Origin of the sequence: Frankia alni ACN14a, assembly GCF_000058485.1 — a bacterium.
GTDB classification, from domain to species: Bacteria; Actinomycetota; Actinomycetes; order Frankiales; family Frankiaceae; genus Frankia; species Frankia alni.
Genome location: NC_008278.1, coordinates 6,432,098 through 6,489,768 on the forward strand (window position 1 = coordinate 6,432,098; position 57,671 = coordinate 6,489,768).

Annotated in this window: 45 protein-coding genes and 1 tRNA gene (2 of these 46 running past the window's edge); 18 read left to right on the forward strand and 28 right to left on the reverse strand. The window is 74.0% G+C overall.

Annotated features, from left to right (window positions below):
* The 22 genes from atpD to FRAAL_RS25930 all read right to left on the reverse strand — a co-directional run.
* Positions 1 to 914: the 5' portion of a F0F1 ATP synthase subunit beta gene (gene atpD, locus FRAAL_RS25825; protein WP_041939784.1), read on the reverse strand. It extends 526 nt beyond the left edge of the window; 914 of the gene's 1,440 nt are visible here — the first part of the coding sequence; it begins with the start codon at positions 912 to 914; its stop codon lies beyond the left edge, outside the window.
* A gap of 312 nt (positions 915 to 1,226) precedes the next feature.
* On the reverse strand, positions 1,227 to 2,123 hold the full coding sequence (locus FRAAL_RS25830; RefSeq protein WP_041939785.1) for a F0F1 ATP synthase subunit gamma: 897 nt from the start codon (positions 2,121 to 2,123) through the stop codon (positions 1,227 to 1,229).
* Positions 2,124 to 2,126: 3 nt separating this feature from the next.
* Positions 2,127 to 3,785 carry a F0F1 ATP synthase subunit alpha gene (atpA, locus tag FRAAL_RS25835; RefSeq protein WP_011606993.1) on the reverse strand — a complete coding sequence of 553 codons (1,659 nt, stop codon included), beginning with the start codon at positions 3,783 to 3,785 and terminating at the stop codon, positions 2,127 to 2,129.
* 75 nt (positions 3,786 to 3,860) lie between these two features.
* Positions 3,861 to 4,694, reverse strand: coding sequence for a F0F1 ATP synthase subunit delta (locus FRAAL_RS25840; RefSeq protein WP_011606994.1), 834 nt, complete (start codon positions 4,692 to 4,694; stop codon positions 3,861 to 3,863).
* A gap of 2 nt (positions 4,695 to 4,696) precedes the next feature.
* Positions 4,697 to 5,293 (reverse strand): F0F1 ATP synthase subunit B, encoded by a 597-nt coding sequence (locus tag FRAAL_RS25845; protein ID WP_011606995.1) that lies wholly within the window; start codon positions 5,291 to 5,293, stop codon positions 4,697 to 4,699.
* 15 nt (positions 5,294 to 5,308) lie between these two features.
* Positions 5,309 to 5,551, reverse strand: a complete 243-nt coding sequence (locus tag FRAAL_RS25850; protein WP_009742208.1) for an ATP synthase subunit C-like protein — start codon at positions 5,549 to 5,551, stop codon at positions 5,309 to 5,311.
* A 64-nt stretch (positions 5,552 to 5,615) separates the two neighbouring features.
* A complete protein-coding gene (atpB, locus tag FRAAL_RS25855; protein WP_011606996.1) occupies positions 5,616 to 6,485 on the reverse strand; it encodes a F0F1 ATP synthase subunit A in 870 nt (289 codons plus the stop codon).
* 721 nt (positions 6,486 to 7,206) lie between these two features.
* Positions 7,207 to 7,545, reverse strand: a complete 339-nt coding sequence (locus FRAAL_RS35305) for an AtpZ/AtpI family protein (RefSeq protein WP_231861353.1) — start codon at positions 7,543 to 7,545, stop codon at positions 7,207 to 7,209.
* Entirely contained in the window at positions 7,542 to 7,979 is a 438-nt protein-coding gene (locus tag FRAAL_RS25865) for a Cg1360 family ATP-synthase-associated protein (RefSeq protein ID WP_011606999.1), read from the reverse strand. Before FRAAL_RS25865 ends, FRAAL_RS35305 begins: the two co-directional genes overlap by 4 nt.
* Positions 7,976 to 9,082, reverse strand: a complete 1,107-nt coding sequence (locus FRAAL_RS25870; protein ID WP_011607000.1) for an MraY family glycosyltransferase — start codon at positions 9,080 to 9,082, stop codon at positions 7,976 to 7,978. Before FRAAL_RS25870 ends, FRAAL_RS25865 begins: the two co-directional genes overlap by 4 nt.
* 120 nt (positions 9,083 to 9,202) lie before the next feature.
* A complete protein-coding gene (glyA, locus tag FRAAL_RS25875; protein WP_011607001.1) occupies positions 9,203 to 10,459 on the reverse strand; it encodes a serine hydroxymethyltransferase in 1,257 nt (418 codons plus the stop codon).
* 138 nt (positions 10,460 to 10,597) lie between these two features.
* Positions 10,598 to 11,248: an L-threonylcarbamoyladenylate synthase gene (locus tag FRAAL_RS25880; protein ID WP_011607002.1), complete on the reverse strand. Its 651-nt coding sequence runs from the start codon at positions 11,246 to 11,248 to the stop codon at positions 10,598 to 10,600.
* A complete protein-coding gene (gene prmC / locus FRAAL_RS25885; RefSeq protein ID WP_011607003.1) occupies positions 11,248 to 12,177 on the reverse strand; it encodes a peptide chain release factor N(5)-glutamine methyltransferase in 930 nt (309 codons plus the stop codon). The genes FRAAL_RS25880 and prmC overlap by 1 nt, the downstream gene beginning before the upstream one ends.
* Positions 12,174 to 13,244: a peptide chain release factor 1 gene (gene prfA, locus FRAAL_RS25890; protein ID WP_041939786.1), complete on the reverse strand. Its 1,071-nt coding sequence runs from the start codon at positions 13,242 to 13,244 to the stop codon at positions 12,174 to 12,176. The genes prmC and prfA overlap by 4 nt, the downstream gene beginning before the upstream one ends.
* A 135-nt stretch (positions 13,245 to 13,379) precedes the next feature.
* Positions 13,380 to 13,616, reverse strand: coding sequence for a 50S ribosomal protein L31 (gene rpmE / locus FRAAL_RS25895; RefSeq protein ID WP_011607005.1), 237 nt, complete (start codon positions 13,614 to 13,616; stop codon positions 13,380 to 13,382).
* Between the two features lie 461 nt (positions 13,617 to 14,077).
* The gene (rho, locus tag FRAAL_RS25900) at positions 14,078 to 16,453 is read right to left on the reverse strand and encodes a transcription termination factor Rho (RefSeq protein WP_011607006.1); all 2,376 of its coding nucleotides are present in this window, start codon (positions 16,451 to 16,453) and stop codon (positions 14,078 to 14,080) included.
* Positions 16,454 to 16,918: 465 nt separating this feature from the next.
* Positions 16,919 to 18,034 (reverse strand): homoserine kinase, encoded by a 1,116-nt coding sequence (locus FRAAL_RS25905; RefSeq protein ID WP_011607007.1) that lies wholly within the window; start codon positions 18,032 to 18,034, stop codon positions 16,919 to 16,921.
* A 161-nt stretch (positions 18,035 to 18,195) separates the two neighbouring features.
* Positions 18,196 to 19,413: a threonine synthase gene (gene thrC / locus FRAAL_RS25910; RefSeq protein WP_011607008.1), complete on the reverse strand. Its 1,218-nt coding sequence runs from the start codon at positions 19,411 to 19,413 to the stop codon at positions 18,196 to 18,198.
* A complete protein-coding gene (locus FRAAL_RS25915) occupies positions 19,410 to 20,693 on the reverse strand; it encodes a homoserine dehydrogenase (RefSeq protein ID WP_011607009.1) in 1,284 nt (427 codons plus the stop codon). Before FRAAL_RS25915 ends, thrC begins: the two co-directional genes overlap by 4 nt.
* Positions 20,690 to 22,129: a diaminopimelate decarboxylase gene (gene lysA, locus FRAAL_RS25920; protein ID WP_011607010.1), complete on the reverse strand. Its 1,440-nt coding sequence runs from the start codon at positions 22,127 to 22,129 to the stop codon at positions 20,690 to 20,692. Before lysA ends, FRAAL_RS25915 begins: the two co-directional genes overlap by 4 nt.
* A gap of 120 nt (positions 22,130 to 22,249) precedes the next feature.
* The gene (gene argS / locus FRAAL_RS25925) at positions 22,250 to 23,908 is read right to left on the reverse strand and encodes an arginine--tRNA ligase (protein ID WP_011607011.1); all 1,659 of its coding nucleotides are present in this window, start codon (positions 23,906 to 23,908) and stop codon (positions 22,250 to 22,252) included.
* A gap of 120 nt (positions 23,909 to 24,028) precedes the next feature.
* Complete coding sequence (locus tag FRAAL_RS25930) at positions 24,029 to 24,415, reverse strand: response regulator transcription factor (RefSeq protein WP_041939788.1); 387 nt, start codon at positions 24,413 to 24,415, stop codon at positions 24,029 to 24,031.
* Between the two features lie 74 nt (positions 24,416 to 24,489).
* Here FRAAL_RS25930 and FRAAL_RS25935 point away from each other — a divergent pair.
* Positions 24,490 to 24,561, forward strand: a tRNA-Arg gene (locus FRAAL_RS25935).
* A 469-nt stretch (positions 24,562 to 25,030) separates the two neighbouring features.
* On the opposite strand, the gene FRAAL_RS25940 is transcribed toward FRAAL_RS25935, so the two are convergent.
* A complete protein-coding gene (locus tag FRAAL_RS25940) occupies positions 25,031 to 25,477 on the reverse strand; it encodes a hypothetical protein (RefSeq protein ID WP_011607013.1) in 447 nt (148 codons plus the stop codon).
* A 676-nt stretch (positions 25,478 to 26,153) separates the two neighbouring features.
* Between FRAAL_RS25940 and FRAAL_RS25950 the strand changes: the two genes are divergently transcribed.
* From FRAAL_RS25950 to FRAAL_RS25985, 8 genes are all read left to right on the forward strand, one after another.
* On the forward strand, positions 26,154 to 27,014 hold the full coding sequence (locus FRAAL_RS25950; RefSeq protein ID WP_050997255.1) for a DUF2127 domain-containing protein: 861 nt from the start codon (positions 26,154 to 26,156) through the stop codon (positions 27,012 to 27,014).
* 253 nt (positions 27,015 to 27,267) lie between these two features.
* Positions 27,268 to 28,095, forward strand: coding sequence for an amidohydrolase family protein (locus FRAAL_RS25955; RefSeq protein ID WP_041939790.1), 828 nt, complete (start codon positions 27,268 to 27,270; stop codon positions 28,093 to 28,095).
* A 24-nt stretch (positions 28,096 to 28,119) separates the two neighbouring features.
* A complete protein-coding gene (locus tag FRAAL_RS25960) occupies positions 28,120 to 28,641 on the forward strand; it encodes an MSMEG_0572/Sll0783 family nitrogen starvation response protein (RefSeq protein ID WP_011607017.1) in 522 nt (173 codons plus the stop codon).
* Positions 28,642 to 28,645: 4 nt separating this feature from the next.
* The gene (locus tag FRAAL_RS25965) at positions 28,646 to 29,704 is read left to right on the forward strand and encodes an MSMEG_0568 family radical SAM protein (protein WP_011607018.1); all 1,059 of its coding nucleotides are present in this window, start codon (positions 28,646 to 28,648) and stop codon (positions 29,702 to 29,704) included.
* Positions 29,704 to 31,143, forward strand: coding sequence for an MSMEG_0567/sll0787 family protein (locus FRAAL_RS25970; RefSeq protein WP_041941018.1), 1,440 nt, complete (start codon positions 29,704 to 29,706; stop codon positions 31,141 to 31,143). The genes FRAAL_RS25965 and FRAAL_RS25970 overlap by 1 nt, the downstream gene beginning before the upstream one ends.
* A complete protein-coding gene (locus FRAAL_RS25975) occupies positions 31,140 to 32,075 on the forward strand; it encodes a carbon-nitrogen hydrolase family protein (protein WP_011607020.1) in 936 nt (311 codons plus the stop codon). The genes FRAAL_RS25970 and FRAAL_RS25975 overlap by 4 nt, the downstream gene beginning before the upstream one ends.
* Positions 32,062 to 33,471 carry an MSMEG_0569 family flavin-dependent oxidoreductase gene (locus FRAAL_RS25980; protein ID WP_011607021.1) on the forward strand — a complete coding sequence of 470 codons (1,410 nt, stop codon included), beginning with the start codon at positions 32,062 to 32,064 and terminating at the stop codon, positions 33,469 to 33,471. Before FRAAL_RS25975 ends, FRAAL_RS25980 begins: the two co-directional genes overlap by 14 nt.
* Positions 33,472 to 33,561: 90 nt before the next feature.
* Positions 33,562 to 34,692: an MSMEG_0565 family glycosyltransferase gene (locus tag FRAAL_RS25985; RefSeq protein WP_011607022.1), complete on the forward strand. Its 1,131-nt coding sequence runs from the start codon at positions 33,562 to 33,564 to the stop codon at positions 34,690 to 34,692.
* Positions 34,693 to 34,858: 166 nt separating this feature from the next.
* Here the strand turns inward: FRAAL_RS25985 and FRAAL_RS25990 are convergent, their stop codons facing one another.
* Positions 34,859 to 35,386 carry a DUF2231 domain-containing protein gene (locus FRAAL_RS25990; protein ID WP_011607023.1) on the reverse strand — a complete coding sequence of 176 codons (528 nt, stop codon included), beginning with the start codon at positions 35,384 to 35,386 and terminating at the stop codon, positions 34,859 to 34,861.
* A gap of 117 nt (positions 35,387 to 35,503) precedes the next feature.
* Between FRAAL_RS25990 and FRAAL_RS25995 the strand changes: the two genes are divergently transcribed.
* The 3 genes from FRAAL_RS25995 (at position 35,504) to FRAAL_RS26005 (ending at position 37,944) form a co-directional block, all read left to right on the forward strand.
* Positions 35,504 to 35,944, forward strand: coding sequence for a BlaI/MecI/CopY family transcriptional regulator (locus tag FRAAL_RS25995; protein WP_011607024.1), 441 nt, complete (start codon positions 35,504 to 35,506; stop codon positions 35,942 to 35,944).
* Positions 35,945 to 36,032: 88 nt separating this feature from the next.
* Positions 36,033 to 36,956: a M56 family metallopeptidase gene (locus tag FRAAL_RS26000; RefSeq protein WP_050997256.1), complete on the forward strand. Its 924-nt coding sequence runs from the start codon at positions 36,033 to 36,035 to the stop codon at positions 36,954 to 36,956.
* A 112-nt stretch (positions 36,957 to 37,068) separates the two neighbouring features.
* Positions 37,069 to 37,944 (forward strand): TIGR03620 family F420-dependent LLM class oxidoreductase, encoded by an 876-nt coding sequence (locus FRAAL_RS26005; protein ID WP_041939791.1) that lies wholly within the window; start codon positions 37,069 to 37,071, stop codon positions 37,942 to 37,944.
* A 2-nt stretch (positions 37,945 to 37,946) separates the two neighbouring features.
* On the opposite strand, the gene FRAAL_RS30740 is transcribed toward FRAAL_RS26005, so the two are convergent.
* Positions 37,947 to 38,540 carry an NsdA family TPR-like regulatory protein gene (locus FRAAL_RS30740; protein WP_162137445.1) on the reverse strand — a complete coding sequence of 198 codons (594 nt, stop codon included), beginning with the start codon at positions 38,538 to 38,540 and terminating at the stop codon, positions 37,947 to 37,949.
* Between FRAAL_RS30740 and FRAAL_RS26015 the strand changes: the two genes are divergently transcribed.
* Positions 38,434 to 40,371 (forward strand): putative bifunctional diguanylate cyclase/phosphodiesterase, encoded by a 1,938-nt coding sequence (locus FRAAL_RS26015; RefSeq protein WP_011607028.1) that lies wholly within the window; start codon positions 38,434 to 38,436, stop codon positions 40,369 to 40,371. The genes FRAAL_RS30740 and FRAAL_RS26015 overlap by 107 nt on opposite strands.
* Positions 40,362 to 41,234 (forward strand): leucyl/phenylalanyl-tRNA--protein transferase, encoded by an 873-nt coding sequence (gene aat / locus FRAAL_RS26020; protein WP_011607029.1) that lies wholly within the window; start codon positions 40,362 to 40,364, stop codon positions 41,232 to 41,234. The genes FRAAL_RS26015 and aat overlap by 10 nt, the downstream gene beginning before the upstream one ends.
* Positions 41,235 to 41,262: 28 nt before the next feature.
* Here the strand turns inward: aat and FRAAL_RS26025 are convergent, their stop codons facing one another.
* A complete protein-coding gene (locus tag FRAAL_RS26025) occupies positions 41,263 to 42,576 on the reverse strand; it encodes an aminotransferase class I/II-fold pyridoxal phosphate-dependent enzyme (protein ID WP_041939792.1) in 1,314 nt (437 codons plus the stop codon).
* Positions 42,577 to 43,282: 706 nt separating this feature from the next.
* On the opposite strand from FRAAL_RS26025, the gene FRAAL_RS26030 reads away from it, so the two are divergent.
* Entirely contained in the window at positions 43,283 to 44,020 is a 738-nt protein-coding gene (locus FRAAL_RS26030) for a class I SAM-dependent methyltransferase (RefSeq protein WP_011607031.1), read from the forward strand.
* Between the two features lie 159 nt (positions 44,021 to 44,179).
* On the opposite strand, the gene FRAAL_RS26035 is transcribed toward FRAAL_RS26030, so the two are convergent.
* Positions 44,180 to 47,860 (reverse strand): UvrD-helicase domain-containing protein, encoded by a 3,681-nt coding sequence (locus FRAAL_RS26035; RefSeq protein ID WP_041939793.1) that lies wholly within the window; start codon positions 47,858 to 47,860, stop codon positions 44,180 to 44,182.
* A 326-nt stretch (positions 47,861 to 48,186) separates the two neighbouring features.
* Between FRAAL_RS26035 and FRAAL_RS35895 the strand changes: the two genes are divergently transcribed.
* Complete coding sequence (locus FRAAL_RS35895) at positions 48,187 to 53,262, forward strand: PDDEXK-like endonuclease domain-containing protein (protein ID WP_011607033.1); 5,076 nt, start codon at positions 48,187 to 48,189, stop codon at positions 53,260 to 53,262.
* A 1-nt stretch (position 53,263) separates the two neighbouring features.
* Here the strand turns inward: FRAAL_RS35895 and FRAAL_RS26045 are convergent, their stop codons facing one another.
* On the reverse strand, positions 53,264 to 54,808 hold the full coding sequence (locus tag FRAAL_RS26045) for an acetamidase/formamidase family protein (protein WP_011607034.1): 1,545 nt from the start codon (positions 54,806 to 54,808) through the stop codon (positions 53,264 to 53,266).
* Between the two features lie 341 nt (positions 54,809 to 55,149).
* On the opposite strand from FRAAL_RS26045, the gene FRAAL_RS26050 reads away from it, so the two are divergent.
* Both FRAAL_RS26050 and FRAAL_RS26055 read left to right on the forward strand, forming a co-directional pair.
* Complete coding sequence (locus tag FRAAL_RS26050) at positions 55,150 to 56,142, forward strand: thiamine-phosphate kinase (RefSeq protein ID WP_011607035.1); 993 nt, start codon at positions 55,150 to 55,152, stop codon at positions 56,140 to 56,142.
* Positions 56,143 to 56,728: 586 nt separating this feature from the next.
* Positions 56,729 to 57,671 carry the 5' end (the start) of a multifunctional oxoglutarate decarboxylase/oxoglutarate dehydrogenase thiamine pyrophosphate-binding subunit/dihydrolipoyllysine-residue succinyltransferase subunit gene (locus FRAAL_RS26055; RefSeq protein ID WP_041939794.1) on the forward strand. 2,864 nt of this gene lie beyond the right edge of the window, so 943 of the gene's 3,807 nt are visible here — the first part of the coding sequence; it begins with the start codon at positions 56,729 to 56,731; its stop codon lies beyond the right edge, outside the window.

Below are 57,671 nucleotides of genomic sequence, written 5' to 3' on the forward strand. Positions count from 1 at the left end.
GTCGAGGTGATGCGCTCCTGGAGCACGCCCATCTCGTCGGCGAGGGTCGGCTGGTAACCCACGGCGGAGGGCATCCGGCCGAGCAGGGTCGACACCTCGGAGCCGGCCTGGGTGAACCGGAAGATGTTGTCGATGAACAGCAGCACGTCCTGCTTCTGGACGTCCCGGAAGTACTCGGCCATGGTCAGCGCGCCGAGCGCGACCCGCAGCCGGGTGCCGGGCGGCTCGTCCATCTGGCCGAACACCAGCGCGGTGTCCTCGATGACGCCGGCCTCGGTCATCTCCAGGAACAGGTCGTTGCCCTCGCGGGTGCGCTCGCCGACGCCGGCGAACACCGACACGCCACCGAACTCCTTGGCGACGCGGCGGATCATCTCCTGGATGATGACGGTCTTGCCGACCCCGGCACCGCCGAACAGGCCGATCTTCCCACCGCGCACGTACGGGGCGAGCAGGTCGATGACCTTGATCCCGGTGGTGAACATCTCGGTCTTGGACTCGAGCTGGTCGAACGCCGGCGCCTGCCGGTGGATCGACCACCGCGTCTCGGCGTCGACCTTGTCGACGTCGAGCGGGGTGCCGAGCACGTTGAACACGTGGCCCTTGGTCGCGTCGCCGACGGGCACGGAGATCGGGGCGCCGGTGTCGCGCACGACGGCGCCGCGGACCAGGCCGTCGGTCTGCTGCATGGAGATGGCGCGCACCGTGTTGTCGCCGATGTGCTGGGCGACCTCCAGCGTCAGCGTCAGGGTCTCCCCGCCGATCGTGCGGTCGACCTCGAGGGCCTGGTAGATCTCGGGAAGCTCGTCCGGCGCGAACTCCACGTCGACGACCGGTCCGATGACTCGGGCGACCCGGCCGATCCCCGGGGTCCGGCCCTCCGCCGTGGCCGGCGAGCTGGTGGTGACGGTCATGGCGTCCTCAGTTTCCCTCATTGCCCGTCGCCGCAGCCTCGGGCTAGCCGTTCTCTGGCACCTCCGGCGCCGCCGGCCTGGTGGGCGCGTCCCCGCCCGCCGTCCGCCGGCGCCGTACTTCTACGTAGTGGTCAGTCGGTGTCGTCTCGCCCGGGCACTCGAGGTGAGGTGGGTGCTCGTCCCCCGAAGGTGTCTCACCTCGACGATGCGCCCTCCCGCGTGAGGACGCCCCACTGTCAGTGTCACCCAAGGGATCCGGCGGCGCGACGACATGGGGGATGTCCTCGCCCAGCCGTGCGCCGCCGGTTCACGTCAGGAGGCCGAAGCCAGGGCGTTGGCGCCACCGACGATCTCGGAGATCTCCTGGGTGATCGCGTCCTGCCGGGCCCGGTTGGCCTGCCGGGAGTAGCTGCGGATGAGGTCCTCGGCGTTGTCCGTCGCGGACTTCATCGCCCGCTGCCGCGCCGCCGACTCCGACGCCGCCGACTCGAGCAGCGCCGCGTAGAGGCGGCTTTCGACGTACCGGGGCAACAGCGCGTCGAGGACCGCCTCCGCGGACGGCTCGAACTCGTACTGGGGCAGCGGACCGCCGGCCGGCGGCTCGTTCGTCTCGGTCAGCACCATCGGCAGCAGCCGGCGCGCGACCGGATTCTGCGCGATGGCGGAGACGTACTCCGTGTGGACGACGTGGATCTCGTCGACCCCGCCGTCGGTGGCGTCGGCGACGAACGAGGCGATCAGCGCGTCCGCGACCGACTTGGCGTCGGCGTAGGACGGCTGCTCGGAGAAGCCGGTGTACTCGCCGCTCATCGCCCGGCCGCGGAAGCGGTAGTAGCCCACTCCCTTGCGGCCGATGACGTGCAGCTGCGGCTCCTTGCCCTCCGAGCGCAGCAGCTCGATGAGCTCGTTGGTGCGCCGCAGCGCGTTCGAGCTGTAGCCGCCGGCCAGCCCGCGGTCACTGGTGATCACCACGACCGCGGCCCGGGCGGGCTGGGGTCGCTCGGTGGTCAACGGGTGGCTGATCGTCGTCTGCGACGCCACCGCCTCGATCACCCGGGTGATCTCCTCGGCGTAGGGGCGGGCCGCGGCGACCCGCGCCCGGGCCTTGGCGATCCGGGAGGCCGCGATCAGCTCCATCGCCCTGGTGATCTTCTTCGTCGACTGCACCGAGCGGATGCGCCGCCGGTACTCGCGAAGCTGCCCCGCCACGGATCAGCCCTCGTCGTCGGTGCGTGCCGGAGCCCGGTGGACCGGGATGGACTCCTTGCGGACCGCACTGGGGTCGAGCGGGCTGGCGGCAGCCTCGTTGACCAGCGGCTTGCCGTCGGACAGCGTGAACTGGTTCTTGAACGCCGCGATCGCCGAGTTCAGCTCCTGGATGACGTCGTCGCCGAGCTTGCCGGAGCCGAGGATGGCGTCGTAGATCCCGCGGTGGGACCGGCCGACGTAGTCCAGGAACTCCGACTCGAAGCGCCGGACGTCGGCCACCGGCACGTCGTCGACCTTGCCGGTGGTGCCGGCCCAGATCGACACGACCTGCCGCTCGATCGGGTACGGCTGGTTCTGCGGCTGCTTGAGCAGCTCGACCAGGCGCGCACCGCGGGCGAGCTGGTCACGCGAGGCCTTGTCCAGGTCGGAGCCGAACGCGGAGAACGCCTCCAGCTCGCGGTACTGGGCGAGGTCCAGGCGCAGGCGGCCGGCGACGGACTTCATCGCCTTGGTCTGCGCGCTGCCGCCGACGCGGGACACCGAGGTGCCGACGTTGATGGCGGGGCGGACACCCTGGTTGAACAGGTCCGACTCCAGGAAGATCTGGCCGTCGGTGATCGAGATGACGTTCGTCGGGATGTAGGCCGAGATGTCGCTGGCCTTCGTCTCGATGATCGGCAGCCCCGTCAGCGACCCGCCGCCGAGCTCGTCGGAGAGCTTCGCGCAGCGCTCCAGCAGGCGGGAGTGCAGGTAGAACACGTCGCCGGGGTACGCCTCACGGCCCGGCGGACGGCGCAGCAGCAGCGAGATCGCCCGGTACGCCTCGGCCTGCTTGGACAGGTCGTCGAAGACGATCAGCGCGTGCTGGCCGTTGTACATCCAGTGCTGGGCGATCGCGGAACCCGCGTACGGCGCGATGTACTTGAAGCCGGCCGGCTCGTCGGCGGGGGCGGCGACCACCGTGGTGTAGGCCAGCGCACCGGCCTCCTCCAGGGTGTTCACCACCTCGCGGATGGTCGACTTCTTCTGGCCGATCGCCACGTAGACGCACTTGACCTGCTTCGACGGATCGCCGGAGGCCCAGTTGTCCCGCTGGTTGATGATCGTGTCGATGGCGACCGTCGTCTTGCCGGTCTGCCGGTCGCCGATGATGAGCTGGCGCTGGCCGCGGCCGATGGCGGTCATGGCGTCGATCGCCTTGATGCCCGTCTGCAGCGGCTCCTTGACCGGCTGGCGCTGGACGACCGTCGGCGCCTGCAGCTCGAGGGCTCGGGTGCCCTCGGCCTGGATCTCACCGAGGCCGTCGATCGGCCGGCCGAGCGGGTCGACGACCCGCCCGAGGAAGCCGTCACCGACGGGGACAGCGAGGATCTCGCCGGTGCGGCGGACCTCCTGCCCCTCCTCGATGTGCTCGGCCTCGCCCAGGATGACGGTGCCGATCTCGCCGATCTCGAGGTTCAGCGCGAGGCCCAGCACGCCGCCGGAGAACTCCAGCAGCTCGTTGGTCATCGTGTGGGGAAGACCCTCGACCCGGGCGATGCCGTCACCGGTGACGACGACCCGGCCGACCTCCTCCCGGCCGGCGGAGGTGGCCTGGAAGGAGTCGACGTACTCCCGTAGGGCGTCGCGGATCTCCTCCGGCCGGATGGAGAGCTCAGTCATCGCTTACGTCCTTCGTCGTTCATCGCTGGCAGGGCAGGTCGGCTGGGCGCTGTCACGGTCATGACCGTCACCCGGCTATCGGAGCAGCGCCCGGCGCGCGGCGGCCAGGCGGCGGAGCACGCTGCCGTCGACCACCTCGTCGCCGACCTTCACCACGACCCCGCCCAGGAGCTCGGGATCGAGATCGACCTGAAGTTGGATCTGGCGGCCGAAGTACCGGCTGATCGCCGCGCCCAGGCGGGCGATGACCTCGTCGGTCAACGGCACCGCGGTGCGCACGACCGCGACGACCCGACCCCGGCGGGCCGCGGCGATCCGGCTGAAGTCGGCCAGGCGACGCTCGACGTCACCGTGGATCCGGTCGGCGGCGGCCTGTTGGGCCAACCGCAGGGTGACCGGGTGGGCCCGACCGGACAGCAGCCGGCCCAGCAGCGCGTTCTTGACCGACGCCGGCGCGGCCGGGTCGGTCAGCGCCAGGGCGAGCTGCGGGTTCTGGCCGAGGATCCGGGCGAACCGGAACAGCTCGTCCTCGACCTCCTCCAGCGCGCCGTCCCGCTCCGCCTCGACCAGCAGGGCCTCGACGCTCAGCTCAAGCAGCGCGAACTGCAGGTCGGCCGGCCGGGACCAGCGCGACGAGACCGCGGTCTGCACGATCCGCAGGCTCACCGCGTCGAGCTGGCGGCCGAGCAGCCTGGCCGCCAGCTCCGTGCGCGCCGCCGGGGGGGCTCCCGGATCGGTCAGCGCGCGGCGCACCGTCGGCTCCCGGTGGAGCAGGTCGGCGACGGCCCGCAGGTCGTCGGCAACCCGACTGGCATCCACCGAGGTGACGGCGGCGCCAGGCGGGATCGCCGTGGCCTCGTCGAGGGTCGCCCGTGCGGTGGCGAGCCCGTGCCTGCTGGCTCCCTCCACCGTCAGCCTCCCGACCCCACCGGCGCGGGAGTGCTGCTGCCCGCGCCCTCGGCCGAGTTGTCCAGGGCGGCGATGAAGTCGTCGACGAGCCGGGCCTGGGTGGCGGTGCTCTCCACCTGGTAGCCGACGATCTTCGAGGCGAGATCAATCGCGATCACGCCGACCTCCCGGCGGACCTGAGCCACGATCTGCGCCCGGTCGGCCGCGAGCTGAGCGTCGGCGCGCTCCTTGATCTCGGCGATCTCCCGCTGCGCGGACGCGCGGAGCTCCTCGACGATCTGCCGGCCCTCGGTGTGCGCATCGTCCCGGATGCGCGCGGCCTCGGCCCGGGCCTCGGTGAGCTGCGCCCGGTACTGCTCCAGCAGTGCCTGCGCCTCGCGCTGCGCGGCCTCGGCGCGGGCGATGCCGCCCTCGATGCGCTCGGTGCGCTGCGCGTAGGTCCTGGCGATCTGCGGGCGGATCTTCCAGAAGAAGAAGGCCACCAGCAGCCCGAAGGCAAGGGTGCCGATGAGCAGTTCGCTCAGCGGCGGGATGAGAACGTTCTCGTCGGAATGCCCGCTCTCGCTCGCGGCGAGAAGGATGGCGGCTGATGCGCTCATGGTCGCTGCGCCGGTTTACGGGAAGACGAAGGGAACGACGAAGCCGATAAGCGCGAGCGCCTCGGCGAGGGCGAAGCCGATCAGCATGTACCGGAAGGCGACCTGCTCCGCCTCGGGCTGCCGGGCGATCGCCTGGACGCCGAGACCGAAGATGAGACCGATGCCGATACCCGGGCCGATGGCGGCCAGACCGTAGGCCACGGCGCCGAGGCTCCCGGTCACGGCGTCCTTGGAGGCGAGAACGATCGAGGGGTCCATTACGGTGCTTTTCCTATTCAGTCGGGCACCGGGACTCGGCCGGTGCTGGGGGGAGTGTTCAGAACTAGGCGTGCGCCGCTGCCGGCACGCCCACCGGGGCGTGCTCGGCGAGTTCCTCGGACGGAGCAACCTCGTGCTCTCCGTGCGCCATCGCTCCGCCGATGTAGGCGGCGGTGAGGATGGTGATGATGTACGCCTGGAGGGCATCGATGACGAGCTCGAACGCCGTGAGGACGATCGCCACGAGCAGTGACGCGACGCCGAATACGAAGGGAGGCTTGGGCAGCAGGTAGTCCGCGCCCAGCGAGAAGACCAGCAGCAGGAGGTGACCGGCGAACATGTTCGCGAACAGTCGGATGGCCAGCGTGAACGGCCGGACGATCAGCGTCGACAGGATCTCGATCGGGCCCAGCAGCAGGCGGATCGCCAGCGGCGCGGTGGGCGCCGGGTCGATCATCTCCTTGAAGTACGCACCCGCGCCGTTCGACTTGATGCCGGCGTAGATGAACATCACCCAGGTGACGACGGCGAGGACCATCGGGACCGCGATGCGCGAGGTCGCCGGGAACTGGGCCGCCGGGATGATCGCGAGGACGTTGCTGACCAGCACGAAGCTGAACAGGACCAGCAGGTAGGGCGTGTAGCGCGCGCCCTTCTCCCCGATGACCCCGCGGGCGATCTGCAGATCGACGAAGTCGTACGCGGACTCGCACAGGTTCTGGATCCCGCGAGGTATGATTTTAGCTCGACGGAAACCCAGCCAGAAGATCACCCCGACGAACAGTGCGGCGAAGATCGTAAGCGCGGTGGCCTTGTTGAGGTAGAGATTGACCGAGCCGATCCCGACATCGAACCAGTGCGGAGTCTGGAAGACCTCCTTCGTGGGGCCTTCGAAGCCCTCATCAGCGAGGACCGGCACGACAAACACCTCCATGATCGATTAAGTAGCGCGTCCACGGCTCCGCGAGGTTGCCGTGCCGGCGGCAGATTGCCCCCACCCTACCGGGTTCGCACGACACGCTCACACCGAAGAACGACCCGTAGCCAACCGGCGGCAGCGCTTCGAGGGACACCTCGACAAGCCCAGGCCCTGATGGGTGTCGGCAGGCCGACGTCCTGTTGCCCGCGATACTATCCACACCGGCGCGCCACAGGCACCAACTCGCTTCGAGGTTCACCCCGGTTCAGGTGCGCGTTGTCCGGAGGTTTCGCTCCGTTGATGACGATTCCACATTGCGTGACCACCTCATGACGTCCAGTTCGCACTGACACCCGCCTGCGGGCCGTCGCTCGGCGTGGTGCCGGGACGTGCACGGGCTGCGGTCATCTCGCCACTCCCTCCCGGCGGTCCGCCGCTTGCGCCCACTCTTGCCTATTTCGCCCGCGACGTCGATGACCTGGGAGGTCATGGTTGCGCCGGTGGGACCGGTGCGCGGTCGCCGCGAGTTTTCCCGATGACCGGTGAGATCGCGGCGAATCGGACCGACCGCACCCATGGAACAGCCGGGAATGGTCGGATAGACAGGTCCACGGGCGGGAACGCCGCGGTCCATTCGGAACGGGACGCCCGGGACCATCGGGATGCAACGAACGGGACGACCGGAACGTCCCCACCAACTCCGGCAAAAAAGGGCGAACGACCCTCGACCAACCGGCTAGCGCTGGGTCAGCCGGTAGATGACCAGGTACATGGCGGCGCCCATGCCGACCGCGAGGCCGATGGGCAGGAACAGCGCCCGAAAGCCGAACAGCCGGTCGGCACCAAAGCCCACCAGTCCCCAGAACGCCATCCCGGCGATCAGAGTTCCGAAGACGTTCCACGCCTCGCCTGGGTGCTGCCCGCCCCGGGCGCGCTGCCGGGGCGGACGACCGGACGCGTGCGGGATGCCGGCACCTTCGGGTGATCCACCATCGGGCCCGGGCCGCCGCGCGGCGCCGCCGACCAGCCCCGGGCCGTGCTCGCCGCGCTCGCTGCGCTCGCCGCGTTCGTTCATCGCGTCGGCGGCCGTCGCGCGGGGTCCCAGGCGCCGGGGCGCTCCGGGTCGAAAAACGGCACCCGGGTGTGGGTCGCGACCCAGAGTTCGGCGCCCATCCAGGCGAAGACGCCCCCGAAGATCGACCAGGCGAAGGCCGGCAGGTCGAGCGCCGAGCTGTCCTGGAGCCCCAGCAGCACCACCCCGAGCACCGCGATCTTCAGCGCGTAGGTGCCGAGGGCCGCCGGCAGCAGCAGGTGCGGCGCCCGGCGCGCGACCGCGCCCACCGCCAGCTTGCTGATGGTGAAGAACGCGACGACGATCGCGAGCCCGAGCGCCGCGCTCAGCGCGCCGGTCCCGCCGCGCAGCCCCGCGGAGATCGCCAGGGCGGGCACCGCGAGCGCGAGAGTGAGGAGCAGGCCGAGTCGGATCACCCGGGCCACCGGCACGATCACGCGCGTGCCGACTTCTGCGTACGGACGAGCAGCGCGAGCAGCGCCGCGAGCCCGACCCCGACGGTGGCGACGAGGATCGGCAGGGGGGAGGCGGAGAACGACGCGGCGACACCGCCGAACCCGACCAGAGCCGCCCAGAAATACATGAACAGAACCGCCCTCACGTGCGAATTACCGATCTCCAGCATCCGGTGGTGGAGATGCATCTTGTCGGCCGCGAACGGCGACCGCCCCGCCCGCGTCCGCCGGATGACCGCGAGCCCCAGGTCGAGGAAGGGAACAGCGAGGACGGCCACGGGAATCGCCAGCGGGATCAGCGACGGATACGACCGCGAGGGTCCAGCGTAACCCCCGTAGGCGACCTGCCCGGTGACGGAGATCATCGAGGCGGCGGACAGCAGGCCGATCAGCATGGAGCCGGAGTCGCCCATGAACAGCCGGGCCGGATTGAAGTTGTGCGGCAGGAACCCGACGCACACCCCGGCGGTGACCGCGGCGAGCAGGGCCGCGGGCGACGCCCGGTAGAAACCGTCGATCACCGCGATCTCGTAGGCGAAGTAGAAGGTCGCCAGTGACGCGATCGCCGCGACGCCGGCGGCGAGCCCGTCGAGCCCGTCGATGAAGTTCATCGCGTTGATCAGCAGGACGGTGGCGAGGATCGACAGCGGGACCGCGGTCTCCGGCCCGAGGCTCAGCGTGGTCTCGCTGTTGCGGTCGATGGCGAACGACCACTGGACGCCGAGCAGCACCATGATGCCGGCGGCGGCGACCTGGCCGGCGAGCTTGGTCAGGGAGTCCAGCTCCCACCGGTCGTCGGCGACGCCGAGCAGGCAGATCAGCGTGCCGGCGATGAGCACGGCCCGCGTCTCCGACCAGTCCTGGGAGACCACCGACAGAAACGGCAGCCGGTCGGCCACCTCCAGCCCGGCGTAGAGGCCGGCGAGCATCGCCAGGCCGCCGAGCCGGGGCGTCGGGATCGCGTGGACGTCGCGGTCACGCACCCCGGCGACGGCGCCGATGCGCATGGCGAAGGTCCGGGCCAGCGGCGTGGCGAGGAACGTCACCGCCGCCGAGACCACGAAGACGAGCAGGTACTCGCGCACCGTCGGGTATCTCCCACTGCCGACCCGGATGTGGTGGAAGGCTGTCGTGCAACGATCTGGCGGACCGATCGGGTGAACGATCCGGTGGTACTGGAGAACTGCCCGCGGCGGCTACCGCGGCTACCGCGGGTAAGCGGGATGCCGTTCGACGAGCGTGGCGACGCCCGCGGCGATGTCCGCGGCGGCGGCGGGATCACGCACCGCCCGGGCGATCAGGGCGGCGATCTCCTTCATCTCGCCCTCCCTCATCCCCTGGGTGGTGACCGCCGGCGTGCCGACCCGGATCCCGGAGGAGATCGCGGGCGGCTGCGGGTCGTAGGGGATCGCGTTCTTGTTCAGGGTGATGCCGGCGGCGTCGCAGCGGGTCTCGGCGTCGCGCCCGCTGACCCCGAGCTCGCGCAGATCGAGCAGCGCGAGGTGGGTGTCGGTGCCCCCGGCGACCGGTCGAATGCCCTCGGCGGCCAGACCCTCGGCCAGCACCTGCGCGTTGGCCACCACCTGGCGAGCGTACTGGGCGTAGGCGGGGGTGGCCGCCTCCCGCAGCGCGACGGCCTTCGCCGCCACCGCGTGCATCAGCGGTCCCCCCTGGCTGAACGGGAACACGGCCTTGTCGATGCGCCCGGCCAGCTCCTCGCGGGCGAGGATCATGCCGCCGCGAGGGCCGCGCAGCACCTTGTGCGTGGTGAAGCTGACGACGTCGGCGTACGGCACGGGGCTGGGGATCGCGCCGCCCGCGACCAGCCCGATGAAGTGCGCCGCGTCCACCATCAGCCACGAGCCGACCTCGTCGGCGATGGACCGGAAGGCCGCGAAGTCGATCAGCCGAGGGTAGGCCGTCGCCCCACAGATGATCATCTTGGGGCGGTGCTGACGGGCGAGGTCACGCACCTGGTCGTAGTCGATGAGCTCGGTGTCCTCGCGCACCCCGTAGGCGACGACGTCGAACCACTTCCCGGAGAAGCTCACCTTGCTGCCGTGGGTGAGGTGACCGCCGTGCGGCAGCGACATCGCCAGCACCGTGTCGCCCGGGGTCAGCAGCGCCGCGTACACGGCGAAGTTCGCCGAGGCGCCCGAATGGGGCTGCAGGTTGGCGTGCTCGGCGCCGAAGAGCTCCTTCGCCCGGGCGATGCCGATCTCCTCGGCCCGGTCGACCACCTGGCAGCCGCCGTAGTACCGCCGGCCGGGATAGCCCTCGGCGTACTTGTTCGACAACGTCGAGCCCAGCGCCGCGAGCACCGCCGGCGAGGTGAGGTTCTCGCTCGCGATGAGCTGCAGGCCCCCGCGCAGCCGGGCCAGCTCGTCGAGCACCACCTCGGCGATGTCCGGATCCGTGCCGGCGAGCTGGTCGAAGTCCGGGCCCCAGAAAGGGGTGCTCATGGCGTACCTACCTCCTGCGCTCGTGCCGCCCGATCGGGACCAATGGTCCTCCGCGCCGGCCCGGCTCTCCACTCGGGCCACCCCAGGACCCGCTCGGGGCCCGGCCGGGCCCGGCCCCGAGCGGGCTCCAGGACCGGTTCACCGGCCGGCAGGTTCCCGCACGAGGGGCAGGACCTCGCGCAACGCGTCGAGGCCGACGGCGCCGCTGCGGACCACGACCGGCACCTCGCCGGTGCAGTCGACGATGGTCGAGGGCACGGCCGCCGGGCACGGACCGCCGTCGAGGTACACCTCGGCGGCACCGCCGAGCTGGTCGACGGCCTCGTCCGCCGTCGTCGCCGGCGGCTGACCGCTGATGTTCGCGCTGGAGACGGCCATCGGCCCGGTGCGACCCAGCAGCTCGATCGCCACCGGGTGCAGCGGCATGCGCACCGCCACGGTGCCCCGGCCCTCACCGAGATCCCAGCGCAGCGACGCCGCGTGCCGGACCACGAGGGTCAGCCCGCCCGGCCAGAACGCCGAGATCAGATCCTTCACCTGCGGGGTCTTGCGGTCGATGAGCCCGTCCAGGGTCCGCCAGGAGCCGACCAGAACCGGGACGGGCATGTTGCGCCCGCGCCCCTTGGCGGCCAGCAGCGCGGCCACCGCGTCCCGGTCGAACGCGTCGGCCCCCAGGCCGTACAACGTGTCGGTGGGCAGCACCACCAGCCCACCGCGGCCCACGGCGGCGACCGCCGCGTCCAGCCCACGGGCCCGCTCGGCCTCGTCGGAACAGTCGAAGCGCTGCATCACCCCTCCTCCCCTGTCGCTCGCTGCCCGGCGCCGGCCCGGCGCCGGCCGGTGACGAACCGGTCCCGCCCGGCCAGGTCGGGATGGTCGGCCACCTCCGCCCACCGCCCGTCGGCCCGCAGCAGGCCCGGTGCGGCGACACCGTGGCCGTCGGCGTGCTCGACGGCGAGCAGGCCCCCGGGGCGCAGCAGCCGGGCCGCCAGGGCGACGACGGCGCGCACCACGTCGAGGCCGTCCGCACCGCCCCACAACGCCCGGGGCGGGTCATGCTCGCCCACCTCGGGCTCCACCTCGTCGCGGTCGGCATCCGGAAGATACGGCGGATTGCTGACGACCAGGTCGACCGACCCGGCGAGCCGGGCCAGCGACGCGATGGGCGGGGCGGTGACGTCGGCCTCGTGCACCGTGACCGGAAGTCCGCTCGCCGCAACGTTACGCCGCAGCCAGCCGAGCGCCGCAGGGTCCACCTCCACGGCGTGCACCCGGGCGCCGGGCACCTCCCCGGCCAGGGACAGCGCGATCGCCCCGGACCCCGCGCAGAGATCCACGCACACCGGGCCGCCGCCCGACACCGAGGGCAGGGCGGCGAGGGCCCAGCCGACGACCGACTCCGTCTCCGGCCGGGGGATGAACACCCCGGGGCCGACGGCGAGGTCAAGATAGCGGAACCCGGCGAGGCCGGTCAGGTGCTGCAGCGGCTCTCGGCGGGCACGCCGGGCCACCAGCTCGTCGAGGCGTTCGGCGGCCGACGGGGGCAGCTCGTCGACGACCACCAGCCGGGCCCGGGAGATCCCCAGGGCGAACGCGGCAAGCTGCTCGGCGTCGGCGCGGGGGCTGGCGACCCCGGCCGACCGCAGCCGTTCGGTGGCCCGTGCGAGCCAGGCCGCGAGCGTCCCGGCGGCCCCGCGGGTCACCGACGGGCCGGTCATGACGCCTGGGCGGCCAGCCGGGCCTCCAGGTCGGCGGCGGCGAGCGCGTCCAGCACCTCGTCGAGCTCGCCGTCGAGCACCTGGTCGAGGTTGTGCGCCTTGTAGCCGACCCGGTGGTCGCTGATCCGGTTCTCGGCGAAGTTGTAGGTACGGACCCGCTCCGAGCGGTCCACGGTGCGCACCTGGCTGGCGCGCGCCAGCGACGCCTCCGCCTCGGCCTTCTCCCGGGCGACGCCGAGCAGCCGCGCGCGCAGGATCCGCAGCGCGGACTCCTTGTTCTGCAGCTGGCTCTTCTCGTTCTGGCAGGACACCACCAGACCGGTCGGGACGTGCGTGATCCGGACCGCCGAGTCGGTGGTGTTCACGCTCTGCCCGCCCGGTCCGGACGAGCGGAAAACGTCGATGCGCAGGTCGTTCGGGTCGATCTCGACGTCGACCTCCTCCGCCTCGGGAAGCACCAGCACCCCGGCCGCGGAGGTGTGGATGCGCCCGGCGGACTCCGTCACCGGCACCCGCTGGACACGGTGCACCCCGCCCTCGAACCGCAGGCGGCCGTACACGCCGTCGCCGGCCGCCGAGCCGCGGGCCTTCACCGCCACGCTGACGTCGCGGTAGCCGCCGAGATCGGACGGGTTGGCGTCGAGGATCTCGGTCTTCCAGCCGCGGCGCTCCGCGTAGCGCAGGTACATCCGCAGCAGGTCGCCGGCGAACAGGGCCGACTCCTCGCCGCCCGCGCCGGCCTTGACCTCCAGGATGGCGTCCCGGGCGTCGTCGGGATCGACCGGGACCAGGTAGGCGCGCAGCCGCTCGTTGAGCCCGGCCAGTTCGACGTCGAGGTCGTCGACCTCTCCGCGGAACGACGTGTCCTCCGCGGCGAGCTCGCGGGCGGCGGCGAGGTCGCCCTCCACCCGCTCGAGCTCCCGGGCCAGATCGACGACCGGGGCGAGCTGCGCGTAGCGGCGGCTCAGGGCGCGGGCCTTCGCGGGGTCGTTGTGCACCGCCGGATCGGCGAGCTGCCCCTCGATCTCGGCGTGCTCCGCGACGAGGCCGTCGAGCGGGGACGTCATGGTGTTTCCTCTTCGCACGTCACGGTCCCGGACGCCGCAGGGCTCCGGAGCCAGGGTCGGCGGGACGGCGCTGCCTGCGGCGCCCCGGACGCAAACGGCGCCCGCCCGGTGATCCGGACGGGCGCCGTGGCCGCACTACTTCGCGCCGCCGACCTTCTCGCCGGGGCGCCGCCGGCCGAACCGGCGCTCGAACTTCTCGACCCGTCCACCGACGTCGAGGATCTTCTGCTTGCCCGTGTAGAACGGGTGGCACTGCGAGCAGACCTCGGCGTTGACGACGCCGTTCTCCTTGGTGCTGCGGGTGGTGAAGGTGCTCCCGCAGGTACAGTTCACGGTCGTCTCGTGGTAGGTCGGGTGGATGTCAGCCTTCATGGTCCCTCTTTCGATGTGGCCGCCGGGTCGCCGTCCGGATGGAGGGCGTGAACCGGAGCCGTCCTGCCACCAGTCTGCCAGAGGCGGACGCCACGTCCGCCGGCACGCTGGCCGTCCACGTCAACGCCGCTGCGGACCGCCCTGTTCCGCCCGGCCCACGCAGGCCGCCCGGCCCACGCAGGCCCCCCGAACCCCGGCAGCCCCTCCCCGCCAAGGCCGCTGATCCGACTGGAGCCCGGCGAGCTGCGGTGCACCGCGCACGGTTGCGGGATGCAGACCGTACAGAACGCACCGCAATGCCGGCATGCACCGCAATCGGCGACACCGACCGATGCGCGTCCCACATTTCACCGAAGACGCAACGGCTCTCCCAGCCGGACCGCCGAAGGCGATCCGGCGTCACCCCGTGTGGCGCCCAAGGACCTGGGGTCCCCACATTTCGCCGAAGGCGAAATGTGGGGCTAATCCTGCGGCGGCGCCGTCTTGGCGATCTGCATGAGGAACTCGTAGTTCGTCCGGGACTGCTTGAGACGGTCGAGCAGGAGCTCCAGCGCCTGCTGGTTCTCCCGGGTGTGGAGCACCCGGCGCAGCTTGTGCATGATCGAGAGTTCTTCGGGGGCGAGGAGGATCTCTTCCTTGCGGGTGCTGGAGGCGTCGACGTCGACCGCCGGGAAGATCCGCTTGTCGGCGATCTTGCGGTCGAGCTTGAGCTCCGCGTTGCCCGTCCCCTTGAACTCCTCGAAGATCACGGTGTCCATCGTCGAGCCCGTCTCGACCAGCGCCGTTGCGATGATCGTCAACGACCCGCCGTTCTCGATGTTGCGCGCCGCGCCGAGGAAGCGCTTCGGCGGGTAGAGCGCGGTCGAGTCGACACCGCCGGACAGGATCCGGCCGGAGGCGGGGGCGGCCAGGTTGTAGGCGCGGCCCAGCCGAGTGATCGAGTCGAGCAGGACGACGACGTCGTGGCCGAGTTCGACCAGGCGCTTGGCCCGCTCGATGGACAGCTCGGCGACGTTGGTGTGGTCGGCCGGCGGCCGGTCGAAGGTGGAGGCGATCACCTCGCCCTTGACCGAGCGCTGCATGTCCGTGACCTCCTCCGGCCGCTCGTCGACGAGGACGACCATGAGGTGGACTTCCGGGTTGTTCGTGGTGATCGCGTTGGCGATGGACTGCAGCACCATCGTCTTGCCGGCCTTGGGCGGGCTGACGATGAGGGCGCGCTGCCCCTTGCCGATCGGCATGACGAGGTCGATGACCCGCGTCGTGAGCAGGTGGGGCTCGGTCTCCATCCGCAGACGCTCCTGCGGGTACAGCGGCGTGAGCTTGGTGAACTCGGGCCGCCCGCGCGCCTCCTCCGGCTCCATCCCGTTAATCGTGTCCAACCGGACCAGCGCGTTGTACTTGTCCCGGCGCTGCTCGCCCTCCTGCGGCGCGCGGACGACGCCGGTGATGGCGTCGCCGCGGCGCAGCCCGTTGCGGCGAACCTGGGCCAGGCTGACGTAGACGTCGGTCGGGCCGGTCAGGTAGCCGCTGGTCCGGACGAAGGCGTAGTTGTCCAGGACGTCGAGGATGCCGGCGACGGGCACGAGGACGTCATCCTCGCGCACCACCGGCTCGTTCTCGGCCGGACCGGCCTGCCCGCCGCGACCGCGGTTGCGGCCACGCTCGCGGAACCGGCCCCGCCGGCTGCGGCCGGCGAAGTCGTCGTCGCTCTGGCCGTTCTGGCCGGAACGGTCGCTACCCGGACGGTCACTACCCGGACGGTCGCCACCGGAGCGGTCACTACCCGGACGGTCGCTACCGGAACGGTCATTACCGGAACGGTCGCCGCCCGAGCGGTCGTTGCCGGAACGGTCACCCTGGGTCCGGTCGGCGCGGCCCGAGGAGCGGTCACCGGACTGCCGGTCCTGACGATCCCCGCCGGACCGACGGTCCGTGCCCTGACGGTCGTTCGTCGGCCGCTCGCCGCCGTCACCGGAGCGACCGCTCTCGCCCGAGCGGGCATTGTCGCCCGAGCGACCGTTGTCACCGGAGCGACCGCTCTCGCCCGAGCGACCGTTGTCACCGGAGCGACCGCTCTCGCCGGCGCGGCCGTTGTCACCGGAGCGGTCGCGGCGGTCCTCACGGCCGCGGGCAGCACCGTCGCCCTGGCGGCCGGGGCTGGTCGCCGGCTGGGGCGGGGCGGACTGGGCGGCGGCGGTCGGCTGCGCGGAGAGGGCCGCCTGCTGCGCCGGGGCCGTCACGACGGGGGCCGGACGGGTCTCGACGACCGTGTCGCCGGCCGGCTCCGGCAGGGTCGGCTGCTCGAGGGTCGGGCTGGCCACGCCGCGCGACGCGCCGCGGCGGGAACGGGTGCGGGTGGTGGTGCTGGAGCCGCCGCCGTCGCCGGCGGACTGCCGGGCCGCCAGGGGCGCCGCGGCGGGCGCCTCACTCGGCGCCGGGATGGGCGCCACCGGTGCCTGGTCGGTGGTGGGAGCGGAAGCGGTGGAACCGCCCGCGGCCTCACCGTTCTGCAGGTTCTGGATCGCGGCGATGAGCTGGCCCTTGCGCAGTCGGCCCACTCCCTGGATACCCATGGACGAGGCCATGGACTGCAGCTCGGGAAGCAGCATCGCGGACAGCCCGGTGCCCTGCCGGCGTCGCCGGGTCGCGGTGGCGCCCTCGGCGGTCGGGGTCGTCGCGGCGGCGGCCCGGGAACCGCGGCCGGCGCGCGCGCTGCCGTTGTCGGCGGCGGGCGCGGTGGTGACGGCGTCTGCGGACGAGGTGCCGGCCGCCGGCCCGCTCTCGTGGGGCGGCGATGCAGGCGTCGCAGGCGCCGCAGACTCACGTGCGCTCACTGGCAGCACGTTGGTGGTGTCGCTCAAGGTTTTCCTTCCCTGAAGGAACTGGCTCCTGATGAGCCGGGCGTAGCTTGTGAACCTTCTTCGCCTGCACAGATGCCGGGTGAAGGGGATGTACAGCACCGGATGGGCGACGTCGCGCCCGTCTACGGCGCCAGCGGCCGAATGCCGCGAGCGAACTCGCCGATCCCGCCCAGGTGTGCCGGTGTGGAGCCGAGGCAACGACGACGAGGCCGAAACACCGGAGTCCCGAACCACGGCCCATCTGGCACTGCCAGAGCGGCACTGCGGGAGCGAGCACGCGCCGCGGTGGCAGCGGGTGCAGTCACCAGACTATCCAGCGGCAGACACCTCGGCAACAACCTTGAGACGTCAGGACTTCCCGATGTGACACACGACCGCGGAGCTGCGGCCCGACCGCCCCACCCCAGCCCGACAATATCACCTTATGAATCCGTTCGACTACCTTTCGGGGTCGAGGCGGGTGACCTGCGCCCCGGAACGGTCAACGCTCAGCGGCGCGACCGAGAACTCGGCGCTCGCCGCGCCCACCGCCGCCGCGGCCTGCTCCCCGCCCACCGCGAGGGCCAACACGGACGGCCCGGAGCCGGACAGGGTCGCCGGCACCCCGAGGGCGCGCAGCCGGGCGACCAGCTCGCCGGTGGCCGGCGCGGCGGGCAGCCGGTAGGGCTGGTGCAGCAGGTCCTCGGTGGCGCTGAACAGCGTGCGGGCGCGCTGCGCCGCGGCCGCGGGCTCGGCGGCGGACATCGTCAGCGCCAGCAGCGCGGCCCGGCCGAGGGTCCGGGCGGCGTCGGGCAACCCGACGAGCACCGGCAGCGCACCCCGCGACGCCTCGGTGGACTGGCGCACGGTCGGCACGAAGACCACCGGCCGCAGCTCGGCGAAGGGGTCGACGCGCAGGCAGCGGGCCCCCTCGACGTCCTGCCAGGCGACGGTGAAGCCACCCGACAGCGCGGCGGCCACATTGTCCGGATGACCCTCGATGTCATGCGCCAGGCGCAGCATCCACGCGGCTGCGGCGGGCACCGAGGTCGCGGGGCCGGCCGAGTCCCCGGGGCCGGGGCCGGCCGCGGCCGCCGGGCCGGCCGCGGTTGCGGTTGCGGCCCGGTCAGCAGGGACGCCGGGACGGGCTACGCCGGGGTCGCCCTGGTTCGCCGCGGGGCCGGCCTCGAACTCCGGGCCGAGATCGGGCCGGTCGAGCGCCGCCGCCGCCACGATCCCCGCCACGATGGCGGCCGCCGACGAGCCGAGCCCGCGGCCGTGCGGGATCCGGTTCACGCAGCGCAGGGCGAGCCCCGGCTGCGGCCGGCCGAGCAGGTCGAACGTCGCCCGGATCGCCCGGACCACCAGATGCGTCTCGTCCTGGGCGACCTCGTCCGGGCCGACCACGTCGACCGTCAGACCGGACGCGGTCATCTCCACGTCGACCTCGTCGTACAGCCCGAGGGCGAGGCCGAAGGCGTCGAACCCCGGGCCGAGGTTCGCGCTCGTCGCGGGAACCCGCACCCGGACCCGCCGGGCGGCGCCGTCGGCACCCGCCCGCCCGGCGCCGACCACCGGCACGCTCCTGTACTCGCCCCGCGCGTCGCGGTCACCCGCGCCCGAGAGGTCGCGGTCACCCGCGCCGGAGACACTGCGGACAGCCCCGCCCGGGTTGTCGCGGACAGCCCCGCCGGGGGCCGCCGTTTCGGCCCCCGGGACCGCGCCGGACAGGGCGGTCACGAAGTCTGCAGCCCGAGCGCCTCGGCGGCGCCCGCGACGGTCGGCCGGATCGTCTCCGGCCGGGCCGCCCCGCTGATCGCCCAGTCGGGATCCTTCAACCCGTTGCCGGTCACGGTGCAGACGACGCGCTGGCCGGCCTCGATGCGACCGTCCGCCCGCGCCATCAGCAGCCCGGCGACGCTCGCCGCGCTGGACGGCTCGACGAAGACGCCCTCCCGGCGGGCGAGCAGCCGGTAGGCGGCGAGGATCTGCCGGTCGTTGACGGCGTCGATGAGGCCGCCGGAGGAGTCCCGCGCGTCGACGGCGAAGTCCCAGGAGGCGGGGTTGCCGATGCGGATCGCCGTGGCGATCGTCTGCGGGGAGGTGACGATCTCGCCGCGCACGATCGGGGCCGCGCCCGCCGCCTGGAAACCGCACATCCGCGGCCGGCCGGCGTCGAGGCGGGCGTCCTCCTCCAGGTACCCCCGCCAGTAGGCGGTGATGTTGCCGGCGTTGCCGACCGGCAGGCAGTGCACGTCCGGGGCCCGCCCGAGCGCCTCGACGATCTCGAACGACGCCGTCTTCTGGCCTTCCAGGCGGTACGGGTTCACCGAGTTGACCAGGGTGACCGGCGAGGTGTCGGCGAGTTCGCGGGCGACCCGCAGGCAGTCGTCGAACGAGCCGTCGAGCTGGAGCAGCCGGGCGCCGTGCACGAGCGCCTGGGCGAGCTTGCCCAGCGCGATCTTCCCGCTGGGGACGAGCACCGCGCAGGTGATGCCGGCACGGGCGGCGTAGGCGGCCGCCGAGGCCGAGGTGTTGCCCGTGGAGGCGCAGATGACCGCCTGGGAACCCGCGCCGACGGCCCGGCTGATGGCCATCGTCATCCCGCGGTCCTTGAACGAACCCGTCGGGTTCGCGCCCTCGACCTTGAGATGAACCTCACACCCGGTGAGCTCGGACAGGTGCTCGGCGAGCAGCAGCGGCGTGCCGCCCTCCCGCAGGGTGATCACCGGCGTGTCGTCGTCGACCGGCAGCCGGTCGCGGTACTCCTCGATGATCCCCCGCCACGGCCGGTGCGACCGGTCGGGCTGGGTGGATGCCGCCGGCGCCGCCGGCCCACCCGGGAACGACCCGGACTGCGCACGAGCGCTGGACTCGGCAGCAGTGCTGGACCCGGCAGCGGCGCTGGCTCCGACGGCGCTGGACTCCGCACGAGCTGTGGACGTCGTGGTCACGGCTCACCTCCCTCGACCCGCATCACGCCGGACACCGCCCGCACCCCGACGAGGCCGCGTAGCTCCTCGACGGTGGCCGACAGCGCCGCGTCGGGCGCGGCATGCGTCACCAGAACGAGGCTCGCGTCGTCGCCGCGGCCGTCCTGGCGGACGCTCCTGATGGACACATCGTGACGCGCGAAGGCACCGGCGACCGTCGCGAGCACGCCGGTCTTGTCGGTGACGTCGAGATTCACGTGATACCTCGTCACGGTACGGCCCATCGGCAGGACGGGCAGCGCCGCGTAGGACGACTCGCCGGGTCCGCGACGGCCCGCGATGCGGTTGCGCGCCACGGCGACCACGTCGCCGAGCACCGCCGACGCGGTCGGCGCCCCGCCCGCCCCCTGGCCGTAGAACATCAACTGCCCGGCGGCCTCCGCCTCGACGAACACGGCGTTGAACGCCTCCCGCACCCCGGCCAGCGGGTGGGTCCGCGGAATCATCGCGGGATGCACCCGGACGCTGATCCCGTCGGTCTCGACGCTGCGCTCGGCCACCGCGAGGGCCTTGACGGTGCAGCCCATCTCGCGCGCGCTCGCGATGTCGGCGGCGGTGACGTCGCCGATGCCGACCCGGTAGACGTCGTCGATGGTCACCGGCGAGTGGAAGGCGAGCTGAGCCATGATCGCAGCCTTCGCGGCGGCGTCGTAGCCGTCGATGTCGGCGGACGGATCGGCCTCGGCGTAGCCGAGCGCGCCGGCCTCGGCCAGTGCCTCGGCGAACGACGCGCCGGTCTCGTCCATCCGGGTCAGCACGAAGTTCGTCGTGCCGTTGACGATGCCGAGCACCCGGCGGACGCGGTCGCCGGCCAGGCTCTCGCGCAGCGGGCGGATCAGCGGGATCGCCCCACCGACCGCGGCCTCGTAGTACAGGTCGGTGCCGGCGGCCGCCGCCGCGTCGTGCAGCGCGGCGCCGTCGGAGGCGAGCAGCGCCTTGTTCGCGGTGACCACCGGTTTACCGGCCCGCAGGGCGGCCAGCAGCCAGTCCCGGGCCGGCTCGATCCCCCCGACGACCTCGATGACGAGATCGACGTCGTCACGGGCGACGAGTCCGGCGGCGTCCGCGGTGAACAGGCTCGCGTCGATGTCGAGGTCACGGACCCGCTCCGGGCGGCGCACCCCGATCCCGACGAGCTCGAGCGGCTCGCCGACCCGGGCGGCGAGGTCACCGGCGTTGGCCCGCAGCAGCCGGACGATCTCACTGCCGACGACCCCGCAGCCGAGCAGCGCGATCCTCACGGTGCCACCGCCGCGCCGGCCTGGTCCGCCGGGTCGATGTCGAGGCGCAGCAGGTCCTCCTCGGTCTCCCGCCGCACGATCAGCCGGGCGGCGCCGTCGCGCACCGCGACGACCGGCGGGCGGGTGACATGGTTGTAGTTGCTGGCCATGGACCGGTGGTAGGCCCCGCTGGCCGGCACCGCGACGAGATCGCCGGGGCGCACGTCGTCGGGCAGCGGCACGTCGTGGGCGACGACGTCGCCGGACTCGCAGTGCCGGCCGACGAGCGTGACCACGTGGGCCGCGGCCGAGCCCGCGCGGGAGACCAGCCGGGCGGTGTACCGGGCGTCGTAGAGGGCGGTGCGGATGTTGTCGCTCATCCCGCCGTCGACGCTGACGAAGGTGCGCAGCCCGGGCAGTTCCTTGACCGTGCCGACCTCGTACAGGGTCACCGTCGTCGGGCCGACGACGGCCCGGCCCGGCTCCACGCCGAGGCGCGGGACGGCAAGCCCCGCCGCCGCGCACTCCTTGCCCACGACGGCGGTCAGCCGCTCGGCGACGTCGGCCACCTCCAGCGGGGCGTCCTCGCTGGTGTAGGCGATGCCGAGCCCACCGCCGAGGTCGAGCTCGGGCAGTTCGAGGTCGTGGGTGTCGCGGACGCGCGCCAGCAGGCCGACCATGCGGTGCGCGGCCAGGCCGAACCCGGCCGTGTCGAAGATCTGCGAGCCGATGTGCGCGTGCAGGCCGACGAGTTCCAGCGAGCCGGCGGCGAGCACCCGCTCCACCGCCTCGGCCGCCGCGCCGCCGGCGAGCGAGAAGCCGAACTTCTGGTCCTCCTGGCCGGTGGAGACGTAGCTGTGGGTGTGCGCCTCGACCCCCGGCGTGACCCGCACGAGGACCCGCTGGCGCACCCCGGCCTCGGCGGCGACGGCGGCCAGGCGATCGATCTCGGCGAAGGAGTCGACGACGATCCGCCCGACGCCGTAGGCCACCGCCGCCCGCAGCTCGGCGACCGACTTGTTGTTGCCGTGGAACAGCAGCCGCCCGGCCGGGAATCCGACCGAGCGGGCCACGGCGAGCTCCCCGCCGGTGCAGACGTCGAGGTTGAGCCCCTCCTCGTCCACCCAACGGGCGACCGCGCGGCACAGGAACGCCTTGCCGGCGTAGTAGACGTCGCAGTCGGAGAACGCGCGCCGCCAGGCGGCGCACCGGGCCCGGAAGTCGGCCTCGTCCAGGACGAACGCCGGGGTGCCGAACTCGGCGGCCAGCTCGTCCACCCGGACACCGCCGACCCGCAGCACGCCGTCGCGGTCGAGCCGGGCCGTCGCCGGCCAGAGGTTCTCCTCCAGGGCCGCCGCCGACGAGCCTCCCGGCGTCGGGCCTCCCACCGTCAGGGCTCCCGCTGTCGGGGCTCCCGCTGCCGGTGCTCCCACCGCCGGGTTGTCGGTCTCGCTCATATCGCCTCTGCCCGTCTCATTCCGCGGCCTGTCTCGTAGGCCCGGCCGGACTCGTTGCCCCGGCCCGACTCGTCTGCGTGGCCGGCCTCGTCGCCGCCGCGGCCGCCGTCAACCATCCGGTCACATCCGCTCGGGCGCGCTGACGCCGAGCAGCCCGAGGCCGTTCGCGAGCACCACCCGGGTCGCGGCGACCAGCAGCAGCCGGGCACCGGTGAGCGGGCCCGCCTCCTCGTCCCCCTGCGGGAGTACCCGGCAGGCGTCGTAGAACCGGTGGTAGACCCCGGCGAGTTCCTCCAGGTAGCGGGCGACCCGATGGGGGCCACGCAGGCTGGCCGCCGCCTCGATCACCCGCGGGAACTCGCCGAGCCCCCGCAGCAGGTCCACCTCGCGCGGATGGGTCAGCAGCGCGACGTCCGCCGTCTCCGACGCGGTCGGCAGGCCCAGCGCCTCGGCGTTGCGCAGCAGCGAACTGATGCGGGCGTGGGCGTACTGGACGTAGAACACCGGGTTGTCGCTGGTCTGGCGGGTCACCAGGTCGAGGTCGAGGTCGAGGGACGAGTCGAGCGAGGACCGGACCAGCGAGTAGCGGGCCGCGTCGACCCCGACGGCGTCGACGAGGTCGTGCAGGGTCAGGAAGGTCCCGGCCCGCTTGGACATCTTCACCGGGGCACCGCCGCGCGAGAGCGTCACCAGCTGCCCGATGATGACGTCGAGGTTGGTCGCCGGGTCGTCGCCGAAGCAGGCGGAGATCGCCTTCAGCCGGGCGACGTAACCGTGGTGATCTGCCCCGAGCAGGTAGATGAGCTGGTCGAAGCCACGGCCCCGCTTGTCGCGGTAGTAGGCGGCGTCGGCGCAGAAGTACGTCGGCTGGCCGTCGCTCTTGACCAGCGGACGGTCCTTGTCGTCACCGAAGTCGGTGGTGCGCAGCCACACCGCGCCGTCGGCGTCGTAGACGTGGCCCTGCGCGCGCAGGTCGTCGATCGCCTTCGTCAGCGCGCCGGCGGTGTGCAGCGCCCGCTCGGAGGCCCACCGGTCGAAGTGGACGCCGAAGCCCTCCAGCGTCGACCGGATCTCGGTGAGCATCAGGGCCAGGCCCTCTTCGGTGGTCACCGCGAGCGCGGCGTCCTCGGGCAGGTCGAGCAGGTCCGGCCGGCCCGCCAGCACCGCCGCGGCGATCTCCGCGACATACGCCCCGTGGTAGCCCTCCGCCGGGATCTCCCGGCCGGCGGCCGCGGCCAGTACCGACGCGCCGAACCGCTCGATCTGCACGCCGGCGTCGTTGACGTAGTACTCCCCGCCCACGGAGAAGCCGGCCGCGGTCAGGATGCGGGCCAGCGCGTCGCCGACGGCCGCCCAGCGCGCCGAGGCGAGCGTCACCGGACCGGTCGGATTCGCGCTGACGAACTCCAGGTTGACCCGCACGCCCCGCGGCTTCGCCGCATGCCCGTAGCTCTCGCCGGCCCGCACCACCGTGCGGGCGATCTCGCCGAGAGCGTCCCCGGCGAGGGTGAAGTTCAGGAATCCTGGCCCGGCGATGTCGACGCTCGCGATCCCGCTCTGGGTGGCCAGCCGGCCGGCCAGCACCTCCGCGACCTCGCGCGGCTTGCGGCGCGCCGCCTTCGCGAGCTGCAGGGCCACCGGGGAGGCGTAGTCGCCGTGCCCGGCCGTCTTCGGTCGCTCCACCGTGACGGTGGTCGGCACAGTCACGTCCAGGTCGCCGTCGGCGACCGCGCGACCAATGGCCGCGACGATGGCGTCGGCGAGATCGGCGGGGGTCATGTCGCGATGCTATCGGCGCGACGCCCTCCCACGTCCGCCCGCCGATCCCCGTCAACGCCGCCGCGCGGCGAACCAGCGGGCCGGACCCTGCGAACCCGGTGATCCGCCGGCTGAATCCGGCTAGACCGGCTGGCCGGCGGCGAGCTTCTGGACGACGGTGATCAGCTCGTCGGGGTCGAACGGCTTCGTCAGGTAGTAGTCGACGCCGATGCGAGCCCCGCGCTTGACGTCGGCCTCCTGCGCCCGCGCGGTGAGCATGATCAGCTTGATGTCGGCGGTCGACGGGTCCTCGCGCAGGGCAGCGGCCACATCCCAGCCGTTCATCCGCGGCATCATGATGTCGAGCGTGATCACCTGGGGATCGACGGTCCGCACCACCTCCAGCGCGTCGACACCGTCGACGGCGGTATGGACCTCGAAGCCTTCCAGCTCAAGGTTGACGACCACGAGCTGACGTATCACCGCGTCGTCGTCGACGACGAGGACCCGGGGGGCGGCTTGGTACACACCGGAAGCTTACGGCCGACCCGGGTGCGCGATCCGCCGTTCCCGCCTGGTAACGTATGCCGCGTTGCCCCAGAGCCCCCGTAGCTCAGGGGATAGAGCACCGCCCTCCGGAGGCGGGTGCGCAGGTTCGAATCCTGCCGGGGGCACGCGCGACCTTCCATGCTTGTCGCCCTTGGGGCGACTGCGGCTTTGCCCGTGATGTTTGCCGGGGGGCCGAGCCCCCCCGAACCCCCCACGGGGCGACCTTCCATGCTTGTCGCCCTTGGGGCGACTGCGGCTTTGCCCGTGATGTTTGCCGGGGGGCCGAGCCCCCCCGAACCCCCCACGGGGCGACCTTCCATGCTTGTCGCCCTTGGGGCGACTGCGGCTTTGCTCGTCATGTTTGCCGGGGGGCCGAGCCCCCCCGAACCCCCCACGGGGCCAGTGGCTTTGCTCTGGCTTGGTGGGGTGGGGGCGGATCTGGGGCCGATGCAGACCTGTCATCCGAGTGGGGCGGGACATGGATGGCGTGAGGTGCCCTTTGCCGCCCGGGCAGTTTGGTGGGCTCGGCGGCTGCCGACAATGACGGCGGAGCCGGCGGTGCAACGCCGTCGCCTGCTGATCGTTCGCCCGGAGTTACGCAGTCGAGCGACTGCCCGCCGCGGAGCTACCGATCCCCCCGAGCAGGGGGCGCAGTTCGTCGATCAGCGCGTCGATGATGGCCTCGCGCTCGACGTCCCGGGAGATCACGCAGGCCACCGACGGCTGTGCAACGGCCTCGACCAGGTCGGGTCGTTCTTCCCGCCAGGCAACGCCCGCCGCCCCGCGGCCTGGGCGCCGACAGAAATAGTGACAGCTCATCAGGAGCCCGGTCACCGCCTCGACCACTTCGTCGGCGGGTCCGACGACGGTGCAGCTACGGCGGCTGATCTGAGGCCCCAAAAACAGGCAGCAGGGTTCCACGTTCGTGAACAGGACGTGATCCCGAACCACGACGTCCTCATGCCGGGTGGTGCTCTGCCGCTCCTCCGCCGTGCGGATCGAACTCCGGACGCCCGGGTAACGCAGGTTGCTGGCCCGCACAAGCGATAGAGAGTTTGGTTTGCACGGCGGGGAGGAGACGCTCAGCGGACCGTGCAGATGTGCAGGGCGTTCGTTTGTCCAGTTTCAGGTCGCGTTTGTGGTTGTGATCAGGCGGCGTGTCGGCGCCACTGACCCCGGACCGTCGAGGCACCGCCGTGGGAACGTCTGGTCACGGGCGCCGGGGTCGCCGGTGACGTCGGGCTCACCTCCGACGGCGCCGGCCCGGTTCCGCGGAACCGCGGAACCGCGGAACTGCGGAACTGCGGAACTGCGGAACTGCCAGGACCGTGCCAGACCCTCGCGGTGGCAGACCGTACCGCGGAGCACGGTTCTGCGCAGGCAACGATCATCCAGGTCGGATGCGGGAGGCGCTTTGCGGTACGGAATGCACGGTCTGCGGTCCCAGACCGTGCAGAACGCACCGCAATGCGGCCGCGGTGGGCCCCGGCGCCAGGGAACACCATGATCGCCAGGGGTGGGTTCGGGTCGGTCGGGCGGGCTCGGTGGCGTGGGCTGGCCTGAATGGGCGGCACGGTGTCGGATTCGTGTCAAAGCCAGGTCGGCGGCCTGGGTCCGAGCCAGACTCTGCGGCGGCGTGCTGACCGGCTCGCGGCTGGTAGGCGCGGGCGGGCACCGGTTGGCGTGGGTAGAACGCGGTGATGAGGAGCGGGCCGGGATGCGGGTGGACTGGGAGCTTCGGGCCTGCGCGCGCAAGGGTCACGCCACCTATCGGCCCGACGAGCCCGAGCTGGCCGAACGGCTGACCGCTCGGACCGCCGTAGGGGTGAGCTGGCGATGCCTGCGCTGCGGGAACTTCGTCGTCGGCGAGCCGGCGCTCGGCGGGCCGGCGCAGGACGCGCCCGTGCTGCTGCGGGGACGGGCCCTGCGCGACGCCACGGTGCTGCGGCTGCTTGCGGTGGAGCGCCTGGTCCGGGCGCTGCTGATGGTGCTGATCGGCTACGCCATCCTGCGGTTTCGCCGGTCCGAGGACGCCGTGCAGCGGCTGTTCGACCGGGCGGTGCCCGCGGCGCGGCCGCTCGCCGACGTCCTGCATCTCGACCTGGACCACTCCCCGACGGTCGAGCACCTGCACCACCTGCTCTACACCCGGCCGCGGACGCTGCTGCTGGTGGCGGTGCTGCTGTTCGGCTACGCGGCGGTACAGATCGTCGAGGGGATCGGGCTGTGGCTGCTCAAGCGCTGGGGTGAGTACTTCGCGGTGGTGGCGACCTCGGCGTTCCTGCCGCTGGAGATCTACGAGCTCACCGAGCGCATCACGGTACTGCGAATCGGCGCCCTCGTCGTCAACCTCGGTGCGGTGGTCTATCTGGTCGCCAGCAAGCGGCTGTTCGGGGTACGCGGCGGGGTGAAGGCCTTCGAGGCAGAGCGACACGCCGAGTCACTGCTCGAGGTCCAACAGGCCACCCGCGCCGAGGCCCGGACGAGCGGCGACCGTGCGGAAAGCCCCGGCGAGGACAGCCCCGGCGAGGACAGCGCCCGCATGGACACCACCCACATGGACAGCGTCGACCGCTGATCGCGGCTCTGCCGGAGCGCGCATTGCCGCAAAGAGCGGCCCCACATTACGGCCACATGTGCCGGATGCGCGTTTGCCGGGGCGATACGGTGCATCATCCGGCAGAATGGTCCGGATCACTCCGACAGCGAGGGTGATCCCCCATGGATTCCACCGAGGGCCCCCAACCTGCGGCGGGAGAAGCGATGCGCACGTCACGCGACCTTGTTCCGAGAGCTATGGAACAAACATGTCCAAACTTTGAACTAATTACATGACATTCGCCGGCCTCGCCGATGCGCACCGTCACCTTGGTGTGCTCCCGGCCCACCCGTTCTACGGGGGGCCGGCGGTGCACCCGGACGTCTCCGCGCGCGCCACCGTCGCCCAGCTCATCGCGGACCTCGACCGCGAGGGTACCGAGCGGGCCCTGGTCATCCCGAACTACGGAGTGCCGGAGGTCGCGCGGACCTTCGCGTTCAACGAGCTCGTGCTGGAGGCGGCCGCCCGCGACGATCGGATCCGAGCCGGGATCTTCGTCTCGCCGCGGCCGCGGGACGCCGAGCTCAACGCCCGCGCCCTGGCCCTCGCCGGTGAGCCGGGCGTCCGAGCGCTCAAGACGACGTTCCTGCTCGGCGGGAGCGTCGACGACGCCGGCTGCCTCGCCCAGCTCGACCTTCTCTTCGCCACCGCGGTCGAGCGCGACCTCATCGTCCACGTCCACACCTCGCCCGGCGCGGCCAGCGACATCGACCAGGTCGGAAAGCTGGTGGATCGCTTCGGCGACCGGGCGAAGATCCATCTCGTGCATTTCGGTGGCGGGACGAGTGGACACATCAAACTCGCCGGCGGGCGCTTCTTCGACTGGATCGCCGCGGGAAAGCGGGTCTACACGGACCTGAGCTGGGCAGTCGGCTTCGCGCCACGGTGGCTTGCCGCCGAGATGGACCGCCGCGGTGTCGGCCACGACCGGTTGTTGTTCGCCTCCGACGAGCCGTGGGGCGACCACCCCGGCGAATATGCCCGGCTCGCCGCCGCGGTGGGCGACGGCGAGCTCGCCCGCCACGTCTTCACCGCCAACTTCGCCGCCCTCTACGACTGATCCCACCGCCACGAAGGAAACCCGATGACCCTGGACGACACGATCGCCGAGAACATCGCCCGAAGCCTGGCGGAGATCCCGCACCCGTCGCTGCCCAAGGGCAGCAACCTCTACGGCACCACCAAGATCTTCCCGGACTACCAGGCCGAGAACGGCGAGTGCTACTTCACCCTCGTCCACGGCATCGCCCACGAGTCGTCGGTGAGCTTCGTCGCGGTGCTGCAGGCCACCCGCGCGCTGCGCAAGGGGTTCGAGTCGGCGATCTACTTCTACGGCCCCGGCGCGATCAACTGCATCGCCAACCGCGGTTTCCCGACGACCGGCGACGCGGCCTTCCCCGGCGAGACGAACATCAACCTGGCGCTGGAGACGTTCATCGCCGAGGGCGGCACGGTCTACTGCTGCCGCTTCGGGCTCGCCCTGCACGGCGCCCGCGAGGAGGACCTCATCAGCGGGGTCGTCCCGGCGCACCCGCTCGACGTCCAGGACGCGCTGATCCACTACGCCCGCAAGGGCGCCATCATCAACTCCACCTACCTGGTGTGAGCACATGACCAGCACCGCGCTGAGAAGCGATCTCGCCGTCCACGGGGTGGCGGTGGACGCGCCCGTCGCGCGCCGCGGCGGGGCGGGCCCGTCCGACGACGGTCATGTCCTGCTCGGTGGGGTCGGCACCGCGCTGCCGATCGTCCCCACCAGCCCGTACCGGGTGAGCGAGGGGCGCCTGCTGCTCGACGGGGCCGATCTCGGCCTGACCGTCGAGCCGGTTCGCCGGCCGGCGTTCTACGACCTGCGCACCGCCGACGGCGTCCCCTACGACCAGCTCGCCCGCCTGCACGGCGCGGACGTGCTGGCCACCACGGTCGTGCAGACCTGCATCCGCTATCGGGCCGAGGAGCGCTGCCGGTTCTGCGCCATCGAGGAGTCCCTGCGCCACGGCGCGACCACCGCGGTGAAGACCCCGGAGCAGCTCGCCGAGGTCGCCGAGGCCGCGGTCCGCCTCGACGGGGTCCGCCAGATGGTGATGACCACCGGGACCACCGCGGGGCGCGATCGCGGGGCCCGCCACCTGGCCCGCTGCGTGCGGGCGGTCGCCGCCGCGGTGCCGGGCCTGCCCGTGCAGGTGCAGTGCGAGCCGCCCGGCGATCTCGCCGTGCTGACCGAGCTGCGCGAGGCCGGCGCGGTGAGCGTCGGCCTCCACGTCGAGTCGCTGGACGACGCGGTACGCCGCCGCTGGATGCCGGGCAAGGCCACCGTGGCGATGGCGCAGTACCGGGCCGCCTGGCGGGAGGCGGTGCGGGTGTTCGGCCGCAACCAGGTCTCCACCTACCTGCTCGTCGGTCTCGGGGAGAACCCGGACGAGCTGGTCGCGGGCGCCGCCGAGCTCGTCGAGATGGGCGTCTACCCGTTCGTCGTGCCGCTGCGGCCGATCGCGGGGACGCTGGCGTTCGACGTCGACGGGGCGAGCCCTCCCCCCGCGGCGACCGTCGCCGACGTGACCGTGCGGGTCGCGGCGCTGCTGCGCGCCGCCGGCATGGCCGGCTCGGGTCAACGCGCGGGCTGCGCCGCCTGCGGCGCGTGCAGCCCGCTGCCCTCGGCGGGTGCCTGATGGATCTGGGGGGCGTCCTGCTCGGCGTGCCCGCGCCGGCGACCCGGCCACCGGCATGGACGATCGACGTGGCGACCGAGCGGGCGGATCTCGCGGCCTATCGGCGGCTGCGCCGTGACGTCTTCGTCGTCGAGCAGGGGCTGTTCGGCGGCACCGCCCGCGGCGGCACCGATCATGACGATGCGGACGACGACGAGCGCACCGTCGTCCTGCTCGCCCGCGCGGCGGGCGGGGAGCTGCTCGGCGGCGTCCGGCTGCACTGCGCGACCGGCGCCGATCTCGGCTGGTGGAGGGGCGGGCGGCTGGCCGTCGTCCGGCCCGCCCGCGGCGGCGCGGGACATGGCGCGGGACATGGCGCGGGGATCGGCTCGGCGCTGGTCCGGGCGGCCTGCGCGTTCGCCGAGCAGGCCGGGGTGCTGCGGTTCGAGGCGACCGTCCAGGCCGCCGGCGAGCCGGCGTTCCAGCGGCTGGGCTGGCGCTCGGTGCGTCCCTGCACGGTCGCGGGCAAGCCGCACGTGCTGATGCGCTGGCCGATCGACCGCCTCGCCCGCCAGGCCGCGGCGACCAAGGCACCCCTCGGCGCGCTGCTCGGCGGCCTGCGGCCCGGCGGTGCCGGCTTCGTCGGCGACGACGGCGCCCCCGTGCCGGGCAGCGACCTCGTCGCCGCCTGCGACGCCATCGTGCCCTCGCTTGTCGAGCGGGATCCGGAATGGGCGGGCTGGTGCGGGGTGCTCGTCAACGCCAACGACCTGGCGGCGATGGGGGCCGATCCCGTCGGACTGCTCGACGCCGTCGGAGCCCGGGACGCCTCCTTCGCCGCCCGGGTGCTGTCCGGGCTGCGCGCGGCGGCCACGGCCTACCGGCTGCCGATCCTCGGTGGGCACACCCAGTTCGGCGTCCCGGCCGCGCTGACGGTCACCGCGCTGGGCCGCAGCGCGCGGCCCGTGCCGGCCGGCGGTGGGCAGGCCGGGCACGCCGTCTCGCTGACCGCCGACCTCGGCGGGACCTGGCGGCGCGGTCACACCGGGCGGCAGTGGGACTCCACCACCTCCCGCGGCGCCGACGAGCTCGCCGCGATGACCGGGTTCGTCGCCCGCACCGCCCCGGCCGCCGCCAAGGACGTCAGCATGGCCGGCCTGGTCGGCACGCTCGGCATGCTCGCCGAGGCCAGCGGCTGCGGGGCCGTGCTGGACGTCGCCGCGGTGCCCCGCCCGGACTCCGCCGGCGTCGCCGACTGGTTGTCGTGCTTTCCGGGCTTCGCGATGCTCACCGCGGACGCGCCCGGCCGCGGCGTCGCGGACGCGGGCTGCGCCACCTCCAAGGTCTGCGGGGCGCTGACGACCGGCGCCGGGGTGGCCCTGCGCTGGCCGGACGGCGAACTCACCGAGGGCGTGCCCGGCACCGTCACCGGGCTGGGACCGGCCGGTGAGGTCGAGTGATCACCGTCGCCGCGGTCGCGGCCGACTTCGGCCGGGACCTGACCGACGCCTTCGCCCGCATCGCCTCGATCCTCGACGCCGCGCGGGCGCGGGGCGCGGGGCTGGTCGTCCTGCCCGAGGCGGCCCTGGGCGGCTATCTGACCACCCTCGACGGCCCCACCCTCGATGGCCCCACCCTCGACGGCGCCACGGCCTCGGCCCCCCACGCAACCAGCACCGATGGGACGAGCGGCGACGGGACCAGCTCGCTGCCGCCGGCCCTCGACCTCGACGGCCCCCAGGTGCGCCGGCTCGCCGCACTGGCCGGGGATCTGGTCGTCACCGCGGGCCTGTGTGAGGCCGACGGCGACCTGCGTTACAACACCGCGGTCGCGGTCAGCGGCGACGGTCTGCTCGGGGTGCACCGCAAGGTGCACCAACCCCTCGGCGAGGGCGCCTCGTACCGGGCGGGCGACAGCTTCGCCGCGTTCGACACCCCGCTGGGCCGGATGGGGATGCTGATCTGCTACGACAAGGCGTTCCCCGAGGCAGCGCGGGCGCTGGCCCTCGACGGCGCCGAGATCGTGGCCTGCCTGTCGGCGTGGCCCGCGGCCCGCACCTTCCGCGCGCCCGACCTCGCCGACGACCGCTGGACGCACCGGTTCGACCTGTTCGACCGGGCCCGCGCGCTGGAGAACCAGGTGCTGTGGGTGTCGGCGAACCAGTCCGGGAGCTTCGGGTCGCTGCGGTTCGTCGCCAGCGCCAAGGTCGTCGACGCCGGCGGCGCGGTGCTCGCCACGACCGGGACCCGGCCAGGCGTCGCCTACGCCACGGTGGACCTCCCGGCGATGCTGTCGTCCGCCCGGGCGGGCATGTACCACCTGCGCGACCGCCGTCCCGACGCCTACCTCGGGGTCGCCCGACAGGGAAACGCCCGACGTGGGAGCGCGTGACGTGGGAGCGGCCGGCCGGGAATCGCCCGACACGGTCGAACACCTCCCCGTGGCCGTGATCGGCGCCGGTCAGGCCGGGCTCGCGATGAGCTGGCATCTGACCGCCGACGGCGTCGACCACGCCGTCCTCGAACGCGACACCGCCCTGCACACCTGGTCCGACGCTCGCTGGGACAGCTTCTGCCTGGTCACGCCGAACTGGCAGTGCCGGCTGCCCGGCCACGCCTACGACGGGCCCGACCCGAACGGTTTCATGGTGAAGTCCGAGATCGTCGCCTGGCTCGACGGCTACCGCGCGAGCTTCGATCCGCCGGTCCGCGAGCACACCGCGGTGAACTCCCTGCGCCCGCTCGGCGACGGGCCCGGCGCCGCGGACCCGGCCGGCGGCTTCGCCGTGCGCACCACCGCCGGCGAGCTCGTCGCCGACCAGGTCGTCGTCGCCACCGGCGGCTACCACACCCCCGCGATCCCGCGGCTGGCCGAGCGGCTGCCGGCCGACCTGCACCAGGTGCACTCCGCGCGCTACCGGCGCCCCGCGGACCTGCCCGCCGGACCGGTGCTCGTCGTCGGCACCGGGCAGTCGGGCGCGCAGATCGCCGAGGACCTGCACCTCGCCGGCCGGCAGGTGCACCTCGCGGTCGGCTACGCGCCCCGGTTCGCCCGCCGCTACCGGGGCCGCGACGTCATCGCCTGGATGCACGACACCGGCCACTACGCCAGGCCCGTCACCGACAGGCCGGTCGAGGAGCGCAGCGCCGACCGCACCAACCACTACGTCACCGGTCGCGACGGTGGGCGCGACATCGACCTGCGCGCCTTCGCCCGCCAGGGGATGGTGCTGCACGGCCGGTTGACGGGCGTCGACGCCGGCCGGTTCGCCTTCGCCGACGACCTCGCCGCGAACCTCGACGCCGCCGACGAGGTCTACAACGGCATCAACGAGCTGATCGACGCCCACATCGCCGCCAACGGGCTCGACGTGGCGGTCGGCCCGAGTCGCTACACGCCGGTCTGGCAGCCCCCGAGTGCCACCGGGCCGGCCCTCGCCGTCACCGACGTGGCCGCCGTCGTCTGGGCGACCGGGTTCACCCGCGACTACCGCTGGCTACACGCCGGGATCTTCGACGGCGCCGGGCATCCGCAGCACCGCCGCGGGGTGACCGCCGTGCCCGGGTTGTACCTGCTCGGCCTGCCGTGGCTGCACACCTGGGGGTCGGGCCGGTTCGCCGGCATCGCGCGGGACGCCGCCTACCTCGCCGAACAGGTCCGTGACCGCCGCGCGCGCCAGGTCCGCGCGCACCAGGTCCGCGCGGGCACGCTCGCCGGGCCGACGGCGGACGGCGCTCGGATGGTCGGGCAGACCTGGGGCGGCCCCTGGTCGCCGATCGGACGATGAGCGCGATCCGCGGAGAACGCCACCGCGAGCTGCACCACCGCGAGCTGCACCACCGCGCCGGCCGGGAGATCCGGTGAGACGGGAGATCCGGTGCGGGTCGCGCTGCTGACCTACTCCACGCGGCCCCGCGGCGGGGTCGTGCACACCCTGGCGCTGGCCGAGGCACTCGTCGACCTCGGCGCCGAGGTCGACGTGTGGACCTTGGCCCGCGGCGGCGACGGCGGCTTCTTCCGCGCCGTCGATCCCCGCGTCGGCGTGCGAGCGGTGCCCTTCGGGGAGGTGCCGGACGAGCCGGTGGGCCCGCGGATCCTGCGCTCGATCGCCGTCCTGGCCGCCGCCTTCGACGCCGCCGGCTACGACGCCGTGCACGCCCAGGACTGCATCAGCGCCAACGCCGTGCTCGACGCCGCCGGTCCCCGCGGTCCCCGCGGGCCGGCCCACGCCATCCGCACGATCCACCACCTCGACGCGTTCACCACGCCGGAGCTCGCCGCCTGCCACGAACGCGCGGTCGTCGCCCCGCGGGCACACGTCTGCGTCTCCGCCGCCGTGGCCGCCGAGGTCGAGCGCGGCTGGGGAATCCGCCCGACGGTGATCCCGAACGGCGTCGACGCCGCCCGCTTCGCCGCCGCCGCGGGCGACGGCGCCGCCCGGCGGGCCTGGGCGGACCGGCTCGGTCCCTACGTCCTGGCCGTCGGCGGCATCGAACCGCGCAAGGGCACCGCCGACCTGGTCGAGGCGATGGCGCTGGTCCGCCGGGCCCGCCCGGAGCTGGCCCTGGTCGTGGGCGGCGGCGAGACGCTGTTCGACTACCGCGGCTACCGCGAGGCGGTGCTGGCACGTGCGACGGAGCTGGAGGTGACGCCGCTGATCCTCGGCCCGGTCGACCACGGCGCGCTGCCGGCACTGGTCGCGCAGGCGGCGGCGTTCGCGTTCCCGTCGACGAAGGAGGGGTTCGGGCTGGCCGCCCTGGAGGCGCTCGCCGCCGGGGTGCCGGTCGTGGCCCGGAACCTGCCGGTGCTGCGCGAGGTCCTGGGACCGGCGGTGCGCTACGCGAGCACCCCGGACGAACTGGGCGACGCGCTGCTCGCCGCCGCCGGCGCCCGCGACCCGGCGGCGACCGAACGCGGCCGGACCCTGGCCACCGGCTACACCTGGGCCGGCGCCGCCAGCGCCCACCTGACTCTGTACGCCCGGCTCATCGGCGCGAGCGCCGGCTGAGCGGCACGGGCAGCCGGACGCGGCACCTCGGCAGGCGGCGAGGCGGCGAGGCGGCGAGGCGGCGAGGCGGCGGGCGGCAGGCGAGGCACGTGGCCCTGTTGACGCCGGCACGGCGAGTGCTGACGGACCGGCGTGGGCTGACGGCCTGGCGAGGTGTCGCGCAGGTTCAGCCGTGTTCGCCAGGTCCGGGGTTCGGACTGAAGCTGTCGTGCCAGACGGCCTTCGCCCCGCTGTCACCGATCCGGTAGATCTGCACCACCGAGCCGACCGCGACAACCACGCTCAGGACCGCGAGCACGATCATCACGGCCAGCCCACCGGGGCGGGCGGCCGCGTGCGTCCCGCCGTCGGCGGTCCCGCCGAGCTCGCTGCGCCGACCCCACAACCAGACCGCCGCCGCCAGGACGAACAACCCGATCGCCCACGGCAGCAGGCCGTCGCCCAGCTCGGCGTGCCGGCGGACCAACGCATCCGGAGGGACCCGAGCCTCGAGCCATTCCCCGGCATGGGTGGTCAGCGGCACACTCACGACCGCGACCAGGGCCACCAACGGCGTGAGCACACCGAGCCGGCGCCGGGCGGCGGGCCAGACGGCCGACAGCACGACCAGCAGCGCGGTGAGCGGCACGAGCACGACGACGACATGCACGAGCAGCGCATGCGCCGGCAGGCCACTGATCTGCGTTGGTCCCACCGTGACTCCGATCAGGGCCGGCACCGCACATGGGCGGCGACACACATAATCTATTCATGTAGTACTACAGAAATAGTAGCACTACCGTTGTCGTAGTCGGCGGCTAGACTTCCGGCCATGCGTGACAGGGGGCCCGGGCGGCGGGTGGCCGGCGAGCTGGAGTCCGCCGTCCTCGCCGTGCTGTGGGAGGCCGGCGGGCCGCTCACCCCGAGCCAGACCCAGGAGGCCCTGGTCCGGGACGGCCACGAACTCGCCTACACGAGCGTGGCGACGACGCTCGCCCGGCTGCACGGCAAGGGCATGCTGGAACGGACAGTCGCCGGCCGTGGTCACGCCTACACCCCGACGGCGGCGGCGGCCCGGCAGCTCGCCGATCGGATGCGCGGGCTGCTCGGGGACGGCCGCGGCCGGACCGAGGTCCTCAGCCACTTCGTCGCCGGGCTCACGGCCGACGATGAGGCCACCCTCCTCGCCTTGCTGGCCGCCGCCGAGGATGAACCCCCGACCGGCGGTGGCCCGCCGCCCGCCGCCGGCGAGCCACCGGGCGCGCGATCATGAGTAGGACTTCGGCGGGGTCGCCGAGTCCCGGCCGGCCGTCCGCGCGGCAGGCCGGGCTGATGAGTCACCGGGGGCACCGGTGAGGTACATGGTCTGGGTTCCCCTGGTCGTCAACGTCATCGTCGCGGTGTGCGCACCGGCCCTCGCCCGACGGCTGCCCTACCGGGTGAAGCCGGCGGCGCTTACCACCGGCGCCGTGCTCGCGGCGGCGGGCTGGGTGTCGTCCCTGACACTGCTGGCGGCCAGCTTCGCCGATCGGGTGCCGGCTCTCGCGCACCGGCTCGGCGCGACCGTCAGGGCACCGCAGGCCGAGCTTCCGCCGTCACTCGCGGGCGCGACGGCCGTTCTGGCCGTCGGTGCCGCCGCCGGCATGCTGCTGACCGCGGCCGCTCGGATCGGCCGGGACCTGATCAGGGCGGAGCGGCTGGTCCGCCGGCTGCCGCCCGGTCGGGTCCATGTCCTCCCGCAGCGCCGGCCCGACGCCTGTGCGGTCGGTGGCGTCACCGGGGGACGGGTCGTCATCACCGCGGGCATGCTCGACTGCCTGGACAGCGCCGAGCGGGAGGCCGTGCTCGCCCACGAGCACGCCCACCTCACCGGTGGACATCACTGGCTGCGGATGGTCGTCGCCTGCTGCGCGGCGGTGGACCCGCTGCTCAGACACCTGCCCGGTCTCGTCGAGAGCGCCTGCGAGCGGTGGGCGGACGAGCACGCGGCCCGCGCGACTGGGCAGCGGCGCGTCCTCGCGCAGGCGCTCGGGAAGGTCTCGCTGGCGACGCTGCGGGAGACCCAGGGGCACCGACCGGGCGACGCGGGAGTATCCCGGTCAACGCCCACCACGTGCGGCTTCGACCACAGCGGCGTCACGGAAAGGATGGTGGCACTCCTCGACGGGTCAGCCAGCGCCACCCGGGTGCCCGCGACGGTCCTGCTGGCGACCAGCGCGCTCACGGCGATCATGATTGGTTCCGCGGTGCACGCCAGCACGGACTACCTCGCGCTGCTCCGCTAGCCCGCCTCATCATCCCGGTCGCCGTGCGGGAGGCGTCGAGCACCGGTCGCGCGCAGGCTTGAGGGGCGTAGCCACACGACCGGGTACGGGGGCGCGCCGGAGAGGCGGAGCGATGACGGTCAGGACCGGACGGTTCGGGGTGTGCACGGGCCAGCACCAGTGGCCGGCAGAGGCGAGTGAGCGGGCGGAGATCGCGGGCGAGCTGGAGGACCTGGGATTCGGAGCGATCTGGTTCGGCAATGCCGCGGGCGATCTGGACCTGCCGGCGCAGATCCTCACGGCGACGTCGCGGATCACGGCGGCGACCAGCATCATCAACGCCTGGACCGAGCCGGCCGAGCTCGTCGCGCGCCGCCGCGTCGCGATCGTCAGGGATCATCCGGACCGGCTGCTGCTCGGCATCGGCGCCGGGCACAAGGAGTCCGTCGAGCCTCGGACCGGACGCCGCTACGAACGTCCCTACCAGGCCGTCGTCGACTACCTGGACCGACTCGACAAGGCGATCCCGCCGGTGCCGCCCGCCGAACGGGCGCTCGCCGCCCTCGGCCCGCGCCTGCTCGGCCTCGCCCGCGAGCGCACCGCCGGGGCCGTGCCATACCTGGTCACCCCGGCGCACACCCGGCAGGCCCGGGAGATCCTCGGCGACGGCCCGCTGCTGGCCCCCGGCCAGATGGTCCTGCTGGAATCCGACCCGACGGCCGCGCGGGGCGCTGCCCGAGCCGCGCTAGCCGTCTACCTGAGGCGGGTCAACTACACCCGCAACCTGCTACGCATCGGCTTCACCGCGGACGACCTCGCCGACGGCGGCAGCGACCGTCTCGTCGACGGGCTGGTGGCCTGGGGCGACCCGGCGACCGTGGTCGACCGCCTGACAGAGCATCATCAGGCCGGCGCCGACCACGTCAGCATCCACCTGATCACTGCTGGCGGGACGCCGCCCCTGGCGCAGTGGCGCAGGCTGGCCGCGGCCCTGTCGCCGCCCGGCTAGCCTCAGTGCCGTTCAGTCCCGGCGGGAACCGGGCTGCCCGCCGATCTCGCCACGGCCGGAGTCCCCCGACCGGTCGATGCCACCGGTTCGGTTGCGCCGGAGCGGGCCGCGGGGGGCGGCGCGGGCCGCGGCGCCTCGGCCGGTTCCGGGCGCGGCCGACCGCCGCCGGGGACCGTCTCCCGCAGCGTCCGGTAGACCTCGTCGAACTCGCGGACCGCCCGCACGGAGCGGTACCCGCCGAGCCGGCGGGCCAGCATGCGCAGGCGTTCGGCGGTGCGCGCGGAGTTCACCCGGGCGTCGAGCCGGGCGGCGCGGACGGCACGCTCGCAGGCCTGCTCGACGTCGCCCCGCTGCAGGTGGGCCTCGGCGAACCACGTCTCGTACAGCGAGATCTCCCGGGCGCGCAGCGGGTCGTAGCCGGTCAGGCCGTGGCGCAGCCGATCCTCGGCCCGGTCGGGGCGGCGCAGCTCGGTCCAGCACCGGCCGGCCATGACGTCGATCTCGCGGGCGTCCAGCCAGGGGCGAGTGTGGTGGCTGCTGGGCGCCGGGCTGGTGAGCTTCGCCCTGGCCGACTCGCTGCTGCTCGTGATCGTCACCGCCGGGCACACGCCGTCGAACGGGGTGCTGTCCAGCCTGTGGCTGCTGTCGGTGCTGATGCCGGCGCTGGCGTCCTGGCTGCGCCCGCGCTGGCAGCCGCCGGCGAAGATGTCCGGGTGGGGCGTGATCGCCGTGCCGCTGGTGCTGGCGACGGTCGCGCTGGGCCTGCTGGTGCTCGGCGCCGCGATCGACCTGCCGGCGGTCACCGTGGCACTCGCGGCGGCGACGGTGCTCTCCGCCCTGGCCCGCGCGGCCTTCACCTTCATCGAGGTCCAGCAGCTCGCGGAGAGCCGGGTGCTGGCCCGCACCGACGACCTCACCGGCCTGGCCAACCGCCGCGGCTTCATCGAGCGGCTGACCCGGGCCGAGCAGCACACCACCGGGCCGGACACCTTCGCCCTGCTGCTGCTCGACCTCGACCGGTTCAAGGAGATCAACGACTCGCTCGGCCACCAGGTCGGGGACGCGCTGCTGACCCAGGTCGGCACCCGGATCTCCGACGCCCTGCGCCCGGGCGACCTGCACGCCCGCCTCGGCGGCGACGAGTTCGCGGTGCTGCTCGAACACGCCGACGCCGACGCCGCCCGCCGGGTCGCCGACCGGGTGCTGACCGTGCTGGCCGATCCCTTCGACGTCGGAGGTGTGACGCTGCACGTGGGCGCGAGCATAGGGGCGGCCGTCTACCCGGACCACGCCCAGGACGCGCACACCCTGCTGCAGCGCGCCGACGTGGCGATGTACGCGGCGAAGTCGGGCCGCACCGGCGTGGAGTCCTACCGGCCGGGCGCCGACGTGAACAGCCTCGTCCGACTCGACCTGATCGAGTCCCTGCGGGCCGCCCTCGGCACCGGCCAGCTGGAGGTGCACTACCAGGTCAAGGTCGATCTCGGCTCCGGACGGATGGACGCGGTCGAGGCCCTCGTCCGCTGGCGGCACCCGACCAGGGGCCTGCTCGGCCCGGAGGAGTTCGTCCCGCTGGCCGAGCAGGCGGGGTTCATGCGGATGCTCACGATCGAGGTGCTCCACACCGCTCTCGACCAGTGTCGACGTTGGCACGCCGCCGGCCTCGAGGTCGCCGTGGCCGTCAACCTGTCCGCCTCCGACCTGCTCGATCGGGGCTTTCCCGCGCAGGTCAGCGGGATGCTCGCCGGTTTCGGCCTGAGCCCGGCGGCGCTGGAGCTGGAGATCACCGAGACGACGCTCATGCTCGACCGGGTACGGTCGGCCACCGTGCTCGGGGAGCTGCGGGCGCTGGGCGTCGGCATCGCCGTCGACGACTACGGCACCGGCTACTCGTCGCTGGCGCGGCTGCTCGAACTGCCGGTGAACGTGCTCAAGCTCGACAAGTCGTTCATCCAGCGGGTGGCGGACGACAGCCGGGCCGAGGCGATCGTGCGGTCCACCGTGAGCCTGGCCCACGCCCTCGACCTGCGGATCGTCGTCGAGGGGGTGGAGACCGCGGCGGCGGTGCGGATGCTGCGCGATGTCGGCTGCGACCTCGCCCAGGGCTACTTCCTCGGCGAACCCGGCCCGTCCGAGCTGGTTACCGAACAACTCCGGCAGGCCGCGGCGACGGCTGGCACGATCGACCTGGAGACCGCGACGCGGGAGCCGGTCGGGCTCGCGACGCCCCGCGAGGCGAACGCCCGCGAGACGAGCGCACGGGAGACGAGCGCACGGGAGACGAGCGCCCGGGAGGCGACCCGCGATCCCGCGGCCGACCGCGGGGCTCGCCGCACCGGCGGCCGCGCCCCGACGAGGGAGGGTGGCGTGCGCAACACACCGGTGGCCCCCGGACCGACGACGCCGGCAGGCAGCCCGTGGCGGTGACCGCGGCGCCCCGCCCGGTGGGTCCCACCGTGTGGGACGGCTTCTCGCTGCTGCGCAGTCCCGGGCGGGCACCGGTCGCGGTCGGGGGCACGCTGGACCCGGCGACGCTCGTCGGCGCCTACCGGGCGGGGGCGTTCCCGTGGCCCACCGGCGACGAACCGGAGGGCGCAGCGGGCGCCGAGGGTACGGGGGCCGCCGAGGTCGCCGAGGTCGGCGAGCCGGCGCCGGCCGGCGCGGGTGGCCTGCGCGCGCTGTTGCGGGCCGCCGTCGCCGCCCGCCGGGTGCGGCATCTGTCCCCCGGCCGCCCCGGCGGCTACGACCTGCCCTGGTGGAGCCCCGATCCGCGAGCGGTGATCCCGGCCGGCGGGGTCCGGGTGAACCGGTCGCTGCGCAAGCGGCTGCGCAACTGCGGGTGGACGACGACCGTCGACGAGTCCTTCGTCGAGGTGGTCCGCGGCTGCCAGCGCGACGGCACGTCGGGCTGGATCACCGACGAGCTGATCGACGGCTACGCGCGTCTGCACGCCCTGGGCTGGGCGCACAGCCTCGAGGTCTGGGACGGCGACGACCTCGTCGGCGGCGTCTACGGGGTCGGGGTCGGCGGCGTGTTCGCGGGCGAGTCGATGTTCCACGCCCGCACCGACGCCTCGAAGGTCGCCCTCGCCGACTTCGACGCGCGGTTCACCGCCGCCGGGGGCGTGCTGCTCGACGTCCAGATGACGACGGACCACCTCGTCGACCTCGGCGCGCTGGAGATCCCCCGGGCCGACTACCTCGCGGTGCTGGCGCGGGTGCGCGACGCCGACGTCCGGCTCGACCGCGACCGGCGGCCGGTCGCCCGCCTCGCGCCGCCCGCGGGCTGACCGGCCGCCGTCGCCGCCTGCCGGCGGCTCAGCCGGGATCGGGCGGGTCGCTCGCCGCCACCAACGGGAAGCGGTCGCCGGCCTCGGCGAGGACGGCGAGAAGATGATCTATCTCGTCGTCGGTGTTCGCGGCGGTGATCTGCACCCGCACCCCGACCTGGTCGCGGGGGACGACGGGGAAGGGCACCACCGACGCGAAGACCCCCCGCTCGTACAGGAACCGGCCCAGCGGGTCGGCGTTGTCCGCGTCCCGCAGCGGGATCTCGACGATCGGGAATCCGCTGGTGTTCAGCGTGCCCACGCCCAGCCCGCGCAGACCGTCGAGAAACCGACTGGTCAGCCGGTACAACCGGGCCCGCAGCGCCTCGCCTCGTTGCTCGTTGACCCGCAGGCCGACCAGGCCGGTCGCCAGTGACGCGACCGGCGACGGACCGGAGAAGATGTACGGCCCGGCCGCGGACTTCAGGTACTCCTTCACCTCGGTCGGGCAGGCGACGAACGCGAGCAGCGACGAGTACGCCTTGGAGAACCCGCCGACGAGCACCAGGTTGTCGTAGCCGGCGCCGAGATGGCGCACGATGCCGTTGCCGCGGCTGCCGTACGGGCTCGACTCGTCGGGGCCGCGCTGCCCGACGACCCCGAAACCGTGCGCGTCGTCCACGTAGACCAGCGCGTCGTGGGCCCGCGCGAGCGGGAGGAGCTCGTCGAGCGGCGGCCCGTTGCCCGTCATGCTGTGCACCCCGTCGACGCAGATCACCCGGGGGTGGGGCGCGGCGCGCAACAGCCGGTCCAGCCGGTCGAGCCGGTCCTCGCGGAACCGCGCCACGGTCCCGCCACGACTGGCGACCATCGCGGCCCCGTCGTGGGCGGTCTGGTGGGCGTGGAGCTCGACGAACAGCGCGCCCCGGCCGACCAGCGCCGGCAGCACGGAATGCTGGATATGGGTGATGGTCGGCAGCAGCAGCGCATCCTGCGCGCCGAGCAGCTCCGCCAGCGTGCGCTCGATGTCGTCGTAGGGCCGCGGGCTGGCAATCAACCGCGACCAGCTCGGATGCGTGCCCCACAGGTCCAGGTACGCCGGAACCGCCTCGATGATCTCCCGATCGAGATCAAGCCCCAGATAGTTACAGGAGGCGAAATCGGTGAGCCAGTGATCGCCGATCCGTATCCGGCGACCGTCGATCTCGTCGACCGTCGCGTCGTAAAAGGGCGCCTGCCGGCGCATGCGGTCGAGTTCCGTGCGGATACCCAGCGGACGGTCGAGTACGTGCCGCCAGGCCGGCGAGAATGCACTCTGCGCAGGTGGCAGGGGTCGACCCAGGGTTTCAAAGGTCTGGGACATCCCGGCCGCTACCTGGCCGGACGAGGGCTTGCGGGGATCACGCGACCTGGCCTGACGATCGCGGATAGCACAGAATTTCGCGGGGATCCGAGTTTTTGGAAATTCATCGGATCCGACGTGGTGGTCGGGCGCGCCACTACCATCACCCATCCTTGGGTTCACCGGGAACGCACGTCGCCGGGTCAGGGAACGAGGAGAAACCAACGGAACCAAGGGAACGTTGAGCAAGTAAACGATAAACCTCCCGACCCGCCGATTCCACACATCGCGCGCGAGCTGGGCAAACGCATAGCGAGACGCTCCGTCCACCGCACCCGACGCCCGCGCGGCGATACACCGGGGACGGCGCATCTCACCTCGCGCGACCGCCGCCCGCGAGGCACCGACCGGCCCTCGCCCGGGGCCGGCGGACCCCCGTGGCCGGAGTGTTATCGTCCCCGCCATGTCTGACACGGCGGCATCCGCGGCGACCTCCGCCGAGCCCACGACAGCGACAGCGGGGCCCTCCTCGTCGGACGCGGCGCGGTCCGCGGCCCTCCCGGCGAAGGAGGCGACCCCGGCGAAGGGGGCGACCCCGGCGAAGGGGGCGACCCCGCCGACCCAGGCGGCACCGGCCCGGCAGGCGGCCCCGATCCAGCCGGCGGCACCGGCCCAGCAGGCGGCCGCGGGCAGCGCCGCGGACAGCCCGGACGGCGAGGCGCCCCTCGTGCGCACCCTGCCGTACTCCGGCTGGGGCCTCGGCCGGTCGAAGACCCTCTTCCTCGCCCACCGCAAGGAGCCCGTCGACCCGGCGGGGTTCTACTCGCTCATCGCCGCCGACTCGGTGCGCCAGCTCATGCGGTACACCTCGCTGACCGGCCAGCTCGTGCTGGACGTCGGCGGCGGCCCGGGCTACTTCCGCTCGGCCTTCCTCGACGCCGGCGCCCGCTACGTATGGGTCGAGCCGGACGTCTCGGAGATGGAGGCCGGCGGCATCGAGGTCCCTGGCCGGGTCCGGGGCAGCGCGCTGGACCTGCCGTTCCTGTCCGGCAGCGTCGACCTGTGCTACACGTCCAACGTCCTGGAGCACGTCCCCGACCCGTGGCGGATGTGCTCGGAGCTGGTCCGGGTCACCCGCCCCGGCGGACTGATCTTCCTCAGCTACACCAACTGGCTGTCGCCGTGGGGCGGCCACGAGACGGCACCGTGGCACTACCTCGGCGGTGACCGGGCGGCAGCCCGCTTCGAGCGCCGCAAGGGTCAGGCACCGAAGAACATCTACGGCCGGACGCTGTTCCCGGTGTCGGTCGCCGACACGCTGTCCTGGGCCCGCCGCCGCGCCGACGTCGACATCCTCGACGCGATGCCGCGCTACCTGCCGGACTGGGCGAAGGTGATCCTCAAGGTGCCCGGCGCCCGCGAGATCGTCACCTGGAACCTCGCGATGGTGCTCCGCAAGCGCTGAGGCCGCCGCGAACGGACCCTGCGCCGCGACCCGAACGTGGCCCGGCGCAGGGGAGCGGCGCCACCTGTCTCTTCCACAGGGACACATCGGACGCCGAGCCCTGTGGAAGAGCCACGGAGGCGCTCTCCCACGCCTCCCCCGCCGGACCGGACGCGCGGTTCAGACGAGCCTGAGCTGCTGGCCCGTCGATGGACGGCGGGCCCGCGGGCGCGTGCTCGCGGCCTCGCCCGTCGACAGCAGGGCCGGGCCGATGTCGGCGAGGAACGGCGAGGGCCGCGTCTCGGCGTCCGTGCCGGCGCGGCGGCGCGCCGCGGAGGTCAGGATCAGCCGGTGGCGCGCCCGGGTGACGCCCACGAAGAACAGCCGCCGCTCCTCGGCCTCGGCCAGCAGCGCCGCCGCGGCCGGGTCGGCCTGCTCGCCTGGGGCCTGCTCGCCAGGGGCCCGCTCGCCAGGGGCCCGCTCGCCAGGGGCCACGGTGGCGCGGCCGGCGGGCCCGAAGCGCATCGGCAGCAGCCCGTCCTCGCAGCCGACGATGAGGACCAGGCCGAACTCCAGCCCCTTGCTCGCGTGCAGGGTGAGGAGGCTGACGCGGTCCGCCCGCGGGTCGAGCCCGTCGACCTCGCTGGCCATCGTGACCGACGTGAGGAAGCCGTCCAGGTCGGTGCCGGCGGCGGCCGCGACGGGCGAGAGCAGCTCCACGGCCAGCCGCAGCTCGGCCTCGGTCGGCACCCGCCCGCCGGGGAAGCCCGCGAACCCCGCCGGCAGCGACGCGCCCAGTTCGGTGCCGAGCGCGGCCGCCAGCTCCACCGCCTGCGCCGCCGCGTCCCGCAGCAACCCGGACACCGCCCGCCCAGCCGCCGCACCCGCCGCACGGACCCCACCGGCCGCACCCGCCGCACCACCCCCATCGGCGGCGCCGACCGCACCGGCCGCGTGCGCTGCACCGGCCGGGCGCAACAGGGCCAGCAGGGCGGCGACGGCCGGGGCATCGGCCAGCGGCAGGTGCGAGCGGCGTTGGAAGGGGAAGCCCCGCTTCGCCAGCGCCTCCATGATCGGTTCGGCCTGGCGGGCCGTCCGGTAGAGCACCGCGATGTCCGCAAATGACAGGCCCGCCTCCACCGAGCCGTCCACCCCGGAGTCGAGCGCGTGGAAGGAGGTCCCGCCGAGTGCGGCGTCGATGGTGTCGACGACCGCGATGGCCTCCTCGGCCTCGCTGCGGTAGCGCCGCAGCAGCACCGGGCCGTCCCCCTCGGCGCCCCGTACCGCGGTCAGCGTCCGGCCCGGCACCAGGCTCGCCGGAGCGATCACGTCGAGGGCCGCCCGCACGATCGTGCGCGTCGACCGGTAGCCGCGGGTGAGCGCGACCGTGCCCGCGCCCGGGTAGTCCTGCTCGAACCGCAGGAAGAAGCCGACGTCGGCGCCGCGGAAGCTGTAGATCGCCTGGTCCGGGTCGCCGATGACGCACAGGTTCGCCGCCGGCGGGCACAGCAGCCCCAGCAGTCGGTACTGGAGCTCGTCGGTGTCCTGGTACTCGTCGACCCAGACATGGCGCCAGCGGGCGCGGTAGTGCTCGACCAGCTCCGGCGCCGAACGCAGCAGGGTCAGCGGCAGCGCGATCAGGTCGTCGAGGTCGACCATGTCCCGTTCCCGCAGCTCGGCGTCGTAGCGGGCGAGGACGCCGACCAGGTCGTGGTCGCGCTGGACCTGGCCGAGCGCCCGCAGCCGCTTGAGCTCGGCTATCCCGGCCGACACCCGCCGCCGGGCGCGGGAGTCGCCCTCGCCGTGCAGCGCGGCGTCGAGCAGCTCCACCCGCACGGCGTCGTCGGCGACCTGGACCTGCGCCCCGCGCGCCAGCCGCTCGTGCTGCTCGCGGACGATGGTCAGCCCCAGGCCGTGGAACGTCGTCGCGAGCACCCGGCGGGCCCGTGCGCCCAGCATGGCGTCGAGCCGCTCGGCGAGCTCCCCCGCTGCCCGGCGGGTGAACGTCACCGCCAGGCACTGCTCGGCGGGCACGTCGCGCTCGGCGACCCGGTGGGCGATCGCGTGTACCAGCGTGCGAGTCTTGCCGGTCCCGGGGCCGGCGAGGACGAGCAAGGGGCCGGCCGGATGCGCCGCCGCCCGCCGCTGGTCCGGATCCAGCCCGTCGAGCACGGACGGTTCCGCAGCCGCGACCCGACCCGCCGGCTCGGCCACACCCACCGGCTCGACCGAACCCGCCGGCTCGGCCACACCCACCGGCTCGACCGGACTCGACGGCCCGACCGAACCCGCCAGTTCGACCGGACTCGACGGTTCCGCGGAACCGATCGACTCGACCCCAGGCGCCCCCACGGTGTCGGCCCGATCATCAGCCCGTGGCCCCTCCCCCACCGCGGCGAGCGCCTCGTCGAGCGTCGGGCCGCCGTCGGCGACGTCCGTGCCACCCGCCGAGGCCGCCGCAGCGGCGAGTGCGCTGTGACGGGACCGCTGACCACGTCCCGCCTGCCGCGGGATCCGGCCGCCGCGCCCGGCCGCGTCCGGCTCGGCCGGCTCGGCGGGGGTGGCGGGGGCGGGGGCGAGGTCGAACAGGGTGGCACCGTCCCCGGCGAGCTCGCGCGGCTCGAACAGCCGGATGACGCCGTACTCGCCGTCGAAGCCGGCCTGACGGATCACCTCGCCGCGTCGCAGCCGGGAGATCGCCTCGACCAGTTCGGCCGAGCCCACCTCGGCGATCGCCGACACCGGGACGTCGCCGAGGATGCCGAGCTCCGGGCCGAGCCGGGACACCAGCGAGGTGACCTGGCTCGCGACCGCCTTGCTCTTCGACCCCACCCCGAGGATCTCCCCGACGACCTCCGGCAGCGGCACCAGCGAGGTGACCTCACCGGCCGTCGCGGGACGCACGCCGTCCCCGCGGTCGGACAGCGCCTCCACCCGGTTGAGCACGCCCACGGTCAGCAGGCCGCCGCAGGTCGGGCAGCGTCCGCCGACCTCGCGGGTCTGCTCCGGGGTCAGGCACACCCCGCACTTGCGGTGACCGTCGAGGTGGTACTTGCCCTCCTCGGGGAAGAACTCGACCGTCCCGGCGAATCCGTCCCCACCGCGCAGCGCCGCCTCGATGGCGAAGTAGTCCAGCTCGCAGGTGAACGCCGTCGCCTCGCGGCCGAGCATGGGCGGCGAGTGGGCGTCGGAGTTGCTCACCAGGCGGTAGCGGTCGAGGCCGGAGATCCGCCAGAACATCTCCGGGTCGGCGGACAGCCCCGTCTCCAGGGCGAAGATCTCGTCGGCGAGGTCGACGTAGCAGTCCTCGACGGCGTCGAAGCCGGACTTGGAACCCAGGACGGCGAACCACGGCGTCCACACGTGCGCCGGCACGAGGTAGCAGCCCGGGCCGCCGGCCAGGGTGATCTCCAGCAGGTCGCGGGAGTCCAGGCCGAGGATGGGCCGCCCGTCCGCGGCCAGGTTGCCGATGCGGGCGAGGGCCGCGGTGATGGCTCCGGCGGCCTCCCGGGTCGGCGCGTAGAGCAGGTGATGGACCTTGCGGGTCCGATCGCCCCGCTTGTAGATCGTGGAGATCTCGCTGGAGATCATGAAACGGGTCACCGTCCGGCAGGAGGCCGGCAGCGTGCGCAGCACCTCCCGTTCCAGATCCGGCCGCAGCCGGAACAGGCCGGGCTCGGCCGGAACGAGCTTCTCGGCGAGCTCCTGCGACCACGCGGGATGGGTGAAGTCTCCGGTCCCGACGACGGCGATGCCCTTGCGCGCCGCCCACCAGGCCAGGTGCTCCAGGTCGCAGTCGCGGCTGCAGGCCCGGGAGTACCGGGAGTGAATGTGCAAATCAGCATAGAACCGTGACCTCACGGATGCGTATGTTGTCGCATCCGCGCACGGCGACCGGCGGCGGCACGCCGAAGAGGCGGCCCCGGGCGCCCGCCGGCCAACGGCAGGCATACACCGAGGCCACGGCCGATCCATGCCCGCCAGCCCCCGGCCGGCCACGGCGTGGCCCGCGCCGACGCACCACCCGGCCCGCCGCCCGTCGGGGACAACCGTCATTATTTCGTCGTGGCGGAGCCTCGATCATGGCGGCGCGGAGGGGTAAGGGAACGGGAGGGACGGCGGATGGCACCCTACGGCCGACGCCTGCGGCCCGCCGCGGGCGCGAGGCGGGCGCGGCAGGTGATCCGGTGACGGCGCGCCACGACGACGCCGTGCAGCGGGCGGCGCTGGCCGACCGCTGCCACCGGCTGGTGCGCTTCCTGCACGAGGTCGCGGTGGCCCGCTCCGCGCGGGTGCGGACCGTCGAGGAGCACCCGCTCGCCGTCTGGCTCGCCGACATCCCGGCCGGCGTCGCCCTGGCGGAGCACGCCGGCGCCGGCGAGGTCCTGCTGACCGCCCCCGCCGCCGCCACGCTGCCCCCGCCCCCGCCGCTCCCGCCGCTGCTTGCCGGCCGGATCCGCCTGCCCGACGCGGCCGCCGCCGACCCCGACCGCCCGCCGGCATGGCCGAACGCCGACGTTGGCGCCGACGTTGGCGCCGACGCGGACGCGGACGCCGACCCGGGCGCCGACGCCGCGACCGGTCCCGACCCGGCGAGCCCGGAGTACGGCCGGATCGAGGCCGCCTACCGCGAGTGGCTGCCCGGATGGCGGATCTGGGCGACGCGCGCCCGGGCCGACGCCGAACGCCGCGCCCTGCACAACACGCTGCACGCCGTCGCCGCCCGGGTGGCCCAGGAGGGCGACGCGCTGGAGCTGGTGCTGGCCACGGGCCTGCTCACCTGGGCGCCGCCCGGCGGCCCGCTCATCCGCGAGCACCTGCTGTCCACCCGCGTGAGCTGCGAGATCGACCCGGTCAGCTCGGACATCCGGGTGCGGGTCCCGGCGGGCGGGGCCACCCGACTGGGCGACGGCCCGCTGCTCGACGGCCTTCCCGGGTTCCGCCGGGAACGGACCAACCACCTGCACGAACGCCTGCAGAACCGGCCACCGGTCCCGCTCGGCGCCGACGACCCGCGGCTGCTGCGGGACTGGCTGGCCCTGGCGTTGGACGTGCCGGTGGACGGCTTCGACCCGCAGGACGCGCCGCCGCCGCCGTCACCGCCGGACGGCCCGGCCCACCCCCGGGTGACCTTCGCCCCCGCGCTCGTGCTGCGCGTGCGTGACCAGGCCTCGCTGCTGACCTACTACGAGCGGATGCTGGCGGCGTTGCGCGGCGACGGGCCGCCGCCGCTGGGACTCGTCCAGCTCGTCGCCACCCTGGATGCCGACGAGCGGCTCGCCTGGCTCGACGCCGAGGGCGCGACGAGCGGCGCCGAGCTCGGCGCCGACCCGCTGCTGCCGCTGCCGGCCAGCCCCGAGCAGGCCCGGGTGCTCGAACGGCTGCGCCACGACAACGGCGTCGTCGTCGAGGGTCCGCCCGGCACCGGCAAGACCCACACGATCGCGAACCTGATCTCCGCGCTGCTCGCCGAGGGTCAACGGGTCCTCGTCACCAGCCAGAAGGCGCAGGCCCTGCGGGTGCTGCGGGAGAAGCTGCCGCCCGAACTGCAGCGGCTGTGCGTGTCGCTCACCGACGTCGAGGAGGCCTCCGGCCCCGCCGGCGGTGCAGCCGCGACGGTGGACGCCGGCGGGGTCGGTTCGCCCGAGCTCGCCGCGAGCGTCAGCGCACTGGCCGCGGAGAAGGCGGTCTACCACCCCGAGGCGCTCGACCGCCGGATCGAGCAGGCCGCGCGACGGCGGGCCGAGGCGCTGCGCGCCCGGGCCGAGCTCGCCGAGCGGGCCCGCGGCGCGCGGGCCGCCGAGCGCGCCGTGCATCCGGACGGCGAGGTCGGCGCCGCGGGCTGGGGCGGGACCCGGGCGGGCATCGCCGCCCGGGTCCGCGACGGTGGCGAGGCCCACGGCTGGTTGCCGCTGCCCGTGCCGCCCGCGGTCAGCGGCGACGAACGGCCGGCGCCGCTGACCGACACCGAGGCGGTCGAGCTGTACTCCCTGTTGCGTGCCTGCGCCGACGACCCGGTCTCGCCGGCGGCGACGGACGCCGGGCGCCCGGCGGATCCGGCGGACCCGACGGATGTCCCGACCGGCGCGGTACCACCGGTCCTGCCTGCGGCACGCTTCGCCGCGCTGGTGACCGCGGACCGTGCGGCCCGGCGGGCGGCCGAGGCGGCCCGGGCCGAGGTCACCGCCGCCGCCCGCGGCCTGCTGGACGCGATCGCCACGGCCGGCCCCGGATCGTCGCCGACCGGCCCGCTGCGGGCGGCGGTGACCGCGCTCGTCCGCGCCCTCGACGACCTGTCCGCGCACGGCGCCCGCGGGCCGGATCGGGAGTGGATCCCCGCCGCCCTCGATGACGCCCTCGCCGGCCGGGACCGGCTGCTGTGGGCCAAGGTGAGCGCCGCCGCGCCGCTCATCGCCGAGGCGGCCCGCCACGTCGACGACCTCGGCCTGCGCGCCGTCGTGCTGCCCTCCGCCGGCTCCGCCCCGATCGACCCGGCCCGGGTGGCGGACGGCGGCGCGGGCGTCCCCGGCGGCGCGGGCGAACCCGACCGCGCCGTCCCCGACCGTGCTGAACCCGACCGCGCTGAACCCGACGGCGCCGAACCCGACGGCGCCGGGCGGGGCACCGAGCTCGATCCCGCCGTCCTGCTCCCCCGCGCCGAGGCGCTGCGGGCACATCTGGATGAGGGCGCCGAGCTCCGGCGTCGCTTCCGGCCGAAGGTCCAGCGGGACGCCGACGCGCTGCTGCGCCACGTGACCGTCGACGGGGTCGCGCCGACCACCCCGGAACTGCTCGACGTCGTCCTGACCCGCCTGCGGGCGGAGCTCGCCGTCGAGGCCGCCGGTCGCGGCTGGACCCTGGTGGGCCGCCCACCGCGGCCCGGTGATCCGCTGGAGGTCCGGCTGTCCCGGCTGGTCGAGGGGCAGCAGGCCGTCGAGAGGATCGACGCCGTCGTGGCGGCGCGAGACCGGGTCGTCGCCCTCGCCGCCGAGGCGGCGCCCGGGCAGCCGGTCACGATCGACTCCGCTGCGGACGGGCGGGATCTCGCCGCCGCGATGGCCGCGCTCGAGCCGATGGCCGCCGCGGTCGACGCCGACCGGGCGCTCGCCGACCTCGCCGACGCCTACGACCGCCTCGCCGCCGACCCCGACGCCCCCACCGCACTGGCCGCCGAGCTCGGTGCCGTGGCCGCCGCCGCCCGGACCCGCGACGCCGACGCCTACGCCACCGCCCGCGCCGCGCTCGACGCCGCGGCGGCCCGCCGGCAGGCCGCCGCCCGGCAGGCCGTGCTGCTCCACCGGCTGCGTGCGGCGCATCCCGCGTTGGCGGATCTCCTGACCGCTGCCACCATCCACCGATCCGACCGCGGCCCCGGCGGCGAACGGGGGCGCGACGACGGCGGCGATGATCCCTGGCCGGCCCGGCTGGCGTCGTTCTCGGCCGCCTGGGCCTGGGCCGTCGCGGCCGACTGGCTGACCCGAGCCGCCCGCGACGCGGGCGTCCCCGGCGGTGCGGCCACGGCGTCGCCCGACCTGGACGCCCAGCTCGACGCGGCCGAGGACGTCCTCGCCGCGGCCACCGCGGAGCTGGCCGGGGCGAAGGCGTGGAAGCACTGCCTGGAACGGATGGGCGCCGAGCAGTCGGCCGCGCTGCGCGCCTACGCCGACACCGTCGCCGCCGGCGGCACGCTCGCCGGTCGGCATGCCGAGCGCTACCGCCAGGCCGCCCGGGAGGCGATGGAGATCGCCCAGACGGCGGTGCCGGCCTGGGTGATGCCGATCCGGGAGGTGCTGTCGACCATCCCCGCGGTCCGCGACAGCTTCGACGTCGTCATCGTCGACGAGGGCAGCCAGGCCGGGCTCGACAGCCTGTTCCTGCTGTGGCTGGCGCCCCGCGTGATCGTCGTCGGCGACGACCGCCAGTGCACCCCGCCGGTCGACCCGGCGCAGGAGCTCGACCCGGTCCTCGACCGGCTCGACGCCCTGCTGCCGGACGTGCCGGCGTGGCTGCGCGTCGGTTTCACCCCGCGGTCCAGCCTGTTCAGCCTGCTGCGGACCCGCTTCGGCGAGGTGATCCGGCTGCGCGAACACTTCCGCTGCATGCCCGAGATCATCGAGTGGTCGTCGGCGATGTTCTACCGGGACGCGCCGCTGCTGCCGCTGCGCCAGTTCGGCGCGGACCGGCTGACGCCGCTGGTCGCGCGGTTCGTCCCGCACGGGTTCACCACGGCCACTGCGGCGGGGCCGCGTAACCCGGCCGAGGCCGAGGCGCTCGTCGCGCAGGTCCTGGCCTGCGCCGAGGACCCGCGCTACGCCGGGCTCAGCTTCGGCGTCGTGGTCACCCAGGGCACCGCGCAGGCCACGCTGATCCGCGACCAGCTCGCCGAGCGGATGTCGGCCGCCGAGCACCTGCGCCGCCGGCTGCGGGTGGGCACACCGGCCGACTTCCAGGGCGACGAGCGCGACGTCGTGTTCCTGTCGCTGGTCGTCGCGCCGGGCGACCGGCCGGTCCCGCTGACCCGGCTGGAGTACCAGCGGAGGTTCAACGTCGCGGCCTCCCGGGCGCGCGACCAGGTCTGGCTGTTCCACTCGGTGTCGCCGGCCGACCTCGACCACCAGGATCTCCGCCACAGCTACCTCAGCTACGTGCTGTCGGCGGCGCGCCCGGCCGCGCCGCTGCCCGGGGTGACGCCACCGCTCGCCGAGGTCGCCACGGACCGCCCCCATCCCGCCTTCGGTTCGCTGTTCGAGCAGCGGGTGTTCCGCCACCTCGCCGGGCGCGGCTACCTCGTCACGCCCCAGGTGGAGGTCAACGGCCGGCGGGTCGACCTGGTCGTCGCCGGCGGGCGGGCCCGGCTCGCCGTCGAGTGCGACGGGGACGTCGGCCCCGGGCCGGCGGAGATCGCCCGCGAGTTCGACCGGGAACGGGAGCTGCGCCGGGCGGGATGGCGGTTCTGGCGGGTCCGTCAGTCCGACTTCGAGCTCGACCCCGAGGCGGCGCTGGCCTCGCTGTGGCCGCGGCTGGCCGCCGCCGGAATCGCCCCGATGGCGGCCGAGCGGACGGACCCCGACGGGCGGGGGGCGCCGGGCCGCCCGACCGCCCCGAGCGGGCCGGTCCGCGCCGGCGCGGACGAGCTGCTGCACCGCTGGCGTCCGATCACGCTCTCGGAGCTGGAGGGCCTCGACGACGCGCCGGCACCGGCCGGGCGCGGCGATCCGGCCGGTGCACGGCGCTCGCCGGGTACCGGCGCCTCGGCCGACTGACTCACCGGCCCGCCGGACGGCCCCGCCGGTCGGCCGGTCCCGAACGCGTCGTCCCGGCCCGGGGGGACCGGGGCGCACCTGCCGGGGGCGACCCGCCCCTGCCGGGCTCGGCGGCGGGCCGCTCACCGCCCGCCGGTCCCACGGGCTCGTCCGCCGCGCCCACAGGCTCGCGCTCGTGCCCGTCGCCGCCCGCGTCCGCGACACCGCCCGCGTCCGCCACGCCCGCCACGCCGCCCGCGTCCGCGACACCGCCCACGTGCGCCACGTCCGCCACGTCCGCCACGTCCGCCACGCCATCCAGGTCGTGCACGGTGTGCGTGCCATCCACGTCCGGCGCTCCGTCGGCGTCCGGCGCTCCGTCGGCGTCCTGCGCGCCGGCGGCACTGACGATGCGGGTGAACGGCGGCCGGTGCAGCCGGGGTTTCGCCGCCGTCGGCTCCGTGAAGTCCGCCCGGTGGATGCGGCAGAATGCGGTCTGCGTCCCGGGCCCGATCCGACACACCCCGACGTCCGCCGCCGCCGACAGGTAGGCCAGCGCCTCGGCGCGTTCGAGCCCGACACGGCTCTGCAGGAACACCACCGCCGAACGGGTCGCCCGGCGGATCGCCTCGGTCAGATCTGCGTCGACTCCCACGGTGACCCAGACGTTGTCGGTCTCGACGAACGGCTCGCGCAACGCCCCCAGGGCGGCGCGGGCGGCCGCCTCCCGCAGCGCCGTCAGGCGCAGCGTCGCGCGCAGCGGGCCCTCCAGGGCCGTCGCACCGATCTTGCCGTCGCCGACGGCGTAGTGCGGATCACCGACGGCGAACAGCGCGCCGGCGACCTGGACGGGCAGGTAGAGCCGGGCGCCGGTGCCCAGATCGCGGCAGTCCAGGGCGCCGCCGTGCGGGCCGACCGAGGTGGCGGAGATGACCTCGGTGGTACTGTCCACCGCGACCGCCATGACGCCCAGGAACGGGGCCAGCGGGAAGCGGGCTCGTCCGCCGCTCGTGCTGGTCAGCGCGCCGAAGAGACGTCCGCGGCGGCGTTCGACGGCGCAGAAGGTGGTGACGGTGCGAAAGCGCTGCCAGTGCCGCGCGTCGGCATCCGGCTCGGGCGGGTCGCCCTCTGGAAACTCCCCGGCGAGCAGGCCCGCGCCGTGACGGGAGGAGACGATCCCGTACCGGGCCCGCGGGTGCAGCGACAGGACGTCGACGCGCAGCACGTCACCGGGCTGGGCCCCGCGGACGAGCACCGGCCCGGTCACGATGTGCGGGGCGTCCACGCCGAAGCGGTGCGGCAGGCCGGAGGCGGCGATGGCCCGGGCGTCGGCGAGGACCTCGGACGGCGGCACGCCGAGGTCGGCGAGGAACGCGTCGGGATCACGGCCCTGGTCGCCGAGGATCCCCTCCGGGCTGACCGTGTCGAAGGTGACCGCGGCGCCGGAGTCGATGCTGAGCACGGGCCTGGTCAGTGCGTTGGGCAGCTCGCCCCATGTGACGGTCTCGGGGGTGGAGGGCAGGTAGTGCTTTCCCTCGATCTTGCCCCGGCCTGGCTGCAGCGCCACAGGCGGGCCTACCAGGCCCGGTGCCGGCCGGGCGGGTTCCCGCCGTGACGAGCCGCCCGGGCGCGCGGGCGACCGGCCCCCGGGGTCCCGGCGGGCCGGACTCGACATGCGAAACGACAGGACTGGTCATGCACGCGCGTCAGATTTTCAGTGGCATATGACGAAAAGGTGACGCGGATGTTGCGATCACGGTCATTCGCCCGAACGGGGGGTGCTGGGCCGGTGAGCGGGGGGTCGGTGGGCGTAGGGAGACGGTTCGGCGGACGGCACCGGCGCTTCGGTGCCAGCACCGGCACCGGCACCGGCACACCCTTCCGCGCCGGCATCGGCACCGGCGCGCCGTGACCGCGACGCTGCGGGATCTCGGCGAGTTCGAGCTGATCCGTGCGATCACCGCTCGTTTCGCCCTCGGCCAGGACGTGCTCGTCGGCCCGGGCGACGACGCCGCGGTGCTGTCCGCACCGGACGCCCGGGTGGTCGTCACCACCGACCTGCTGCTGGAGGGCCGCCACTTCCGGCGGGACTGGTCGTCGGGCGTGGACGTCGGGCACAAGGCCGCGGCGCAGAACCTCGCGGACGTGGCGGCGATGGGGGCCCGACCGACCGGATTGTTCGTCGGCTTCGCCGCACCCGGCGACCTCACCGTCGACTGGGCGCTGGCGCTGGCCGACGGGCTCGCCGCCGAGTGCGCCCGGGCCGGGGCCACCGTCGCCGGCGGTGACATCAGCTCCGCCGACTCCATCATGCTGGGGGTGACCGCTCTCGGCGATCTCGAGGGCCGGGCGCCGGTGCTGCGCTCGGGGGCCCGACCGGGTGACGTGGTCGTGCTCGCCGGTTCCCTCGGTCGGGCCGAGGCGGGCCTGGCCCTGCTCACCGCGGGCCTGGGCCACGACGCCGATGCCGACGCCGACGCCGATGCCGACGCCGGCTGGACGGGGCTGGTCACAGCGCACCGGCGCCCGCGGCCGCCCTACCCGCTCGGCCCGGCGCTCGCCGCGGCGGGCGCCCACGCGATGTGCGACGTCTCGGACGGTCTGGTCCAGGACCTCGGCCACATCGCCACCGCGTCGGGGGTGAGGATCGATCTCGACCTGGGCGGCCTGACCGCCCTGGCCGCCGCGGAGCCACTGCCCTCGGCCGCCGCTGAGCTGGGGGCGGACCCGCTGGACTGGGTGCTCACCGGCGGTGAGGACCACGCGCTCGTCGCCTGCCTGCCCCCGGCGGCGGCCATCCCCGGTGGCTGCGAACGGATCGGGCTGGTGCTGCCGGGAACGGGCGTCACCCTGGCCGGGCGGCCGACCGCCGGCCGCGGGGGCTGGAATCACTTCAGGTGACCGTGGGCCCAGCGGCGTAACCACCCGGCCGGCCGCGGCCGCGGCCGCACATCGCACCGCGGCGGGCGATCCCGCCGGGCGGGCGGCGGGCTCGGTGCGGGGGAACTCGGTGCGGCGGAACTCGGTGCGGGTGGACGGGCCCGAACAGCAGAAATCGCCCCGGCGATCCGCCGGGGCGAGCTGCGTTATTCGAACCAAGTAGACGCCGGCCCGCCAGGTCGCCTCACGGGCGTAGGTCGCTCGAAGCGACTTTTATTGGGTCCGGGGGCCATGATGCGGGCCGGCGACACTCAGTTTAACGGATGGATCGCCCCAGGTGTTCCCCACGCGGGAAGCCGGACGAACGACCCGCATCGGGTGCTGGCCGCCAGGCCGGGGCGAGTCACCCTCCGCTTCCGACCCGGCACGCGACGACCGACCAGGTGGACGGCAGGGCGGCGTCGACCCGGCACGCACCGTGCCTGTGACCCGACCGGGCGGGCCCGCCCCTGCCCTGGGTGTCCAGAGCGGGTAGCCTGAGCAGACGGTGGCAGAAGGGCCTTTCGGAGGCCGTGAAGTGAGACCGTGGATAGAGGCGAATGGCCCCGTGACAGCACCGACGGTTCCTGCGTCAGGACCTGACTTCGGACCTAATGAATGGCTGGTCTTCGAGATCTACCAGCAGTTTCTCGAAGATCCGCAAAGCGTGTCGCCGGAGTGGCGGGAGTTTCTCTCCGACTACCGGCCCACCGCGCCGCCGGCCGGCCCCGGTGCGGACGCGCCCGCCGCGGAGGTGGCACCAAGCGGGATCTCGCCCGACGGTGAGGTCGCGCACACGGCGCCGCCCGCGGCGAAGCCTACTCCGCCTGCGGCCCCGGCGTCCGTGCCCACTCCGGCCCCGCCCGCGAAGCCCGCCGCGGCGGCGCCCGCGAAGCCCGCCACGCCCGCACCCTCCGCGCCCGCGAAGCCGGCAGCCACCGCGCCCGCCGCGGCCGCCAAGCAGCCGGCACCCGCCCCCGCCGGCGCGCAGGGCTCGGCCACCACGCCGCTACGCGGCGCGGCCGCCCGCGTGGTCAGCAACATGGAGACGTCGCTGCACGTCCCGACCGCCACGTCGGTGCGGGCGTTCCCGGCGAAGCTGCTCGCGGACAACCGCATCGTCATCAACCGGCACCTGGCCCGCTCCAGCGGCGGCAAGGTGTCGTTCACCCACATCATCGGCTACGCGATGGTCAAGGCCCTGGCCGACCACCCCGCCATGAACGCCTCCTACGCCGAGGTCGGCGGCAAGCCGGCGCTCGTCCAGCCGGAGCACGTCAACCTCGGGCTGGCCATCGACCTGGTGACCCCGAAGGGCCGCCAGCTCGTCGTCGCCGCGGTGAAGAAGGCCGACACGCTGGACTTCAACCAGTTCTGGGCGGCCTACGAGGACCTGGTCCGCCGCGCCCGGTCGAACAAGCTGACCACCGACGACTTCACCGGCGTCACCATCAGCCTGACCAACCCGGGCGGCATCGGCACGGTGCACTCGGTGCCCCGGCTGATGGAGG

Coding starts and splice junctions, on each gene's coding strand:
- atpA (WP_011606993.1), bottom strand. CDS start 3,785: ATGACTGAGCTCTCCATCCGGCCGGAGGAGATCCGCGACGCCCTACGG.
- FRAAL_RS25845 (WP_011606995.1), bottom strand. CDS start 5,293: ATGAGCGCATCAGCCGCCATCCTTCTCGCCGCGAGCGAGAGCGGGCAT.
- FRAAL_RS25850 (WP_009742208.1), bottom strand. CDS start 5,551: ATGGACCCCTCGATCGTTCTCGCCTCCAAGGACGCCGTGACCGGGAGC.
- atpB (WP_011606996.1), bottom strand. CDS start 6,485: ATGGAGGTGTTTGTCGTGCCGGTCCTCGCTGATGAGGGCTTCGAAGGC.
- FRAAL_RS35305 (WP_231861353.1), bottom strand. CDS start 7,545: ATGAACGAACGCGGCGAGCGCAGCGAGCGCGGCGAGCACGGCCCGGGG.
- glyA (WP_011607001.1), bottom strand. CDS start 10,459: ATGAGCACCCCTTTCTGGGGCCCGGACTTCGACCAGCTCGCCGGCACG.
- FRAAL_RS25880 (WP_011607002.1), bottom strand. CDS start 11,248: ATGCAGCGCTTCGACTGTTCCGACGAGGCCGAGCGGGCCCGTGGGCTG.
- prmC (WP_011607003.1), bottom strand. CDS start 12,177: ATGACCGGCCCGTCGGTGACCCGCGGGGCCGCCGGGACGCTCGCGGCC.
- prfA (WP_041939786.1), bottom strand. CDS start 13,244: ATGACGTCCCCGCTCGACGGCCTCGTCGCGGAGCACGCCGAGATCGAG.
- rpmE (WP_011607005.1), bottom strand. CDS start 13,616: ATGAAGGCTGACATCCACCCGACCTACCACGAGACGACCGTGAACTGT.
- lysA (WP_011607010.1), bottom strand. CDS start 22,129: ATGAGCGAGACCGACAACCCGGCGGTGGGAGCACCGGCAGCGGGAGCC.
- argS (WP_011607011.1), bottom strand. CDS start 23,908: ATGACCCCCGCCGATCTCGCCGACGCCATCGTCGCGGCCATTGGTCGC.
- FRAAL_RS25950 (WP_050997255.1), top strand. CDS start 26,154: ATGCGGGTGGACTGGGAGCTTCGGGCCTGCGCGCGCAAGGGTCACGCC.
- FRAAL_RS25955 (WP_041939790.1), top strand. CDS start 27,268: ATGACATTCGCCGGCCTCGCCGATGCGCACCGTCACCTTGGTGTGCTC.
- FRAAL_RS25960 (WP_011607017.1), top strand. CDS start 28,120: ATGACCCTGGACGACACGATCGCCGAGAACATCGCCCGAAGCCTGGCG.
- FRAAL_RS25965 (WP_011607018.1), top strand. CDS start 28,646: ATGACCAGCACCGCGCTGAGAAGCGATCTCGCCGTCCACGGGGTGGCG.
- FRAAL_RS25970 (WP_041941018.1), top strand. CDS start 29,704: ATGGATCTGGGGGGCGTCCTGCTCGGCGTGCCCGCGCCGGCGACCCGG.
- FRAAL_RS25995 (WP_011607024.1), top strand. CDS start 35,504: ATGCGTGACAGGGGGCCCGGGCGGCGGGTGGCCGGCGAGCTGGAGTCC.
- FRAAL_RS26000 (WP_050997256.1), top strand. CDS start 36,033: ATGGTCTGGGTTCCCCTGGTCGTCAACGTCATCGTCGCGGTGTGCGCA.
- FRAAL_RS26005 (WP_041939791.1), top strand. CDS start 37,069: ATGACGGTCAGGACCGGACGGTTCGGGGTGTGCACGGGCCAGCACCAG.
- FRAAL_RS26015 (WP_011607028.1), top strand. CDS start 38,434: ATGACGTCGATCTCGCGGGCGTCCAGCCAGGGGCGAGTGTGGTGGCTG.
- FRAAL_RS26025 (WP_041939792.1), bottom strand. CDS start 42,576: ATGTCCCAGACCTTTGAAACCCTGGGTCGACCCCTGCCACCTGCGCAG.